Here is a 51,409-nt window from a genome sequence, read left to right on the forward strand (position 1 = left end):
TTGCGGGTTCGCTTGCTACTTGCGGGGGGGGGGGGCCGCCTTTCCCCCGCCCCGCCCCCCCCCGCCCCCCCTTTCTCGGGGGGGCGCCGACGCCGGGCGCCGGGGGGCCCCCCGCGGCGAGAATGCAAAGCGCGCCGATCGGCCCGCAACCGGTGACCAGGACGCGCTTGCCGAGCAGCGAGCCGGCGCGGTTGAGGGCATGCAGCGTCACCGCGAACGGCTCGGCGAAGGCAGCTTCGTTGATGGAAACGTGATCCGCGACCTTGTGGCATTGCCACGCCTCCGCGACCAGGCGCTGGCGGAACGCCCCTTGTATATGCGGCATGGGCATGGCGCTGCCATAGAAGCGCATGTTCAAGCACTGGTTCTGCATGCCTTGCAGGCAGTAGCGGCAGGCATTGCAGGGCCGGCTGGGCGAGATAGCCACGCGGTCGCCGACAGCGAGGGTGGAAACCCCGCCGCCCATCGCCTGCACCGTGCCGGCAACCTCGTGGCCAAGGATCATGGGTTCACGAAGGCGGATCGCGCCGAAGCCACCATGGTTGTAATAATGCAAGTCCGAGCCGCAGATACCGCCCGCTTCGACGGCGATCTCGACCTGCCCATCGCCAGGAACGCCCGGATCGGTCTCTTCGATCCTCAGGTCTTTTGCCGCATGGATGACGATCGACTTCATGAACGCGATCCTTTCTCAAACGACCGGTGTCAGCAAGGATTGCCCGCCGAAATGGGCGGCGAGGTTGTCGCGGACAAGTCGACCCATGGCTTTGCGGGTCTCAACCGTGCCGCTGGCGTGGTGTGGTTGCAACACGACGTTGGAAAGCTTCAGAAAGCGCTCGTCGATTGTCGGCTCATTCCAGAACACGTCGAGCCCGGCGCCCTTGATCGCGCTGGATTCCAGCGCGGCGAGCAGCGCGGTCTCATCGACCGTGCTGCCGCGCGAGATGTTTATCACGATGCCGTCCGCTCCGAGCGCTGCCAGGATCGCCGCATTGATGATGTGTTTCGTGCTTTCGCCGCCCGCCAGCGTTACGATCAGAAATTCGCTGTCGCGCGCCAGTTCGAGCAGATCGCCGACAAAAGTATAAGGAAGATCGTCGCGCTTGCGATTGTCGAAATAGGAAATTGCGCAGTCGAAGGCAGCCGCGCGCCTCGCCACCGCCGCACCGACGCGGCCCATGCCGACAACGCCCAGCCTTTTTCCGCAGACACGCGTAACCAGCCCCATATTGCCCTTGCGCCAGCTTCCATCGCGCACATAGGCGTCTGCCTGCGGGATTTTTCGCGCGACGGCGAGCAGCAGCCCGATGCCGATATCGGCCACATCCTCGGTCAAGACATCCGGCGTGTTGGTGACACGGATGCCGTTCGCCCTGGCGTAGTCGAGGTCGATGGCATCGGTGCCAACGCCATAACAGGAAACGATTTCGAGCTTCGGCAGTTTTGCCATCAGAGCGGCGCTGGCGCCCAGCTCGCCGCGCGTGGCGATGGCGCGGATCGCGCCGGCGTGGCTTGAGAGCAGCGCGTCCTTGTCCTCTTCCTGCCAAAGCTTGTGGACGCGATATTTCGCCTCAAGGTCTCCCATGTCCCAAGCCGGATAGGGGCCTGTCATCAAAATGTCGGTCACCGCGTCATCTCCTGTGCGAGTTCATTTTTCCCATTGACTATGTTATCGATAACATTCATGTCAATAGGGTCTGGCCGCGGCGCGATGGAAATCGCACCACTTCAGGGGACATTCTTCGGGAGGAGCATTTGAGCAGTTCATTGTTCGATTTGACCGGCATGCGGGCGCTGGTCACCGGCTCGGGTCAGGGGATCGGCCTGGCGCTGGCCGAGGGGTTGGCGCAGCACGGCGCCGAAATCGTGCTCAATGGACGCAGCGCCGAAAAAGTCAGAACGGCGGCGGATGCACTGACAGCGAAGGGACACAAGGTCGACAGCGCCGTCTTCGACGTCACCGATCACGCAGCGGTCGTCAAAGGCGTCGCCGAGATCGAGGCCACGCTCGGCGCGATCGACATCCTTGTCAACAACGCGGGCATGCAGTTTCGGGCGCCGCTCGAGGAGTTTCCCGCCGACAAGTGGGATGAATTGCTGCGCACCAACATCTCCAGCGTGTTCTTCGTCGGGCAAGCGGCGGCGCGGCACATGATCCCGCGGCGGCGCGGCAAGATCATCAATATTGCCTCGGTGCAGAGCGAACTGGCACGGACGAACATTGCGCCCTATACGGCCACGAAAGGCGCTGTGCGCAACCTGACGCGCGGCATGTGTGCCGATTGGGCGAAGCATGGCTTGCAAATCAATTCCATCGCGCCGGGTTACTTCAAGACGCCGCTCAACCAGGCGCTGGTCGACAATCCCGAGTTTTCGGCCTGGTTGACCAACCGCACGCCGGCGGGGCGCTGGGGCAATGTCGGCGAACTGGTCGGCGCGGCGGTTTTTCTGGCCGGCCCGGCTTCATCCTTTGTCAACGGACACACGCTCTATGTCGATGGCGGCATCACAACCTGCCTTTGAGCCCCCGCTCATCGTCGTGATGGGCGTCAGCGGCTGTGGCAAAACGAGAGTCGGCGTCGAGATCGCCGCGCGGCTTGGGCTTGCCTTCGTCGAAGGCGATACGCTGCATCCGCGCGGCAATGTCGAGAAAATGTCGGCGGGCATACCGCTTTCCGACGATGATCGTTGGCCTTGGCTTGACCTGTTGGGTGCAGCCTTGCGCCATGCGGATGAGGAAGGCCATGGGCTCGTCGCGAGTTGCTCGGCGCTGAAGAAATCCTATCGCGATCGCCTTCGCCACGGGTCTGGCGGGCGGTTGCTTTTCGTATTTTTGGACGGGTCACATGCCTTGCTACAGGCCAGGATCGCCGAGCGACGCAGCCATTTCTTTCCACCGGCGCTGCTCGACAGCCAGCTCGCCACACTGGAGTATCCCGGCGACGAACCGCTGGTGGTCACGGTGGACATCGCCGCGCCCGTCGACAGGATTGCCGATGCGGCGTTGCAGGGGCTGGGCGCCTTTGGGGTCGCCCCTGTCAGGATCAAGGAAAAAGGCACGTTGAGATGACGCAAGCAGTAAAAGTCGCCGTTGTCGGCGCCGGCATCATGGGGTCGGCGATCGCCACCCGTCTGATCGAGACGGGGCAAGTGGTTACGGTATTCGATCTGGACAAGGCAAAGGTCGCCGCCCTGACTGCAAAGGGTGCGGCTGCCGCCGCGTCAGTTGCCGAGGCAACACGGGTGAGCAGCTTCGTCATCCTCAGCCTCAACCATGCCGATATCGTGCGTTCGGTGGTGTTTGGCGATGGCGGTGTCGCGGCGAGTGCGTCACCCGAAAAATTGCTGATCGACATGTCCTCGATCGATCCTGCCGACACCGCGCAAATGGCCAGCAGGCTCTCGGCCGAGACCGGCATGAAATGGCTCGATTGCCCGCTTTCGGGTGGCGTTCCGGGCGCATTGGCCGGCCGGCTGACTATCATGGCGGGCGGTGAGGCGGCCGATTTTGAACACGCCCGTACGGTGATGCGGCATCTCTGCGCCAACTACACGCTCATGGGGCCGAGCGGGGCAGGGCAGACGACCAAGCTGATCAACCAGCTGTTCTGCGCGGTGCTGTTCCAGGCCGTCGCCGAAGCCGTAAAACTCGCCGAAGCGGGCGGAGTCGATCCGAAGGCGATCCCGGAGGCGCTCAAGGGCGGCCGTGCCGATTCCAGCATCATGCAGGAGTTCATGGGGAAGTTCGCCGCCCGCGATTTTTCGCCGACCGGCCGCATCGACAATATGCTGAAGGATCTGGATTCGCTGCAGGCTTTCGCGCTGAAGACCAAGACGCCCCTGCCGATGACAGGGCAGGTCGTGGAGCTTCACCGCCTGCTGTGCGCCGCCGGACTGGGGCCTAGGGATTCGGCCGAGATGATGCGACTGCTCGACGGCAAGATAAGCTGATCGGGGGCCTTCGATCTTGCCGCTTGACGCCCGGAAATGTTATCGATAACATAATTTTGCGATCTCGGGAGGAAACGCTTCGTGGCTGAGGAAAAACTGATCGAGTTCAAGTCGATTACGAAGGAGTTCGGCGGCACCCGCGCGCTCTCCGACGTGACGCTCGATCTGCACAAGGGCGAAATTCTGGCGCTGCTCGGCGAGAATGGCGCCGGCAAGTCGACGCTGATCAAGACGCTCGCCGGTATCTACCGGCCCGATGGCGGCCACATCCTGTTTCGCGGCGAGCCCTATCATCATCGGCCGCCGCGGCCGAACCAGCGCCAGTCCGTCGCTTTCATTCACCAGGATCTCGGCCTGATCGAATGGATGACGGTCGGCGAGAATGTCGGCCTCGCCCAGGGATTTTCGCTTCGCTCTGGTCTGATCGACTGGCGTTCCACCGAACAACGTGCCCACGAGGCGCTGAAGCTCGTCGGTTGCGACTTCGACCCGACGACGCGTGTCCAGGACCTGACGCGCACCGAAAAATCACTGGTCGCCATCGCCCGCGCCTTGGCCACCGAGGCCGATGTGCTGGTGCTCGACGAGCCGACCGCCAGCCTTCCGGCCGACGAGGTCGAGCGGCTTTTCGACGCCATCCGTCCGCTCAAGCAGCGCGGCGTCGGCATGATCTATGTCTCGCATCGCCTCGATGAGATTTTCCGCATCGCCGACCGGGTCGCCGTGCTGCGCGACGGCAGGCTGGTCGGTGAGAAGAAGGTCGCCGATACAAAACCCGACGAACTGGTCGAGATGATCGTCGGCCGTCCGGTCAGCCAGGTTTTCAGCAAGGCTCAGACGCAGGCCGGCGAGACGATCTGCGCCGTGCGCGACCTTGTCTGCGCCGGCGCCGGCCCGGTATCTTTCGACGTGCGCAAGGGTGAGCTGCTCGGCCTGGTCGGCCTGCGCGGCGCCGGGCAGGAGCTGGTCGGCCGGGCGCTGTTTGGCTGCCAGGCTTTTTCTGGATCGGTGACGATCAATGGTGTTGCGCCCGACCTGTCGAGCCCGATCGCCGCCATGGGCTCCGGCGTCGGCCTGATCGCACGCGACAGGACAGAGGAGTCGATCGCGGCCTCCTTGTCGATCCGGGAGAACAGCTTCCTCAATCCCGGCGCCGGTCAGCGCGGCCTGTTCTCCTTCCTGGCGCCACACAAGGAGGCTGCTCTCGCCCGAGTGATCGGCGGCTCGGTCGGACTGCGCCCCAACGACCCGAACCTGCCGATCGAGGCGTTGTCCGGCGGCAATCAGCAGAAGGTGGTTGTCGGGCGCTGGCTCCATACCGGTCGCACATTGCTGATCGCCGAGGATCCGACCGCCGGCGTCGATGTCGGCGCCAAGGCCGAGATCTACCGGCTGATCGGCCGCGCGCTCGAAGCCGGTCTCGCCGTCGTCGTGGTGTCGACCGATTTCGAAGAGATCGCCCATATCTGCCATCGCGCTTTGGTGTTTTCGCGAGGACGCATCGTTCGCGAACTCACAGGCAACGACCTGACCACATCCGCCGTGATCACCGCGGCATCGGCTTCCGAAGCCGCCTGACTTTTCCGGAGCAAAGCCATGCAATCGATCGAATCCAGCGCACTCGAACCGACCCGCGGCGAAATGGCGGGCTTGCCACTTAGCCAGAAGATCATCAGGTTGCTGCCGGTCTACGGCCTGGTGATCCTCACCGTATTGCTGATCCTGCTGTTTTCGATCCTGCTGCCGAACACGTTCCCGACGCTGCTCAACCTGCGCTCGATCATCTCCGACAAGGCGATCATCGCGCTTTTGTCCCTGGCGGCGATGATCCCGATGGCATCCGGGCGCATTGACCTTACCGTTGGCTACGGCATCGTGCTGTGGCACATCCTCGCCATCAGCCTGCAGACCATGTTCGGCGTTCCGTGGCCGCTGGCGGTGATGATCGTGCTGCTTCTCGGCGCCGCGACCGGCTTCCTCAATGGCCTGCTGGTTGAAGTCGCCCGCATCGATTCTTTCATCGCCACGCTCGGCACCGGCACGGTTCTCTATGCCCTGGCGCTTTGGCATACTGGCGGCCGGCAGGTTGTCGGCGTTTTGCCCAACGGCTTCTACGCGCTGAACGGCACCATGGTGTTCGGGCTTCCGATCACTGGCCTCTACGTCTTGGGCATTGCCGTCGTGCTCTGGATCATCCTCGAATATCTGCCGATCGGCCGCTACGTCTATGCCATCGGCGCCAATCCGAAGGCTGCGGCGCTGAACGGCATTCCGGTGCGCCGCTTTGTCATCGGAGCTTTCATCTCATCAGGCTTCCTGACGGCGCTGACGGGTGTGCTCCTCGCCTCCAAGCTGCGCATCGGCCAGGCCAGCGTCGGGCTGGAATATCTCCTGCCGGCTCTCGTCGGCGCCTTTCTCGGCTCGACCACGATCAAACCCGGACGCGTCAATGTCTGGGGCACGATGACAGGCGTCATCATCCTGGCGGTCGGTATTTCCGGCATTCAGCAGTTCGGCGGCTCGTTCTTCGTGGAGCCGCTGTTCAACGGCGTGACGCTGCTCGTTGCCATCGGCATTGCCGGCTACGCCCAGCGCAAGCGCGGCGCCACCCACAGGGCCAGCATCAAGACTGTGGCACAGTCTTCGAAGTGACTAGCCGAACCAACCCCGTGGATCATGAAATGAGCCACTACGAGGTTCTCGACGATCGGTTCCGCAAGCTGACGATCGGGCATGCCAAGCTCGAACGGCTATGGACCGGCAGCCGTTGGGCGGAAGGACCGGTGTATGTACCGGCCGCAAGGCATTTGCTGTGGTCGGACATCCCCAACGATCGGCTGCTGCGCTACGACGAAGGCGATGGTTCCGTCAGTGTCTTCGAGACCCATTGCAACAATCAGAACGGCCACACGCTCGACCGCGAAGGCCGCGTCGTTGCTTGCGAGCATGGCGGACGCCGTGTCTCCCGGCTCGAGCATGACGGGCGCTGGCGGACGCTTGTCGAGACCGTTGCCGGCAAGCGGTTCAATTCACCCAATGACGTGGTGGTCAAATCCGACGGCACGATCTGGTTCACCGACCCGGTCTACGGCATCGAAAGCCACTACGAGGGCAAGATCGCCAGAGCGGAGATCGGCGGCTCCCATGTCTACCGGTTCGACGAGGTTTCGGGCGACGTGAGCGCCGTCATCACCGATATGGTGCAGCCGAACGGCCTGGCTTTCTCGCCCGACGAGACGATCCTCTATGTTTCGGACAGCGGCGCCAGTCACGTGCTCGGCCTGCCGCGCGCGATCAGGATTTATGATCTTGCCGACGGCCGGTCGGCGCGTGCACGCGGCATCCTTGCCGAATGCGGGGCAGGCCTGTTCGATGGTTTCCGCCTCGATCGCGACGGCAACATCTGGGCCTCCAGCGCCGACTCGGTGCGCGTCCATGCACCGGACGGAACCCTGATCGGCCGGATCCTGGTTCCCGAACTCGTATCCAATGTCTGTTTCGGCGGTCCCAAGCGCAACCGCCTCTACATCACGGCGCAGACATCCCTCTACGCCATCTACGTCAACGCACATCCGGCCGGCGTTGGTCCGGTGGCGGGCGATATCAGTCAGTGACATGACGGCAACCCCAATCGAAAGCCGAGTTCGGAAAGACCATGCAATTTCTTGAAACCAAGGGAGGTACCAACATGCAACGCAGAACATTCCTGAAATCGTCCGTCGCCTTGATGACGATCGCCATCGCTGCTCCGGCCCTGTTCGCCGGCCAGGCCCGGGCGGACGCGATGGCCGACGCCATGGCGATCGTCCAGAAATATGCGCAGAAGGTCACGGCCTGGGATGGCCCGACCACCGGTCCGAAGGCGCAGCAAGGCAAGACGATCGTCGTGCTCGCCGGCGACCTCAAGAACGGCGGCATTCTGGGCGTTACCAACGGCGTCGAGGAAGCGGCCAAGGCGATCGGCTGGGAGGTCAAGGTAATTGACGGCGCCGGCTCGATCGGCGGCCGCACCGCTGCCTTCGGCCAGGCCATGGCGTTGAAGCCGAATGGCATCGTCATCAACGGTTTTGACGCCATCGAGCAGGCGCCGGCACTGGAACAGGCGAAGGCCGCCGGCATTCCGTTGGTCTCCTGGCATGCCGGACCGGTGATCGGGCCCGACGAGAAAAGCGGCGTGTTCGCCAACGTGTCGACGGACGCCATGCAAGTCTCCACCGCTGCGGCCGACTGGGCCTACGCCGATGCCAAGGGCAAGCCCGGCGTCGTTATCTTCACCGATTCAACCTACGCCATCGCCATCGCCAAAGCCGACAAGATGAAGGCGGAGATCGAACGGTTGGGCGGCAAGGTGCTCGAATATGTCGACACGCCGATCGCCGAGACTTCCCAGCGCATGCCGCAGCTGACCACTTCGCTGCTGCAGAAATACGGCGACGCCTGGACCCACTCACTAGCGATCAACGATCTCTATTTCGACTTCATGGGGCCCTCGCTCGCCGCCGCCGGCAAAGCCGGCACCGACGCGCCGATCAATGTCGCCGCCGGCGACGGTTCGGAATCGGCGTATCAGCGCATCCGCGCCAGCCAGTTCCAGAAAGTGACGGTCGCCGAACCGCTCAACTTGCAGGGCTGGCAATTGGTCGACGAGCTCAACCGCGCCATCGCTGGCGAAAAATGGTCGGGCTATCTATCGCCGCTGCATGTCGTGACAGCCGACAATGTCGAGTTCGACGGCGGCCCGAACAATGCGTTCGACCCCGGCAATGGCTACCGGGACGAATACCAGAAGATCTGGGGCAAGTAGCCGCGCAGCGATGCGGGCGCATCAAGTGATGCGCCCGCACCGTGGCGTCATCCCACCGCAAATCCGGAACTGTCCGGTTTTTCACATTCCGCCATCGGGCGACAGCCTTCTCAACCGCAGAAAATCGGGAAACCTCCGACATGATTATTCGTTACGCCCTCTTCGAAGGGGAAATCCACGCCGGGCGCGAGAGCGAGTTCCGGCGCTTCGTCAAGGAGAGGCTGGTGCCGCTGTGGACGCAGTTTCCTGGGGCGGAAGAGGTGCGCGTCCTGGACGGCACCGCGCGTGACGACGGCGCTCCCGTCTATGCCATGGCGCTTGCCATCCGCTATCCCGACATGGATACCTGCAGCCGGGCGCTGCAGTCCAATGTCAGGTTTCAAAGCCGCGACGTGACCGGAGAATTGCTGAAAATGTTCACCGGGCGCGTTCATCATCACGTCTTCGAATCCAATGAGTACGCACCAGTCCGATCGGGACCTTGATCGACAACGTTCTCAATTGCCGCCATCGGCGAACGGCCGTATCGGTGATTGCGTGTCCATGATCTGAACCTTCGGACCTGACGTCGCGATTGGCCGAGGGACTGTATGGGACGATACGAGGCATTTTGACGATGCGGGCCCACGCCGAGGGCCGCTGCACCAATCCGCTTGAGAGAAGCCGATCGACCAACGGGCTTGTTGGTAGTGGTTCAAGTTTCCCTGCAGAAACCAGATTGCAAGCGGTCTTTGCGTCGAACAGGCCAATGATTCAATAGATCCAACAACCTCATTCGCTGCAAATATCAAGTCCGTGCGGAAAGGGCCCGATATTGGTTGCCAGGCTGTACTGGCGCTTTTTCTAGTCTCGTCTTCTGGGTTCCAAAACGCCGAAAAGCGCGCGGTTCCTCGGTGAGCCTCTTGTGAGCGTATTCACGCCGAGTCGAATCCCAAGACTTTTCGGTTTTTAACGCCCGGACGGACGCTAGCAATTTTAGTCATTGCCGGCTCGAACTCGTCGCTGGAAGGTCTCTGGGACCGGCTTCGGCACTGGCACCACAGCGCTCATTCGACATTGGCTTGGAAGGCTACATGTGCGTTAATGTCGCATGCGACGGACGTTCTGAGGTTCGGAGTCCGCCGAACTAAGGGAGGAGAAACAAAATGAAGAAGGACAAGTCACCCACATCGCGGCGGAATTTTTTGAAAACCAGTGGGCTCGCTGCTGGCGCAGCGACCGTCACCATTGCGGCGCCCTGGGTGCGCAAGGCCGAGGCGGCCGAGACGATAACCTGGAAGATACAGACCTCATGGCCGGCTGGCGTCGGTCTGGAAACCTTTCAGAAGTGGTGTGCAACGATCAAGGACAAAACGAACGGTCAGCTCGAGCTTCAGCCTTTCAAGGCCAAGGATATCGTCGGGGACTTTGAACTTTTCGACGGGGTCAAGAACGGCGTTCTGGAAGCCATGAACTCGTTCTCACTGTACTGGGCGGGAAAACTCCCGGCGACCGCATTTATGAGCTCCTATACGATGGGCCTTCGCTATCCGCATGAATGGGACATCTTCTTCTATTCCAAGGGCGGATTGCAGGTCTGTCGCGATATCTACGCCGCGCAGGGGCTTTACTACGTTAACCGCATCCATCATGGAGCCAACATCATTCACTCGAAAACTCCAATCCGCTCCTTTGACGATTTCAAGGATCTGAAGCTGCGCGTTCCGGGCGGCATGATCGCCGAGACGTTTGCCAAGGCGGGCGCCAAGACGACACTGCTGCCCGGCGGCGAGGTTTTCTCGGCATTGGAAAAGGGCACGATCGACGCCGCTGACTATACCGGCCCGGCGGTTAATTGGGCGCTCGGCTTCCAGCAGGTGACGAAGTACATTTCCATGGGTCCCCCCGGCCTGATGTCGATGTACCAACCCGTCGACTTGATGGATTTCGCGGTCAACATGAATGTCTGGAACAAGCTTCCCGACAATCTCAAGCAGTTCATCGAGGGCGAGGTACAAGTCTATTCCAACACCCATTTCGGCGCGATCCAGAAAGCCGACATGGAAGCTTGGCAGAAATTCATCGACGCCGGCACGGAAATCAATCGCCTAAGCGCGGACGACTTGCAGAGATTCCAGGAGATTGCGGTCCCGATCTGGTTCGAATGGGCCAACAAGGACAAAGATGCCGCCCGCATCTTCAAGCTGCAGCTGGAAGTCATGGAAAACCCAACGGTCGGCTACGTCACGCCCGATATGTATCAAGGCTTGTCGATCAACCTGTAGACATCGGCGCCCGCCCAGATAGAGGCGGGCGCTTTCTTTCGCTCGGTTTTCAACACCGGCAGTTGCTTCCATGCCATCACTTACCTTCGTCATGCCGCACTGGCTCTACTGGTCGACGCTGGGCGTGTTCCCGCTGGTCGCCGCCTGGCTCGTATCTCGCGAGCAAAAGCGGCGCGACGCCGGCCGACCGGGCCTGTTCCTGGCTTATCTTTTCCTGGTCACCGCCGGCTTTCTTGGGATGCACCGGTTTTATCTCAAGAGCGCCTTGGGTCTGGTCTTCATTCCGTTCTTCCTAGCGGTCCTGTGGACCAGCGCAGACATACGCACTGCCCGTGAAAGCCTGTCTCTCGCCCGCTCCGAGGCCGAGCACGCTGAACGGCTGCTCACGCGCGCCCAGTCCGACCTCGCCGCCGGCAAGGCTGGAGCAGCCCAGCGTCTTGCCAAAGCTCAAGCTGATGCCCCGCCGGCGCGCGATCGTCACGCCGCCTCGACCGCTGGTCTCCATCGCGCGAACGGATACGCACGCATCGCCGGTGTCCTGCTTGGGATTCTTCTCCTCGGCGACGCCTTCCTTCTGCCAGGTCTTGTAATGCGGCGGCGGCAACGTGAGACCATGCCGACGCCGCTATTGGCGCATCCTCTGGAGACAGGCGTGCCCCTCAGCGCGGTGAGGCCACCATTGCCGCCCTTTCGGCCGGTCGACTGGCTCGTGCGAGTGACGGGCGAACTCGTCGCGTATTGGGCCGTGCTCGCCGTCTTCGCCTACTATTACGAGGTGGTCGCCCGCTACATTTTCAATTCACCGACCAATTGGGTCCACGAGAGCATGTTCCTCATGTTCGGTATGCAATACATGCTTGCCGGCGCCTACGCCTATCGCGACGAGACTCATGTCAGAGTCGACATCGTCTACAGCCAGCTTTCGCCGCGCGGCCGCGCGATATGCGACATCATCACTTCTTTTTTCTTTTTTCTTTTTGCCGGCGCCCTGCTTGTAACGGGCTGGCGTTTCGCCAGCGACGCGATGGCGATCGGAGAGCGATCATTCACCGAGTGGGGCATCCAGTACTGGCCAGTAAAACTCACCATGCCGATCGGCGCGGCGCTGCTTATTCTGCAAGGCCTGTCCCGCCTGCTGCGCGATATCGCAACCGTGGCGGGAAGGGGCGAATAGCGATGGGGCTCGAGCTTCCGATCCTGTGGCTGAGCGTCCTCATGTTCGGCGGACTAGGCGTGCTTCTGCTGCTCGGCCTGCCAATGGCCTTCTGCACGGGCAGCCTCGCCGTGCTCTTCCTGTTTCTGTTCGGCAATTCAGCGATGCTGAATATGCTCCCCTCGCGAATCTTCCCGTTCATGACGGATTACCAGCTCTCGGCCGTGCCGCTGTTCATTTTCATGGCGGCGATCCTTGAGAAGGCCGGCATCATCGAGGAACTGTTCGATGTCGTCTACAAATGGCTCGGTGGGCTGAAAGGCGGCCTCGCCTCAGCCACCGTCATCTCCTGCACGTTGCTTGCTGCCATGGTCGGTGTCGTTGGCGCGACCGAGGTGACCATGGGAATGATTGCGCTGCCGGCGATGCTGAGGCGGAACTACGACGCCAAGCTCGCCTGTGGGGCTCTGCTCGCCGGCGGCACGCTCGGCATCCTCATCCCGCCCTCGGTCATGGCGATCGTCTATGCGGTTGTGGCCCAGCAGTCGCTCGGTGAGTTGCTCGTCGGTTCGGTTTTCCCGGGCCTTCTGCTGTCGGGTATGTATGTCGCCTACGTAACCCTGCGCTGTTACATTAACCCTGCACTGGGTCCGGCGCTGCCGGTCGACGAGCGGGTGAGCTTCGTCGAAAAAATGAAGCTGTTGCGCCGTACCATCTTGCCTATCCTGCTCATCATCCTCGTTCTAGGTGTCATCTTCCTCGGCATTGCGACACCTGTGGAGGCGGCGGGAATCGGTACCTTTGGAGCCTTTATCGTCTGCGCAGCCCACCGCCAACTCAACTGGGACACCATTCGCGATGCAGGCATCGCCACGTTGAAGGCGACCGCCATGGTGATGTGGATCTTTTTTGGCGCCACAATGTTCGTCGGCTTTTTCATTCTCAAGGGCGGCCAGACCTTCGTCGCTGATTCAATTCTCGGCACCGGACTGGCGGCCTATGGCGTGCTTGTGCTGATGATGGTGATCTTGTTCGTGCTCGGCATGTTCCTCGACTGGGTCGGTATCCTGCTTCTTACCGTGCCGATCTTCCTGCCGATATTGAAGAGCCTGCAGTTCGATGGGCTGTTTGGCCTGCCCGGGGTCGCTCCAGGCGATGTGCCGCTCTGGTACGGCATTATTTTCATGGTCAATATGCAGATGGCCTTCCTCAGCCCGCCTTTCGGCTATTCGCTGTTCTACCTGAAGAGCGTCGCCCCACCTCAGATCACCATGGCCACGATCTTCCGGTCCGCCGTTCCGTTTTTGTGCCTGCAAGCGATCGGCGTCGCTCTGTGCATCGTATTTCCCGCCATCACGCTGTGGTTGCCCAAAATGGTCTATGTGACCAATTAGACGCAGAACAACTGTATCCAACCTTCGCCACCGCCACCGCCACCAGCGGGCGAGTTGCGAGACGGGAGGCGGTGCTATAGGAGTCTGCCGCCCTCTCAAGCGTGCTCCTGTCGAACGCGAAGACGGACTCACGTCCTCCCCGGTTACGATGCGTTTACTGGGCCGTCTTTGCTGGCTGACCAACTTACGCCACGAGCCGTACAGGCAACCGGGCCAGCGCCCGCCCAACCGCTTGCGCCACTCGACCGGGCGCGCCGATCTGGTATCGAGGCGTGAGCAGCGCCGCGACAGGAACAAGGATGTCGTCATGAAGTTCCTGCTTGCGGCAGATCGCCAGCGCGCGCGGGATATGACATTGGGGACAGCTTTGAAGGAAAGGGATTACCCCAGCGTATCCGGCCGTGGGAATCGTTCAGATGAGGCCTGGTGATTTGCACCGGACGGATGCACTTTCTGAGAGGACCGATTTCGCCCAAGGATTTTCGGAGCATTAGTCAGCCTAGGCCACCCGGTAATTTCGGCTTCGCCGGCATGTTTGGAACTTGAAACATGGGTGCATCTCTCTACGAGCCAATCAACGTCTATAAGCCGCTCGCGCCGGACATCGGCATCGTCGATGGACCATTGGAATATTTGACTGTAGGCGGAATCAGGCTGCCGCTTCCGTTCACCACCCGAATGACAGTCGTGCGCCTCTCAAACGGCGACCTCTTCCTCCATTCGCCGATCAAGTTAGACGAGAGACTGGCTAGGGAACTGCGCGGCCTGGGGAGGGTTCGCCATCTCGTGTCGCCCAACCAATTCCATTATGCCCACATCGGAGAATGGGCGAGGGCCTTTCCTGAAACGATCTCCTGGGCCTCTCCAGGTGTGCGCCGGCGGGCACGGGCACGGCATGTGGATATCGACTTCACGAGAGATCTCGACGTCAGTCCGCCCGAAGAATGGCGTCGGGAGATCGACCAACTGCTTTTTCCCGGCGGCTATTTCAAGGAGTTCATTTTCTTCCATAAGCCTTCGAGGACGCTGATACTCACCGATACGATCATCAACATCGAACTGGACAAGATTTCCGAACCGTGGCGAACGGCGACCAAGATCGCTGGGATGTATCATCCCTACGGCCAAATATTCTTCGGAATGCGCCTGCCGCTGATCGTCCAGCGGCGAAAGGCGAAGGCGACCATCGCAACGATTTACTCATGGCAACCGCAGCGAATTGTGCTCAGCCATGGCCGCTGCTTTCATGCGGATGCTAACAGGGTGATCCGACGGATATTCGGAGCCCCGAACTACGAAAAGTAGTTTGTCCGTCGCGGGGGGCTCATCGCTCTTGAGTCCTGCTGCCCACACTAAAGGTCAATTGGCCAGACCAATTGACCAAATTTCGCCAAATTAGATAAAAGACGACTTGGGGAGCAGGGAGCGATGCCTACTCAGGCTATTCAGCCGCGTCGGCTCTATCGACAGGTCGCCGATCAACTGAGACAGCTGATCGGGTCTGGCGAGTTTGGCGTTGGCGATCGTCTGCCGACGGAGCGGGAATTGGCTGACCAGTTGGGAATCTCGCGTCCGACGGTCCGTGAGCGCTAATTGCGCTTCGAGGTTGAGGGCCGCATACGCCTTTGCGACTTAGGGCCACGAACGTTGGCAAGGCGCCCGCCGCCGGGGTTAGTCGGCGGCACTGGCTTGCGGGTCCCCCAGGAGACGCGCTCTGCCACGCCCTGGACCGCCTCGTGCCGGGTCGCTCTAGCTGCCAAAACCCAAATCACTCTAAAACGACCGAGCTCCGACCCTTGCAGTCGATCAGTTGCGAGCGTCGCATGACCCGATCTGACCTTTGAGGAAATTCGTCGGCTGCCGAAACTCACGCCGTTGACCCAACGGTGATCCACATTGCCCACGTTGCGAATGGTGGCAACGCGCAGTCGGTCATTGAGGTGATCTTCGCTGTTGCCCGATAGCAGACGTTGCCGGCGACAACGCTGGACATCGTAGTCTCGCCCTCCGTCGCGCGCCAACAACCGGTAAAAGTTGATGCAGTCACTCAACAAACGTGATAGCCGCCGTCCCCGACTGCACTGATGGGTGCAATAGGCCTCTTCAAATTGACGGAGATCAGGGGGATGGAGTTAACCCGGCGCTTGGAAGAACACGGCGATCGTCCGGCGCTGATCTTTCCCGGACGCACGCCGATCACCTACCGCGATCTTGCGCGGCGTGTCACAGCGTTGGCAGCCGAGTTCGGACCGGAGAAAAAGCTAGTCGCGGTAGCAGCCGAGCCGACGGAACACGCGGTCATCTCTTATCTGGCAGCTATGCACGGCAAGCACGCCGTCGCATTGATCCCGCCCTGCGACGCGTCGGCTCTGGAGGACTTCGTCGCCGACTATTCGCCTGAAATCATCTGCAGACGCGTAGACGCCCGCTGGCGCTGCCGCACGGAAGCCGGGGAGTCCAATGGCGCACCGCATCCCGATCTCGCCGTGCTGCTCGGTACCTCCGGCAGCACCGGCAAGAGCCGGTATGTTCGCCTGTCAGCCGCCGCAATCGAGGCCAATGCGGGGGCCATTGTCAGCTATCTGGAACTCGGCCATCGGGATCGGGCGGCGCTTATCCTGCCATTCCACTATTCTTACGGCCTCTCGGTCCTGAACTCTCATCTAGAGGCAGGTGCCAGCACCTATTTCCCGAAACACGGTGCCTTCCACGCCGCCTTCGCTCAAGAGATGCGCGAAGCGCGCTGTACCAATATCAGTGGCGTTCCCTATTCCTTCGAAATGATGGACCACGCCGGCTTCCGAAGGCACGACTTGCCTGAGTTGCGTTTCATGACGGTGGCCGGCGGACGCATGCAACAAGCTCTGGCCGAGACCTTTCGGCGCCATCTCGCGGACAACTCTGGCTGCTTCTTCATGATGTATGGGCAGACCGAGGCAACCGCTCGCATCGCCTATGTTCCCCCCGGCGAGCTCGAGGGCAATCTGGGCAGCATCGGCATTGCCATCCCGGGCGGCAAACTCTGGTTGGCTGATGAAGACGGCCGGCCAATCGAACAAAATGGCGAGCCGGGCGAACTCATCTACAACGGTCCCAATGTGATGATGGGCTATGCCCATCGACGGACGGATCTGGCAACGGCACACGAAGTCGCGGATTTGCGTACAGGCGACATCGCAAAGCGTGATGATCGCGGGTTCTATTCGATAGTCGGTCGCCGCAAGCGGATGTCGAAGATCGCGGGCCTACGCCTGAGCCACGACGCGATCGAAACGGCGCTTGAGAAAGCTGGGATCGCCGCAGCAGTCGTCGGAGACGATGAGCGCATTCTGGCGATGGTGACGACAGCCAATGTCGACGACGACGAGGTGCTCCAGGTCATGATGGCTGCAAGCGGACTGCCAAGGCCGCACCTCGAAGTCGGCAGGGCGACGTCGTTGCGGAAACTCGCCTCGGGGAAGATCGACTATGCTTCACTCCAGGCTCGCCTGCGAGCTCCGCGCCAGCAGATGGCCACGAATGTCCTGGACGCCTTCAGGAATGCGTTCTATCCGCGTCAAGTTGGTCCCAGCGACACTTTCGAAAAGCTCGGCGGCGACTCGCTGCTCTATGTGCAGCTCTCGCTGACCCTGGAACGTGAACTCGGGAGCCTGCCGGAGGGATGGGAAACCATGCCCCTTGGCGACCTTGCCCCAACAGCCGAACCCAAGAACCATAATCGGTCCATCGACAGTCAACTGGTCCTGCGTGCTGCCGCGATCCTGCTGGTTGTTATCCATCACGCAACGCTCTGGCCCATTCCGGGCGGAGCCGCCACACTCGTGATGTTGGTCGGGTTCAGCCTGGCTCGCTTTCAGCGCCAGAGGCTGTTCGCCGGTGATGGTCTAGCGGTGTTGCGGCCGCTGGCAGCCAACCTTGCACTCTATGCGCCCATCGTCGCGGGTTTCTCCCTGGCGCGTGGCGAGGTTCTATGGTCTTCGGTCTTTCTGAGTGGCAATCTCGGCTTTGCCGCACCGCCGCACATGGTGCCGTATCTCTACTGGTTCGTTGAGGCGTATGCGCAGACCATTCTTTTATTGGTGATCCTGTTTTCCATTCCGCAGGCGCGTTGCATCGCACATGCAATGCCGCTCGCTTCTGGCATTTTCGTGCTGGCAATTGCTGTAGCAGCCAAGTTCCTCACGCCACTCGTCTGGTACATCGGCGGGCCGCAGATATTCACACTGCCTGACATCCTTTATTTGGCCATCCTAGGCTGGTGCCTGTACTTCCTCGACACGCCGCCGAAACGGAAGGCGTTCTTTTCCGTCACCACTATTCTGTGCCTGGTGCTGGCCTGGTCGGGCGGCAATTGGACAGGTTCCTGGGTCAAGTTCATGCTGGTGCTCGGCGCGGTCTACGTCCTGCTTTTCATTCCACGCATTACATTGCCCGGTTGGGCGGCGCGCCTCATCCTGCCGGTCTCTGCCGCCAGCTATCACATCTATCTTTTTCACCGCGTAATCCCCGACTGGCTGCTTCCGCAACTCGACCTGGGCACGCAGCAGCCTTCCGGCGCGGCAGCGGCCATTTCGATCGGTCTCGCATCAGGCTTGGCAGCATTCTGGTTGCAAAAGCAATTGGTCGGCTGGCTTGCGTATCGGCGAGCCTCCCGCCGCGGTTGGCGGAGCCATGTCTTCGTCAGCCTATTGGAAGCAGCCGAATAAGACAGTGTGGCCGGAGAACGGGTACAGGATACCGCCGCGCGCGCGGATGCCGACCGCCAGCCCGCGGAGATGCTTGAGCGGGGTGGAAAGTCGCCTGGTCAGCGGGCCAGCGCATCCGAGAAGCACGCAAATGGTAGGCCCATGTTTTTTCGACCGCGACACCGATTTTCAGACCGGCGTTCAGTTCGCGCCCGAGGTCGGATTCGTGTTTTCCCGAGGCCGGAAACAGAAACCCGTCGAGGCGCCGGAAGTCGCATGCGATGCTCTCGGCCTCCCGGATTGACTCGATACGCTCGATGGCGGTCGATTGGCTTTGATAATCAAGCCGCGCCAGTTCCTCGCTGCGCAATTTGATCAGTTCCGAAAAGTAGTCGTCGCACACCGACGACAGATGCGCGGTGGTGCGGGCATGCCGGTCCACCCTCTGCCACGGCGGTCAATCAGTCGGTGACTAGGCTGCGGTTCGGCGAACCCGTCGAGATGCTTTTCGACTACCGGCGGGATAACGGGAACCTTTGTTGATTTAGAAGGTTCGAATGTAATTCGGCTGCACTCCGCTTTGCGTGGAATTCAGGCCGCGAAGCCAAAGACTGCCGATGTCTTGAGGAGGGACGTGTCATGCCTTTGCGTTTCAACGGTACAGAGATAATTTTCGCCCTTCTGCTCTCTTCAACTTTGATTCCCGCCGCCGCTCAAATGAGCGCTAAAGGAAAAATAAGCGGGAAGGATTTCGACAACGCTGCCGCCGAGCAGGCCAAGCGATATCTGGAAGAGGGCCGCGAGACATTCCGCTTCGACACGTTCGGCAGCGAGGAATTTTGGGGCGGCAAACTTAAACTCCACGAGGCGATCGCAGGTGAGAAGCTGGGTGGCATCGGGCCGGGCCTGAGCCCACAGAAGGCCCTCGAACTCGGCTTAAAGGTCGACGTGAACGCTATCCCCAAAGATGTGGCCGAGGCGCTCAACAAGGGCGAGGTTGATCTCGCCGATCCGGCAAGCACGCTTCTACTGCTCAAGGCCAATGCCGTGGTCGGGGTGACCGGATTCTTCGCCGAGGACGGAAAGACGCTGACGTCGGTGGGTATCCAGTGCGCGGTGTGCCATTCGACCGTTGATGACGCTTACGCGCCTGGTATCGGGCAAAGACTCGATGGCTGGCCCAACCGCGACCTCAACATCGGGGCGATCGTTGCCCTGGCGCCTGATCTCACGGCGCTCACCGAGATGCTGCAAATACCCGAAGCGGACGTGAAAAAAGCGGTGAAGGCCTGGGGGCCCGGCAAATTCGATGCCGAACTGAACCTCGACGGCAAGGCTTTCCGCCCGGACGGCAAGACGTCCGCCACGCTCAATCCGCCCGCATTCGGATTGGCCGGCGTGAACAATCACACGTGGACCGGAGCGTGGGGCACAGTGAGCTACTGGAACGCTTACGTCGGCAACCTCGAGATGCACGGGAAGGGCGTGTTTTACGATCCGCGTCTTGATGACGCTGAGAAATATCCCGTCGCAGCCAGAACGAAGCAGGGCCACAAGCAGGACAAGGAAGACCGGATCACCGCCAAGCTGCCGGCACTTCACTTCTATCAGCTCTCGCTGCCAACCCCCAAACCGCCCGAGAGCGTCTTCGACAGCGCTGCGGCGCAGAAGGGAGAGGCGCTCTTCAATGACAAAGCGAAATGTGCGACTTGCCACGTCCCGCCGCTCTTTACCGAACCGGGCTGGAACCTGCATACGGCCGACGAGATCGGCATCGACGACTTCCAGGCGATGCGATCCCCGGACGAGCGCTACCGGACCGCATCATTACGGGCACTTTGGAACATGGAAAAAATCCACAAGGGAGGGTTTTACCACGACGGCCGGTTTGCCACCCTCCACGACGTTGTCGAGCACTATGACGGCCATCTCGGCCTTGATCTGACCGACCAGGAAAAGAGTGATCTGATCGAGTACCTCAAGTCGATCTGATCAGCACTCGGCGCGCCAGAGGAGCCTCGGCGCAAGCGCCGCCAGCATCAGGGCGACGCTGGACGGAATGTGTGTGAACAGCCACGGCTGCTGTTCAAGAGCGGGACGTCGCTGCTTGTAAGTACCAGCAGCGGGCTTAGCTCACCACTTGACGCGGAAGCCCAGCGAGCCGGTCAGCGCGTGACTATCACCGAAGTCTTCCAGGCCCGTTCGGGCGACGGCTTCGCCAAACACCGAGAACCTGTCGTCGGCCCAGTTGATGGTGCCGCCGATGCCCAGGCCGCCCCAGAGCTGCTCGTTGCGGCTCGAAAGGCTGCTGCCGGCGAGGTCGACCGACGAGCCATCGCCGAAGTCGTAATAAAGGTTGGCGATGCCGTAGAGGTTCCTGCGGCCGGCGCGGCCCGTGCGGTCCTGCCACTGCGTCTGGTGGTCGAGCGAGAGGCCGAGGCGGCCGAGCAGGCTGTCGTTGGAGCCGGGAGCAACCCTTGCGCCGAACGCGTCGGTGAAGGCGTCTAGGTCGACGGAGGACCAGGCCAACTGAGCTTGTGGCGTCAGCGACCAGCTCGGGTCGAGCATGATGCGCCTGCCCGCTTCGACGCCGAGCGCGTAGCCGACGCCGTTGTTGCCGTCGGCGAGCCGCTGTCCGGCGGTCGCCGAGTCGAGATTGCTGTCGTACCAGATCACCTGTGCCTGGCCGTCGAGGTAGAAGCCCTCCGCGCCGTACCAGGTCAGCGAGCCGGAAACGCCGGTGCCGGTCGTATCGATCGACCCGCTGCCGAACACCGACGACACATCGGCGGACACCGTGCCATACTGGAAGGCAACGCCGCCGATGAGCCGACCGGCCGCGCTGTCGGACAAAAGCATGTCGGCGCCGGTCTGCAGCCTCCAGGTCGAGGTGTCGTAAGTCGTTGCGGTGGTGGAGCTTTGCGGATCGTAGGAGCCGCTGGTGCCTTCGATCCTGCCCCACAACCCTATGCCGGCCTCCGCCTTCACATCATCGGAGACCCCGTCGGCGCCTTGCGCTTCGATGGTCCATGAGCGGTTGCCGAGCCGCTGCTGCAATGTGCTCAGTTGGTTGAAGCTCTGCAATGTACCGGCATAGGCCTCGTAGAGTGGCGCGCCGGCCTGATAGAGCGGAGTTCCGGGTCCGCCACCATCGATCAGCGCGGAGCGCAAATACCAGTCGCCGTCGGTGGGCGTGCTCGTGCCGCCCTGGTAGAGCCTGTAGGCATAGGCGCCGCCGACGACCGCCGCATCGCCTTCGAAGGTGTAGTTGCCCTTGAGCGCGAAGGTTCCGTTCGAGACGCCGCCGACATCGACGATCTTGATGCCTTCGAGCGTTTGGTCTCCCGCGCCGCCGAAATTGGCGACCTGGAGCGTACCCGTCCCCGATGTGCCGCCTGCGACAACGAGCATGTCGGTCACCGAACCGTCGGCACCGAGCGCGGTGTTGAGGACGATGGTGCCGCCATTGCCGACATAATCGCCGCTGATGGTCAGCGTATTGCCGAGACCTCCGCCGGCGATGCGCACCGTTCCGGCGTTGGTCAACCCGGCAAGCGTCTGGGAGGTGCCGGCAAGGTCAAGCGTGGCGCCAGAGGCGACGGAGAACTGCGAGGAGGAACTGAATGCCTTGGCCGCGCCCGCGGCGAGCGTGCCGCCGCTGACCGACGTGGCGCCGGTAAATGCCGAGTTGTCCGAGGCGAGCACCAGAATGCTCTGGCCATCCTTGACGAAAGTGCCGGCGCCCGAGAGCACGCCGGCATAGCTGGCATTGGCCGTCTGGTCGAAGGTGAAGGAGCCGCCCGCGCCGATCGAGACATCGCCGCCGAAGCGCTCGGCCGCCGAGACGAGGCCACCCTGGTCGATGGTCCAATCGAGCAGCGAGGTGCCTGCAAGCGTCAACGTGCCGGCGCCGTCCTTCACCATTGTGCCGGTGCCGGAGATATCGCCGGCAAAGCTGGCGTCCGCCGTCTGGTCGAACACGACAGTGCCGGCATTGCCGATGTCGCCGCGGATCGAAGCCGCGTTGCCTACCAGCGTGCCGGCGTCCACCAGCGTGTTGCCGCCATAGCTGTTCGTTCCGGTGAGGGTCAACGTGCCGGCGCCGGTCTTGGCAAGGCTGCCGGCGCCCGAGATCGCGCCGGACAAAATGAGGTCGGCCGCGGTGTCGAAGGTGCCGCCGGCCGCCGCGAGCGTGATGTCGCGCGCCGAGAAGAAGACGGCGGTGTTGCGCAGCGTGCCGCCGGCGAGCGTCAGGCCGCCGGCGGCAGCGCCGAGATTGTTGTCGGCCGAAACCGAGAGCACGCCGCCCGAGACGGTCGTGCCGCCCGTGTAGGTGTTGGCGCCGGAAAGCACCAGCGTGCCGGCATCGGTCTTGGTGAGGCTGCTCGCCCCGGTCAGCACCGAGGCGATGGTCGCGGTATAGCCCGCCCCGGCCGGGGAGCCGTCGCCGACCCGGATGATGCTCTCGCCACCGGCGCCGGCCAGCGTTGTGGCGTCGCCTTCGATGCGGTAGCCGTCGGCGGCGAACTGCATGCCGGTGACCGCCAGCGCGCCGGCGCCATCGCCGGCGATGACGGTACCGCCAAGTGTCTGGAAGATGGCAAAGCCGGGCTGCGGCTTCATGGCTCCGTTGACTAGGCCGGTGCTCGTGGTCCAGTTCGGGCTCGTCGCCGTCCAGGTGCCATTGCCGCCGTCGACCAGATCATTGTTGGCATTGCCGGCCGCGTCGCCGTCCCAGAACAACAGGTCGTTGCCGACGCTGCTGATAAGATTGACCTGGTTGGCGACGGAGGTCTGCACCGACAGGTCGGCCGCCGTGACGTTGACCGGCAGATTGCCGAACTCAAGACCATTGTCGGTCAGCGAGCCGCCATAATTGATCAGCCGATAGACGCCGGGGCCGAAGCCGCCGACATCGGTGATGTCGAGGCTGCCGTCCAGAGTCAGGTTGCCGGTCACCACGATCAGATCGTTGACGCCGCCGCCGACAATGCCGGCTTGGCCGAGCTCATAGTCAAGGGTCGAGCCCGAGCTCAGGCTGAGCGATCCCACCGTCAGCGTGCCAGGGCTGGAGCCCGGCGCCAGCACGCCGCCATCGGCGATAATGACCGCGCCGGCAATCGAGCCGGAGCCGCCCAATGTGCCGCCGCTGTTGACGGTCGTCTGGGTGTTGCCGAGCGCGCCCTCGACGACAAGCTTGCCGCCACTGACCGTGGTTGCGCCGGAATAGGTGTTGGCGCCGCCCAGGATCATGGTGCCGCCGTTGAGTGCCAGTCCACCGCTGCCGGAGATGATGCCGGAAAAACTATCGTTGGTGTCGGTGATCGTAAGCGTCTTGGCGCCCAGAGTGACGGCGCCGCTGCCGGCGAGGCTCTGAATGCTGGTGCCTGTCGGGGTAATGGCCGCGATATCGAACGTTCCGTCCGCGAGCACTCGGCTTGAATCGGCAACGGCGCCGGCTCCCTGAAGCGAGAGTGTGCTGCCGGCCTGGATCCAGGTCTCGCCGGAATAAGGGCTGTTGGCTAGAAGGTTGAAAATGCCGCCGCCTGTTACGGTCAGGCCACCGGCGCCAGTAAACCCAGAGGTAGCGTCGGTCCCCACGGTGAAGCCGGCGGTATCGACGGTCAGCCCGCCAGCCAGTACGCTAAGTTCAGTGCCCGAGAATCCATTGATGAAGGTCGCATTGTTCGCTCTTGCCTTGAGAATGCCATTGTCAAAATTGGCCTGCGCCGCGCCGAAGCCGTTCCGCAGAACGGCCGTGTCCAACATGCCGCCGCTGATGTTGAGCGTGCCGGAAGAGGTGACACCCACGCCTAAGATCGTGGTGCTGGCGACGACTTTGCCTCCATTCACAACGTTCAGCGTACCGTTTCCTTGATAGCCGACACCAAAATTCCCGCTGCTTATCGTCCATAGCGATCCAGCCCCGGTGACGGTGACGGTTCCGGTGCCGCTGGCTTGATTTCCGATCCGCGGGGCTGACGCGCTTGTAAGCGTGCTGCCGTTCTGGATCGTCAGACTGCCCGACCCGCTATCGCCAACGTACAGGGAGCTCGTCACACCAATTGCTGGGCCACTCACGCCAAGCACTGTCGGGTTAGGCGATGTCGTGTTGATCACGACGGAGCCGCCTGAGGGGGCTACGCCGCCCGACCAGTTGCTGCCCACCGTCCAGTTGTTGCTCGTCGTTCCAGTCCATTGCTGAGCGGAGGCCGAGGTCAGTGAAGCGCCGATCGCCAGCGCTGTCAGGCCGACGCCCGCCAACAGCTTGGTCATTGTGCCGCCCCGATCTTCGATCGTTTCGCCGCCGGCAGCCGTGCTCATATGAAATTCCCCCAACAGAGCCAAATGCGCCTCGCAGCGTCGACCCTGATTCCGATCGGGTAAACGCAGCACGAAAGGGTACGGCCTCGCAACAGGCTTATATTCGGATCGACTACCAAAAAACTAATCCTAGCAAGGAAAGGCAAGTCTGTGTTGGTGACGTCACAGCGGATTTACTTGTATTAGCTTCTGCTTATTTAAACGAGTAAGCTCACCGAACTATGCGAAATGGGCTTGCTGGCTCCACGGCGGCGCGCGCGCCGTGCTCGGCGAAGTCGCCGGGGGTCCAGACCTCGCGGGTTTGGACTCGATGCGGGCAAGCAGGCGCGAGCGAAGATCGGTATGGGGCTCAACTATGGGCATGTCCGAAATAAGCTACAAGTTTCGGCCACTCGTGGCGCCCAACCAAACATGGAACTCGCATTTTCGCATTAAAGGATATGGCCCGGCACTTTAGACTATCCGAATGCCCTCCTTCCGCAGGGGCATGACGTCATTCCGGTTGACTCTTAACCAAGACGAGAACAAATGTAGAACATATCACGGCTTTCCGCGTTTCAAGGGTCAGATGCGTGTATCGGCGCCCCCTGCTGCCATTTCCGACCTTCGAGAACGCATCGCGCGCCTCGAAGGCGGAAAGGCGCGCGCCCGAATGGTTTTGCCGTTCGGAGTGGCCGCGATCGACAGGGTTCTGCCGGGAGGCGGGTTGACTTTTGGCGGTCTGCACGAGGTCGCGGGCGGCGGCAATGGCGCTGTCGACGGTGCGGCCGCGGCGCTGTTCGCCGCGGGAATTGCCGCCCGCACGGCAGGCAAGGTGCTGTGGTGCGTTACCCGGCCCGATCTGTTCGCGCCTGCGATCGAACAGGCCGGCCTTCCTCCGGGACGGGTAATCTATGTCGAAGCCGGCGACGAAAAATCCGTTCTCGCCTGTTTCGAAGAGGGTCTTCGTGGCGGTTTTGGCGCTGTCGTTGCCGAGATTGCACGGCTTTCGATGACGGCCTCACGGCGGCTTCAGCTTGCCGCCGAAAACTCCGGCGCCACCGGCATCGCCATTCGCCGCTGGCGGCGACAGACGGAGGCAACCGATTTTGGCCAGCCGACAGCCGCCGAAACCCGCTGGCGGGTGTCGGTCCTGCCGTCGACACCACTGCCTGTTCAGGGAGTCGGGCGTGCGCGCTGGCAGCTTGAACTGATCCGATGCCGTGCAGGAGAGAGCGCAGATTTTACAGTGGAGGCTTGCGATGCCAAGGGTCGTATCGCTCTTCCTTCCGATGTGGCCGACAGACCGCTTCAGAAGGAAATCGGGCGACGCCGCGCCTCCGCCTGAGACGCCGCTCGTTTTGATCGGCCGCGACGGACGTCGCCGTGTGGTACTTGCCGCTGATGCGGCAGCGCACGCAGCCGGCCTGCGCATCGGCATGCCGGCGAGTAAGGCGCAGGCGCTCGTTCCGGGTCTTGTCGTTCATGATGCCGAGCCCGAAGCAGATGAGATGGCGCTCGAGCGATTGGCGCTGTGGGCGCTGCGCCGCTACGCGCCGATCGTCGCTGCCGATGCGCCGGACGGCATTGTGATCGACACGACCGGCGCCGACCATCTGCATGGCGGCGAGGCGGCAATGCTCACCGATATGGTGGAGCGACTTGCCGCGTCCGGCTTTACCGCGCGCTGCGCGGTCGCCGATAGCTGGGGCGCAGCCCACGCATTGGCCCGCTTCGGTACACGGCAGACGCTTGTGGTACCGTCCGGCGAAATTGCCCAGGCGATCCTGCCTTTGCCGATCGCTGCCCTTCGCTTTCCCGCCGCGACGATCGATAGTCTGAGGCGGCTCGGCTTCGAGACAATTGCGGATCTCACCGGCACCCCGCGTGCGGCGCTCGCCTTGCGTTTTGGGCCGGAGGCCGGCCGCCGCCTCGACCAGGCGTTCGGACGCGTGAGCGAACCGATCGAGCCGATCCGGCCGCAGGAAATTGTCGAAGTGCGCCGCAATTTTGCCGAGCCGATCGGCGCGGCACAAACAATCGCGCGCTATACCGGCAAGCTGGTCGCTGAACTATGCGCCTCACTCGAGACGCGAGGACTTGGCGCACGCCGGCTCGATCTTCTGTTCTTCCGCGTCGACAATCGCATCGAGGCGATCCGTGTCGGCACAGCATCGCCGGTGCGTGACACGAAGCGCTTGACCCGGCTTCTCACCGACAAAATAGAAACGATCGATCCAGGGTTCGGCATCGAGCTGATGCGGCTTGCCGCGACCGTTGCCGAGCCGCTGCGGGCCAAACAGATGATTTCCTCGCTCGCCGAGGCGCCCGAACCCGATGTGTCGGATGTGATCGACATCCTCGCCAACCGTGTCGGTGAGGACCGGCTCTATCGCTTTGCCCCGGTGCAGAGCGACGTTCCCGAACGTTCGGTTCAACGCATTGCCCCAATGGCGCCTGATACCGGCGAGGGCTGGCCCGGCCATTGGCCGCGCCCAACTCGGCTGTTGCCACGACCCGAGCCGATCGAGACGGTGGCACTTCTTCCCGACCATCCACCCGTGACTTTCACTTGGCGCGGCGTCCGCCGACGCGTGAAGCGTGCGGATGGTCCGGAACGCGTCTTCGGGGAATGGTGGAAGCGCGACGCCGAGCTCGCGGCGGTGAGGGACTATTTCCGGGTCGAGGACGAGAACGGCGAGCGCTACTGGGTCTACCGCGCCGGCGACGGCGAGGATGCCGCGACCGGATCGCATAAATGGTTCATGCATGGGATCTTCGGATGACTGGCGCGGCCCGATATGCCGAGCTGCAGGTCACCTCGCATTTCAGTTTCCTGCGTGGGGCGAGTAGCTGCGAAGAGCTGTTCGCCCAGGCGGCACTGCTCGGCATCGAAGCGCTGGCTATCGTCGACCGCAATTCGCTTGCCGGCATCGTGCGCGCCCATGAAGCGGCCAAGACGACAGGCGTTCGGCTAATCGTCGGCTGCCGTCTTGAACTGGCCGACGGCATGTCGATCCTGGTCTACCCTACGGACCGACCGGCCTATTCGCGCCTTTGCCGCCTGCTGTCGCTCGGCAAGGGCAGGGCCGGGAAGGCAAAATGCCATCTCGAATGGGATGATGTCGTCGCCTATGGCGAAGGTCTGATTGCTGTCCTGGTGCCGGACGAAGCCGATGACCTTTGTGCCGTTCGTTTGCGGCGGCTGCGCGAGATCTTCGGTGATCGCGCCTATCTGGCGCTCACCTTGCGCAGGCGTCCGAACGACCAGCTCAGGCTTCACGAGCTGGCAAATCTTGCGACGGCGATGCACGTGCCCACCGTCGTCACCAATGACGTGCTTTTCCACGAGCCAGCCCGCCGCATGATGCAGGATGTCGTCACCTGCATTCGTCACAACGTCGCCATCGATGGTGCCGGCTTCCGGCGCGAACGTCATGCTGATCGCTACCTCAAACCTGGCGACGAAATGGCGCGGCTCTTCAGCAATTATCCCGAGGCCTTGGCGCGCACGATCGAAATCGCCGACCGCTGCCGGTTCTCGCTCGACGAGCTCGCCTACCAATACCCGGAGGAGAAGACCATGCCGGGTCTCACCTCCCAGCAGGCGCTGGAAAAACTGACCTGGGAAGGTGCTGACAGCCGCTATCCCGAGGGCGTGCCTGACAAGGTGGTCGAGATCTTGAAACACGAGCTGCGGCTGATCGAGACGCTCAGATACGCGCCGTACTTTCTCACCGTGAACTCGATCGTCCGCTTCGCGCGCAGCCAGAACATCCTTTGCCAGGGCCGCGGCTCGGCCGCCAATTCCGCCGTCTGCTATGTGCTGGGCATCACCTCCATCGATCCCGAACGCAACAACCTTCTGTTCGAGCGTTTCGTCTCCGAGGAGCGGCGCGAGCCGCCCGACATCGATGTCGATTTCGAGCACGAACGGCGCGAGATCGTCATGCAGTGGGTCTACGAGACCTACGGCCGCGAACATGCCGCGCTTTGCTCCACCGTCATCCGTTATCGCACCAAGGGCGCCGTCCGTGATGTCGGCAAGGCGCTCGGCCTGCCCGAAGACATGACCAAACTTCTGTCCTCGCAGGTCTGGGGCCACGGTGAGGCGGTCGATGAGCAGCGCGCCGGCGAGCTCAACCTCAATCTCGGCGATCGCCGGCTGCGCCTGACCCTCGAACTCGCCGCGCAACTTGCCGGCACGCCGCGCCACCTCTCGCAGCATCCGGGCGGCTTCGTCCTGACGCATGATCGCCTCGACGATCTCGTGCCGATCGAACCGGCGACGATGAAGGATCGCCAGGTCGTGGAATGGGACAAGGACGATATCGACGCCCTCAAATTCATGAAGGTGGATGTCTTGGCCCTGGGCATGCTCACCTGCATGAAGAAGTCATTCGATCTCCTGTCCGAGCACAAGGGCATCGCCCTCGACCTGGCGACGATCCCGTCGGAGGATCCGCGCACCTACGCGATGATCAGGAAGGCCGATACGCTCGGCGTTTTCCAGATCGAATCCCGCGCGCAGATGTCGATGCTTCCGCGCATCAAGCCGCGCACCTTCTACGACCTGGTCATCGAGGTCGCGATCGTCCGTCCCGGCCCGATCCAGGGCGACATGGTCCATCCCTACCTTCGCCGGCGCGATGGCACGGAGGCGGTGACGTTTCCGACACCGGAGCTCGAGCGCGTGCTGGGCAAGACGCTGGGCGTGCCGCTGTTTCAGGAGCAGGCAATGCAGGTCTCCATGATCTGCGCTGGCTTTTCGGCCGGCGAGGCCGACCAGCTGCGGCGCGCCATGGCCACCTTCAAGCACACCGGTGGCGTCTCGAAGTTCCGCGACAAACTGATCAATGGCATGATCAACAACGGCTATACCCCGGAGTTTGCCGAAAAGACCTTCTCCCAACTCGAAGGCTTTGGCAGCTACGGCTTTCCCGAAAGCCATGCCGCCTCCTTCGCCTTGATCGCCTACGCGTCCTCCTGGATGAAATGCTGGCATCCGGATGTCTTCTGCGCCGCGCTTCTGAATTCGCAACCGATGGGTTTTTATCTGCCGGCCCAGATCGTGCGTGATGCTCGCGATCATGGCGTCGAGGTGCGACCGGTCTGCGTCAATGCCAGCCGCTGGGATTGCACGCTTGAGCCGACCGACGTCGAAGATCGCTTCGCTGTCCGGCTCGGCCTGCGCATGGTGAAGGGTCTCGCCAATGATGACGCGGCCGCAATCGTCGCGGCGCGGGCCGTCGAACCCTTCCTCTCGGTCGACGATCTCTGGCGCCGCGCCGGCGTGCCAGCGGCTTCACTTGTCCAGCTCGCCGAGGCCGACGCATTTCTGCCGGATCTGAACCTTGCCCGCCGCGATGCGCTCTGGGCGATCAAGGCGCTACGCGATGAACCTTTGCCCCTGTTCGCGGCCGCCACGTCCCGTGAACACAAAACGGTGACGGAGATCCACGAGCCCGCTATCACGCTCAAGCCGATGACGGCCGGCCGCGAGGTTGTCGAGGATTATGGCCATGTCGGGCTGACCTTGCGCAGCCATCCGGTGTCGTTTCTGCGTGCCGATCTACGCCGGCGTCGCATCGTGACCTGTGAGGAGGCCATGCAGGCGCGGGACAAACGGTGGCTCGAGGCCGCCGGCCTGGTGCTGGTCCGGCAGCGGCCGGGCTCGGCCAAAGGCGTCATGTTCCTCACGATGGAGGATGAGACCGGCGCCGCCAACGTCGTCGTCTGGGTCAAAATCTTCGAGAAATTCCGTCGCGTCCTTCTCTCGTCGGCCATGCTCAGTGTGCGCGGCCGCATCCAGCGGGAAGGGGAGGTGGTGCATCTCGTCGCGCACGAGTTGACCGATCTTTCGGCCGAACTCGCCAGCGTCGGAAACCGCGACACGCCATTTCCATTGCCACACGGCCGCGGTGACGAGGCCCATCATGGCGGATGGGGCATCGATCCGCGCGGCATGCCGAAAACGCGCGAAATCGTCGATTCCTATGAGCACATAGACCGCATTAAGGTGAAGACGCGGGATTTTCGGTAGCGACGACATCGTTGAAAAAATCAAACGATGCCCCGTGCCAGGTAAATGTCTGGTCCAAGAAATGTGCTGCGAGGGAGGCATGCCTTTTGCCTCTTGCAGCAGCTATCGCGCAGCCCCATTTAGAGGCTATTGATATTTTCGGCCGATCGATCCGGGCCTTGCGATTTCTCGCTTTTGCTGCATCTATCTCCAAAGTCTCGATATGAACCGGTTCGGCTTCATCGCCGGATCACGCTGCAATTGTTACGAAGGAATACGCATATGGCGACTGGAACCGTGAAGTGGTTCAACAGCACCAAGGGTTTTGGATTCATCCAGCCCGATAATGGTGGTCAGGACGTTTTCGTCCATATTTCCGCTGTCGAACGCGCGGGTCTTTCGACCCTCGTCGATGGCCAGAAGATTAACTTTGAGATCGAGCAGGACCGCCGTACGGGCAAGTCCTCAGCGGGCAATCTCAGCAAAGCAGGCTAATTGTTTCTCGCGCGGCCCGGCACAAGCCGGAACGACGCGGCAAGTCACGGATGTACTGGCAGTCGCTCGACAAGAGCGCGCGGGAATATGGTTCAATCGGAAGGCCGGCGCAGCAGATTGCTGCAAGCCTTCTTTGCAAAGGAAAGGCGGGGTTACTCCCGCCTTTTTTGTGTCCGGACTACGTAGGCCGATGAATCTGCAGCAATCAGGCCGCGGTCTTCTTGCGCGTCCGCTTCACCGGCGCCGGCTTTTCCGGTTCTGTCGGCTTTCGGCCGAGTCCCATCGTCTTGGCCAATGCCGAGCGCGCTGCGGCATCGTTCGGCGCGACCATCGGGTAGTCCGCTGGCAGGCCCCATTTGGTGCGATATTCGCCGGGCGTCAGGTTGTAGTGTGGGTCGCGAGATGGCGTTTCAACGACTTGAACTTCTTCCCGTCCTCAAGGCTGACAATGTAGTCCGGAGTGACCGATTTCTTGATCGGCACGGCAGGCTTGAGAACCGCTGACTTATCCGGCGCAACACCGCCGCCAGCTGTGCCCTTCAATGCGGCGCCCGCACTACTCCGCCCGCGGAACCAGTGGACCGAGCGCCCCGATGCCGGCCCCTGCTGCAGACCGTGCCGCGGAGCCGTCGCCACAGACGAAGTCCGCACCTCTGGGCGGGGTTCCGACGTCGGTGCCACGCGCGCTTCACGGGCTGGCTTTCCCTGAGCGTCCGCGTCTGTTCTTGCGTGTTGGCCAACGGTCATGTCTGCCCTGCGTCGCCTGTTTGAGCGTTCCTGGTGACAGAGCGCTAGACGCGCTCTGGGCGGATCTCAGTCAGCCTTGAGGAGATTGCTCGCTGCGACGATGGACGTCTCTTCGCCGCGGGAACGCTCGGCTGAACCCGATGTTAGTAGATATGCCAAAGACAAATCACCTCCTGGGCGTCGCTACTACCGCCAAGATTGGCGGACACCCAATCCAGGCGATGTTGATTCCTCTCCCGATCGCGTTGCTGGTCTCGGTCTTCCTTTCCGATGTGATGAGCGCTGCCGCGGCGCTGGCCGGCTTTGCCGGCTCCCTCGGAAATGCCGCCATGCGCTCGATAAGCGCGGCATGGCACCATATGATCGGCGATGTCACGGCAGTGGTGCTCGCGCTCGCCAGCTTCTTCCTTTTGCGCCGAGCCGGCGCTGGAGATCGAGGCTCATCAGGCCAGGGGCGGTGTTGAAGGCGACCAGCCCGGACATGCAGCTCCTCGCGGCGATAGAGGTCGCGAAAGTCGGTCGTGTTGTGCGTGACGAGCACATAGCCATCATCGACCGCGCGCCGGGTCACCAAATGGTCCTTGGCGCCTGCGAGGCCCAGCCAGCGCACATGGCTCGACGTTCGCGCGCCAGTTTCGCAAGCTCTGGGCTTAGGCATTCGTCGATCAGGAATTTCACGAAACGGCTGGCAGATCGTCGAGACGGATTGTGCGTGTCGACTTCGCCGCCGTGCTGCGCCACGCCGGCTTGACGGGCGGACGGCCACGCCGCGGATAGGCGAGCGCAAAGTCGGCCGCGAGCCCGATCTGGTCGAGAGTCAGTTGCGGATAGGCGGCACGGATCGTCTCGGGCGTATCGCCATTGGCGAGCATGTCGGCAACGTCATGAACAAGCACGCGTGTTCCAACAAAGGCCGGATGACCGCTAAGTACCGCTGGATCGCGCGCCACCATGGCCTTGGCTTTCCTCAGTCGGCTGAGGCCGGTCCTTACCCCGGCGGTGATCGGCTTCAGGTCGACCTTAAGCGGATCGTCCGCGACCACGGACGCAGCATCATCGGCAATGGCGTGCTCGACGATCCGCCGCCGCGCGGCAGGCGTCAGCGTCTCCGCCGTCAGCCAGGCGAGGCGTAGGCCGACGAGACCGGCTCCGATGATGACGCGGCTGCCGCGGCGTGTCTCGACACGGCCGTGTAGCAATCCGGCATCGATAATGCGATGCACCTGCTTGAGCGGCACCTGCGTTACCGCCGCCGCCTCATTGGCGGTGAGCACTTCGGTACTAAACCCCGGCATGACAGTAATCCTTCCACATTGATGGAAGATATATAGTCACTCTGCCGTCCGCAGTCCAGCGAAGCTTTGCGGCAGCCAGGCAGGGCAGCGCCGGCGTGAGATTTGGAGGCAGAGGGGGAGGGGAGTTTCCTGACGGGCTTGGAGGTTCGGGGAGAGGCCCCGGGCCGCCCGTCATGGAGAACCTGACCATGGCAAAGAACGCCATTCAGAAGATTGCAATGAACGCCGCGGAAAACATTCCCTATGACAAGCTAACGCTGTCGCAGAAGAATGTCCGGCGCATCAAGGACGGCGTGTCGATCGAGCAGCTGGCCGAAGACATCGGACGGCGAAAGTTGATCCAGAGCCTGAACGTCCGTCCCGTGCTCGGCGGCGAGGGCGAGGAGACGGGCACGTTCGAGGTGCCCGCCGGCGGCCGGCGTTATCTCGCGCTCGGCATCCTCATCAAGCAAAAGCGCCTGGCGAAGAACGAGCCAATCCCCTGCATCGTCAACCGCGGGCAAGAGACCTCGGCCGAAGAGGACTCTCTTGCCGAAAACCTGCGGCGCGCCGACCTGCACCCGCTCGACCAGTTTCGGGCCTTCAAGACGCTCAGCGATCAGGGCCTCGATCCGGAGGAGATCGGCGCCCGCTTCTTCGTGTCGCCGGCGACGGTGAGGCAACGCCTGCGGCTGGCCTCGGTGTCACCGAAACTTCTCGATCTTTACGAGAAGGACGAAATCCGGCTCGAACAGATCATGGCGTTTTCGATCTCGGACGATCACGCGCGCCAGGAGCAGGTCTGGGAGCGGATTTCCAGCTCGCACATGCAGGAACCATACTACATCAGGCGCCTGCTGACTGAGACTACGGTCCGGGCCGATGATCGCCGTGCCGTCTATGTCGGCGCCGAGGGCTATGAGGCGGCCGGCGGCGTCATCCTTCGCGACCTGTTCGAGCAGGATGCCGGCGGTTGGTTCCAGGATGCGGCGCTCCTCGAGCAGCTCGTCTTCGACAAGCTCAAGGTGGATGCCGAGGCGATCCGCGCCGGAGGCTGGAAATGGGTCGAGGCGGCGATCAGCTTTCCCTATGGCCACACCTCCGGCATGCGGCGCATCTACGCCGAAGCGCAGGAACTGAGCGCCGAGGAGATCGAACGCTACGACGCGCTGAAGGCCGAATACGACAAGCTGGATGCGGACTATGCCCGGGCCGAGGACGCCGACGAGACAATCGAGGCGAAGCTCGACCAGCTGGGCGCCGAGCTCGATGCGATCGATGATCGCCCTCAAAGCTACGATTCCGCCCAGAAGGCCATTGCCGGTGTGTTCGTTACGCTTGCCGCGAACGGCAAGCTCCAGGTCGACGCCGGTTTTGTGCGGTCCGAGGACGAGCCGCGGGCCGAAACCGGCGATGTCGATGAAGGCGAAGAAGGGGGCGCCGACGGCGGAACCGGATCCAATGACGACGACGATGGCGAAGGTGTTGTCGTCAACGGCAAGCCGGTGGGTGACGGCTCTGGCGACGACGGCGAGGACGATGGCATCAAGCCGCTGCCCGATCGGCTCGTCTTCGACCTGACCGCGCAGCGGACGCTGGCATTGCGCAACGCGCTCGCCGGTGACGTCGACATGGCCATCGTCGCCGCACTCCATGCCTTCGTCCTGCAGGTCTTCTATCGCTTCGCGCCGGACACGTGCCTGGAGATCAGCCTGAAGAGCGGCAGCTTCAGCCAGGTCGACGGTCTTGCCGAGACATCCTGGGCCAAAGAGATCGCCGAGCGGCACGAAGCCTGGGACCGCGATCTGCCCGATGAGGCGGAAGGCCTGTGGGACTTCCTTCTCGGCCTCGACGAAGCAAGCCGTAAGGCGCTGTTCGCGCACTGCGTCTCGCTGACCCTCAATGCGGTGGTCGAACCCTGGAATAGGCGAGGGAAGGCGCTCGAGCATGCAGATGTGCTCGGTCGCTCGCTTCAGTTCGACATGGTCGACGCCGGCTGGACGCCTACGGTCGAGTTCCTCGGGCGGCTCACCAAGGCGCGGATTCTACAGGCTGTCCGTGAAGCTCGTGGCGCAGACTCCGCACAGCTGATCGACCACATGAAGAAGGACATCATGGCCCGTGAAGCGGCCCGTCTTCTTGAGGGGTCGAACTGGCTGCCCGAACCGCTGCGTCTTTCCGGCGACGGCACTTCCGAGCCCGTCGATCAATCGGCGGACGGTGGCACGCTCGCCGGCCATCCGGACGAGACCGTGAGTGATCTGCCGGCGTTCCTTGAAACTGACGCCCGGCCATCAACCGGTGAGCCAGTGGCCAAAGACGGCGACGAGAACGATCAGCTCCACGCCGCCGAATAAGTCACACCATCATTCCGCTCAAGGCCCGGCACTCAAGCCGGGCCTTTCATCTTGTTTCGACGCGGACACCCGCATGCCGGGTATGCCTCGTTTCATGGAGATCTCTATGTTCCAGTGGGAAAAGAGCTGTTCCTATGATGAGCAGCAAAAAAGACGCTTTCACACGACGGCACGTGCAAGATTGAGGAGGCTCGCCACCGAGCTTGGTCTTTCGCCTGGCAGCTTTGACATCCGCTCCAACAAGGCCGGAGTGGCTGTATCAGGCGAAGTCACCCTGCACCACGATCGCGCCTACATCCAGATCGGCCAGTTCGGGCTTTCCTCCGGCCACGGTATCATGATCCGGACGTGCAAGAGCCGGGAGGACTACACCGGCGGCTCCAACCATTTTGTCGCGCTCACCATGCTTGATGACATTCCTGCACTCGCCGCGACGGTGCACGCGATCACAGGCGTCGGTCCTGAGAATTCGAGCGCATCCGGGTTCCGCGCCGCCTGGCCTTTCCCCTCGCAACCAATGACCCGGTGGTATCGCCGGCGCAAAGTCGCTCGGCGGCGCTTGTCGCCATGTCAAATCGGAGGGCCCGGTCGATGAAGGACCTCGAGATCCACAAGTTCGTCGTTGTCTCCACGGCGCATGTTTCGGAAGCCACCGCGAAACGGCTTGACCATACCCCGGCGAAGGACTGGCCATGCGCCGGCGGGCCCTATGCCGAATACGGATGGTTCGTTTACGCACACGACGAGAACTCCGGCCCCGGCGAGAACGCCATTCCCGCCGATCTCTTCGACGTCATGACCTGGGCGCGCAGGCAAGGTTGCGAATACATCCTGTTCGATTGCGACGCCGACCAGGTGGACGGTCTGCCCGCCTATGACTGGTGACATCTTGCTCGCGGCGTCCTAGTGCGCGAGCACCAACTCGATTGACACCGGCGATTGAGCGGGGCCGGCAATACGCAGCGGTTGGCCCCGTCGCCACCGACCACCGTCTTTAGATCGACTCATCCAGCTCGGCTCCGCGCCGTAGCCTGACCATGCAGCCTCACCTCCGGCTCCACGGGGCGCCGGACTTCCCTTCAATCCGCCGATCGTCCACTGCCCGCGTCTTGTCGCGCGAGCGGTCGGCTCGGCCATTCTGGAAGCAAAGCCATGACCGACCATCCAGCTTTCCGCAAAGTCCGCGAGGGGATCGCCAGCCGCGAACAGATGTTTCAGCTGTTCGACAGGCATCGCCATACGCCCGGCATCGATCCTTTGTCGGGCACTCCCTATGCCGGCGAATGGTTCGAGATAACAGCCTCGACATACCATTTCATGCTCGGCCTCTTGCCGCCGCTTTTCATGCGCACCGGCATGTTTGGAATGTCCGAATACAAGGCCGGGTACGTCACCAGCGTCTTTTTTGCGGTCAGGATCCGTACTCGTGAACGCTGGTTCCATGGCTTCTGCGATCTTTCCGACAAGCGCAGCCCGGACGCCATGCGCGCAGCCATCATCGCTCATGAAACAGGGGCCGCCGACAGCATGACACGTGAGGAGAAGCTCGAAGCGATCTGGAACGCTACGCATCCCGACCTCAAGGGCATTGCCGGCAATGTGGATCCCGATGCCTGGCCGGCCGAACACCGAGGCAAGCCCACCATTCTCGTCAACGCCGGTGCGCAAGGCACTGTCCTCAAGCTTCTTGAGAACCTCTCCGATAAGGAGATCGATGAACTCTTATCGGTCTCGCTACCGCTCCGAAACTCACGCAGGGGAGGTGATGATGCGGACCGTTCGTAAGCCCCCTTGTCGGCAGCGAAACCTCCGCGCGAGGCGCACTCCGCTTACTCGGCCGAAATGGGCGCTCCGGATCGGCATCGCCACCGGCGAACGCCACCCGGTGCGCCGACAGTCGCCGACCTCGCTTGCTTCGGTCGAGGCAGCGGCCGAACGGCTTGCAAATGTTCCGACCCGAAAGGCTGCCCGACGCCGCACGACGGTCGCGCGAGACGGGGAAGGCTGAATTCTGCGCCCGGTTCGATCAGCAGGCTAGGCAGCTGCAATCGACGAAATCGGCATTACCACTAATAATGTCGACCGCATCAAAGGTGGTTAGTCAGCGGCTCGCGGCGCAGTAGCAAAACCCTTTCGGAACGGCACGGCTTCCGCAACCGGGTGCGAGCATTCGGCCACCGCGACGGCCTCGATCAACAGATCCAGAGCCTGCCTTGCCTCTACCCTCGTGTGGACAGTGCCCTGGAGATAGTAACAGGCACGCTCTAGATGGATACGGGCAGCTGATAAGTCGCTGGTCACCGCTCGCTCCGTCATTGCCGCCCACAGCTTTCGTGCCATGCAGGGGCTAATGGGGTGCAAATATCCACAGATGCATTTTAAGCAAATGTTAGCTAAGCCGCATATAACCCGCATTTCGCAAGGCACCGATGAAAAGGCTGGCATGGCCTGCGATATCCGTCTTTGCCTGCGTCGACAGTGGCTGGCTGGTCCAGGCCTCCAATGGCCCGATGAAGCTTGAGAAAGCACCGTTTATCAGGCAATGACGGGTCACGAGCCCTTGCTTCTCCAGAGCCAGAACGCCCGTTTGATCGCTTTGGTATCTTATGGCTGCGACCCGCTGGATCGCCGCATCACCATCGATCCGGACGTCGAAAAGCAGGGCGCCGCGGCTTATGGCGGCTATTTTCTCCGCCTTTTCGCTGAAGCTGATCGGTAGCGCGCGGACGCTTTCGACCGCCATCTGGAAAACCACCGCATCCAATTCATCCGCCGCCATAAGAGAAATTGCCCGCAAAAGAACGGCAATTGCAATCGGCTTGCGCAAAATGTCGGACGACGCCAGCGGGCCGCCGCTTATAAGTCGAACGATCAATATTTCGGTGCCTTGCTCGAACGAAGTCGCTTGGACGCGCGGTCAAAACGGTTGTTAGAAGACGAACTGGTTCAAACGTCGCTTGCCCGTCGATGGCCTTGTCCGGTAAGGCTCGCCGGGAAATGTGGGGCGAGGACCAATAGATCCGTAGCTTCACCATGCGACGACACATCGACTGACCCAAGTCGTTCTCACCAAGGAAGAGACAATGAAGCATCAGACCCGTCCATTTGTCGTGGAGGTCAAACAGAAGCGGCGCAATTCCAAGCAGAGCCACTCGATCTGGGGCGACGTCGACCTGTCCGGAATTGTCGCTGAAACGACGAGAGTGTCTGAGAAGGAGATGGAATTGCCAGATCGACAGCTTATTGACTCTGACGTGGCACCCATTGATGTTGAGGATGGGTATAAACCGCCAGCGGAGCACCTTATGGCCGAATCCCGGGGAATTGAATCAGTGCAGACCACCATCGAATTGCCTGCGAAAGCAGAAACAGTTGAAGTAAAGAAGAGGGCATCGAAAGCAGCCAAGGCCCAGCCAAAAGCTTCTGCGCGAAAGGCGGCCATCAAGTCCGCGCCTGCAGCAACTGACCCTCCCGCGACAGTTCGCAAGGCGCGCAAGATCTACTCCGTGAAGGAACGCGGCCAATTGCTCAGCCAGATCGAGAAGTTGATTGGTGGCGGCGCCAGCATCAAGAGCGCCACAGGTCAGGCCGGTATTTCGGAGCAGACCTATTATCAGTGGAAGAAGGTTGCAGCGCCAGCCGCAGACAGCGGCGATCTCCGCGATCTTGTCGCGCTCGAAGAAGAAAACAAGCGCCTCAAGAATCTGCTTGCCGACCGACTGCGCAAGGAAAATGCCGAGCTCAAGAAGAAGCTGGGCCTTGCGTAAGACATACTGAAGCATCGCCGGAAATTCCGCCGAAGCTCAGAGCGGCAGCGGCGGCATATCGCCTTCGCCGACCCGCCACACCCAAGAGCCGATCTCCGGACGCGTGGCGATCATTTTGTTGAGCGACGTTTCGAAGCTCTCGTCTGCTCCTGCCGGAACGACAAAGAGCGCGATCGGCTCGTCCCTGTTCAGAAGCAACGCGTTGGCGATCGGCTGGTCGGGTTGCAGGTCATAGCGCAATCCCTTCACGCTCTTCTCGCGAAGACGGGAAAGCCCATTGACGAGCCTTTTCTCCGGGACCGTCTCATAAGGAATCCAGTTCTCGGACACCACCATCAACGCGATTTCTTCGACAGTGGCGATGCCGGCCGGGTTCAGTCCGAAGGTTGCGATCGATATGAGATGTGAGCTCGAATCCGCTTCCCACAGCGACAACTCCTTCTCGAAACGTGTCTGCAAACGCCGATGCAATGCATCGTCGATCATGAAGGGGAAGCCGGGCAGGTGCCTGATGACGATTTTCTGAGCGGAGCGGGCGGGCACGATCTCCTTCACCTCGCCAACCAGGACGAGCAACTTTCGGGGACCGGATTTCGGCGGCAGCGCCATGCCGAGAACCGCGTTGCGGCGATGTTCGATCGCTTGCCTGTTCTCGGCGCGAAATGGCTCGGGCACAAACAGGATATCCGCGAGCGGTCCGCCCCTCACCGTCATTTGCCCCGCAGCATCAAGAAGGTGCCAGCGGACATTCCACCAATGTCGCTTGCCGGCCCATCGGGATGTCCAGACCGTCAATTCGGCCTCGTGCCAGAGATAATGAAGGAGGCCACGCAGCGACATCCTCCTGGGGTCTCCGGTTACAGTCGCGGAGCTCTCGCCAACAGGCACGGACGCTGCCCGGCTCCCCGTCTTGGACAGGCTGAAATCGAGCTTTAGCGCCGCCATGCCACTTTGCGGATCGAGCTGTATCGCGTTGCCCATCAGCGCGCCCAGCCCGGACAGTTCGTAAGGGGATTCATAGGAATCACAGGATGGATCATGCCCGCCGCCGCTCAGCGGCATGCGCTTGATCAGATGAAGGTCGCCGATGCGGGCGATGTACATCGGGCAGCCCGGCTCGCGGCACAGGCATAGCGGACGCTCGGTGCGGGCATAGGCGTTCGCCAGCGCCGCCTGAGGCGCTCCCTCCTCGTAGACCGCACGACCAATTCTGAACCGTCGCATCTCCTCCGCAGCTCCAGGTCGCCGCCGCATCCCTGTCCGCGCATTGAGTCACGACTTTGCACAGAGCGCAACCCGTGTGGACCGGCGCCAGAGGCAGAGGGGAGCCGGAGAAGTGCGGCCCGGCTGGCGCGGAGAGAGTGCCGCCGCGGGCGCCACTCCCCTCTCGCAAAGGACATCGCCATGAACATTGTTTCGACCACATCCACCGTTGCCCGGACGGCTGCTTCCCTCGCCGCGCCGGCACAAGACGCCATCGCCCAGGCGATCCACCAGGCGGCAATGCGGCTTTTGCCTTTCGTCGAACAGGGCAAGGCTGTCACCACCGCCGCACTGCGCACCGCCATGATGGACAGCTTCGGCGGCAGCGATGCACAAGGGTTCTGGGTCTGGAAGGACGCCTATGAGGCGCTCGAAGTCGCCCAGGTGCTGTTTCTGCGCCGGTTCGGCCCTGCGGTTCTGTCCCGGTCCACCACGCCGCAGGCAACGCTGGCGATGATGAAACGCATCGCCGAAATTCTTCCGACCCACACACGGCGCTCCGATGAGAGCCAAGCCATGCAGCAGCTCTCCACGCCCTTGCCGCTGGCCTTCGTCACAGCGCACGCTGCGGCGATCGCATCTTGCGACCTCGTGCTCGAACCCTCGGCCGGCACCGGTCTGCTCGCCGTCCATGCCGAGATGGCGCGCGCCTCGATCGCCCTCAACGAGCTTGCCGGCACGCGGGCCGATCTCCTCGGCCTGCTGTTTCCCCGATTCCCCGTCTCACGGCACGACGCTGCGAATATCGACGATCATCTCGATGCTGCGATCAAGCCGTCCGTCGTCTTGATGAATCCGCCCTTCACCGTCGGCGCCCATGTCGACGGCCACGTCGCCGATGCGGCATGGCGGCACCTCTCCTCCGCATTCGCACGCCTGCGTCCAGGCGGACGCCTCGTTGCCGTGACCGGCACCGGGTTGTCTCCCGAAAACCCCAAATGGCGGCCCGCCTTCGAGCGGCTGCAGCAGCAGGGCACCGTCATCTTCACCGCAGCGATCGACGGCCGTGTCTACGCCCGCCATGGGACGACAGCCGAGACCCGCCTGACAATTATCGACAAGGTACCGGTCGCCGACCCGACCGACTTCGTCCGGTCGCCCGGCAAGGCCAAGGATGTCGAGAAGCTGCTCTCCTGGATCACGGATCTGCCGCCCCGGACACCGGGCGGCTTTCCGGACTCGATCGGTGCATTGTCCAGTGGCATCGTGCGCAATGCCGCCATGCACATGGGTGCCCGATCGGGAGCGAGAGCCGCCCTCCTCGGTGTCTCAACGGCTGCTCCGAAGGCCATCCAATCGGTCCGCCCGACTGCGCGGGCAAAGCCCGCCCGCCAGGTCATGGCAAACAGCACGCCGGCTGTCCCCCTCGCCTATGAACTGCGCGACTGGATGCCGGAGGAGGGCGGTCGCATCACCGATACGATCTACGAGCCCTACGCGCTCCAGTCGATCGACATTCCCCGCGCCAAGCCGCATCCGACGCCACTCGTCCAGTCGGCCGCAATGGCCGCCGTCGCACCGCCGAAGCCTTCCTATCGGCCGCTTCTTCCTGATGCGATCATCGACGAGGGCCTGCTATCGGACGCCCAGCTCGAAAGCGTCATCTATGCTGGCGAAGCCCATTGCGGCCATCTCACCGGCGCCTGGACGGTTGACGGGACCTGCGATGTCGTCTCGGCCGCGCCAGAAGGTGCTGCGAACGCTGTGCGCTTCCGCCGTGGATGGTTTTTGGGTGACGGAACCGGCTGCGGCAAGGGACGGCAAGTCGCCGGCATCATCCTCGACAACTGGCTGCAGGGCCGCCGCCGTGCGATCTGGATTTCCAAGTCCGACAAATTGCTGGAAGACGCCCAGCGCGATTGGGCAGCACTCGGCCAGGAAAAACTCCTCGTCCAGCCGCTCTCACGCTATCGGCAGGGCACACCGATCGGCCTTGCCGAAGGCATCCTGTTCACGACCTACGCAACGCTCCGCTCGCAGGAACGGGAGGGCAAGAAATCCCGGATCGCCCAGATCCTCGACTGGGTCGGACAAGAGACGAGGAGGGACGAAGGCCCGACGGGGAACGGGGAAAACTCGGCGGGAAGGATCGAAAGCCAGACGAGGATTAAAGAAAGCCAGACAGGGATTGGAGAGAACCCGTCGGGACCCAAAAAATCTTTCGATGGCGTCATCGTCTTCGACGAGGCTCACGCCAGGGCCAACGCCGCTGGCGGCAAAAGCGAGCGTGGCGACGTCGCGCCCTCGCAACAAGGCAAGGCGGGCTTGCGGCTGCAGCACGCGCTGCCCGACGCCCGCGTCGTCTACGTCTCGGCGACCGGTGCGACCGCCGTCGAGAACCTCGCTTATGCGCAGCGCCTCGGCATCTGGGGCAGCGAGGATTTTCCATTCGCCAACCGCGCCGAATTCGTCGCCGCGATCGAGGACGGTGGAGTGGCTGCGATGGAAGTGCTCGCCCGCGACCTCAAGTCGCTCGGCCTCTATACGGCGCGCTCGCTCTCTTATGACGGTGTCGAATATGACCTCCTCGAGCATGAGCTGAGCGAGGAGCAGATCCGTATCTACAACGCCTATGCCGATGCATTCCAGGTCATTCACAACAACCTGACCGCCGCACTCGAGGCGACCAACATCACCAGCGAGGCCGGCACGCTGAACCGCAACGCCAAATCGGCGGCGCGCTCGGCCTTCGAGAGCACCAAGCAGCGTTTCTTCAGTCATCTCATCACCTCGATGATGACGCCGACCCTGATCGGCGCGATCGAGCAGGACCGTGTCGACGGGCATGCGGCAGTCGTTCAGATCGTTTCGACCGGCGAGGCGCTGATGGAACGACGCCTTGCCGAGATCCCGACCGAGGAATGGTCGGACCTGCATGTCGATGTGACGCCGCGCGAGCATGTCGGCGGGTATTTGATGCACTCCTTCCCGACCCAGTTGTTCGAGGAATATTCGGATGCGGAAGGCAACCTCTATTCGCGGCCCATTCACGACGAAGATGGCAACCCGGTCCAGTGCCGCGAGGCGGTTCGCCGGCGCGACGAGTTGATCGAGCGGCTTGCGTCGTTGCCACCGGTCGGCAGCGCCCTTGACCAGATCATCCATCATTTTGGCACCGACACCGTTGCCGAGGTGACCGGCCGCTCGCGCCGCATCGTGAAGAAGACCGGCCGCGACGGCATTGATCGGTTGGCCGTGGAAAACCGCCCTGGCTCGGCCAATCTCGCCGAGACGCAGGCGTTCATGGATGACGACAAGAGCGTTCTGATCTTTTCCGACGCCGGCGGGACAGGTCGCTCCTATCACGCCGATCTCGGGGTCAGGAACCAGAGGCTGCGCAAACACTATCTGCTCGAAGCCGGCTGGCGCGCCGACAACGCCATCCAGGGACTCGGCCGGACGCACCGTACCAATCAGAAGCAACCGCCCTTGTTCCGGCCCATGGCCGCCAATGTGAAGGCCGGCAAACGCTTCCTGTCGACGATCGCGCGGCGGCTCGACACGCTGGGCGCGATCACGCGCGGCCAGCGCCAGACCGGCGGGGCAGGGCTGTTCCGCTCCGAGGACAATCTGGAAAGCCCCTATGCCCGTGCTGCCCTGCGCCAGTTCTATCTTCTGTTGCACCAAGGCAAGATCGAGGGCTGCTCGCTGACGACCTTCGAGACCGTGACTGGGCTGTCGCTGACGACTGACGAGGGTGGGTTGCGTGACGAACTGCCGCCGATCACGACCTGGCTCAACCGCCTGCTGGCGCTGCGCATCGAGACCCAGAACCTGCTGTTCGAAGTGTTCGAGCAACTGATGACGGCGAAGGTTGAGGGCGCGATCGCCGCCGGAAACTATGACAAGGGACTGGAGACGATCACGGCGGAGAGCATCGTCGTCACCGATCGCCGCGCCGTCTACGCGCACCCGGTCTCGGGCGCGCAGTCGCATGTGCTGACCGTCGCGCGCAAGGACCGTACCCGACCGCTCGGCCTCGTCGACGCGCTGGCCATCGTCCGGGCCGAGGCGCAAGCGATCCTGTTGGTCAACACGCGGTCGAGCCGTGCGGCGATCCGGCTGCCGACGGCGAGCGTGATGCTCGACGACGGGACCGTCGAGTATCGCGTGCGCTTGCTGCGGCCAACGAACGAGGTGCGCTTCGGTCTCGACGCGCTTGCCGAAACCCACTGGCAGCCGACCGACCGAAAATTGTTCTGCGACCTGTGGCAGGCAGAAGTCGCCGCCGTCCCGGAGTTTACCACCAGCACCTTTCACATCGTGACGGGTTTGCTATTGCCCATCTGGCGTCGGCTGCCAGATCATGATTGTCAGGTCTACCGGATCCAGACCGATGCCGGCGAACGCATCATCGGCCGCCACATCGCGCCGACTCTGGTCGCGACCATGTTCCGCAATCTGGGGCTCGACGATGTACCCAAGCTCGCACCGGACGAGGCCTGGACCGGGCTTGTCGAGGGGCGGATCGGACTGCAGCTTGCCGATAGGCTGATTCTGCGCCGCAGCCGCGTCATGAACGACTACCGTGTCGAATTGATCGGCTTCACCGACGCCATGGTTCCGCGGCTGAAGGCGCTGGGGCTGATCGCCGAAATAATCTCCTGGAAGCTCCGGCTGTTCATCCCAACGGCCGCGCAAGGATCCGCCATCCTCGCCGCGCTCCTCGATCGCCATACGCTGGTTGAGGTCACCGACCGTACCTCGGCGGTTTGAGGGGAGGCGATCATGACCGCCTCGGCCTCCGAGCTGGCGCGCCGCCTTGGCGAACACGCCGAGGCGGTGTGCCGCGAATATCTCTGCAACGGCCATCGCTCCGGCAACTACTGGATTGTCGGCGATATCCGCAACACGCGCGGCCGTTCCATGCATGTGCGGCTGAGGGCAAACGCTAGGGGCCCGGCGGGTAGGTGGGTCGACGAGGCGACGTCTGAATTCGGCGATCTGCTCGATGTCATCCGTGAAAATTGCGGCCTCGTCGAGTTCCGTGACATCGCAGATGAAGCGCGTCGCTTTCTCTCCATGCCGCTGCCACCGCCCCAGCACCAGTCTCAGCCCTTTGGCGCGCAGTGCCAGCCAGCCGCGAAACGCGGCTCCCCTGAGGCCGCGCGTCGCCTGTTCGCCATGTCCCAGCCGATCGCCGGCACGCTGGCCGAACGCTATCTTGCCGGTCGCGGCATTCTGCTTTCGACGCATGAGCGTGCCGTGCGCTTCCATCCCGACTGCTACTACAGGAATCTCGTTACGGGCGAGATGCATACACTTCCTGCGCTGATTGCCGCCGTGACCAATCTCGATGGGCAGATCACCGGCCTGCAACGCACCTGGCTTGATCCTTCGGGTCAAGGCAAGGCGCTACTCGCGGATCCACGCCGCTCGCTGGGGGATCTCCTTGGCAACCCAATCTGGCTAGGTCACCAACCCGGTGCGCCCGTACCGATCATGGCCGCGGGCGAGGGCCTCGAGACGATGGCCTCGCTACGGACTGTGATGCCGGCGCTGCCGGTGGCCGCGGCTACCTCGGCCAATCACCTCGCCGGCCTGAACTTCCCACCTGGCTGCCGTCGCCTCTACATCGCGGCCGATGCCGACGCCGCCGGCCGGCACGGCATCGAGCGTCTCAGCCAGCGCGCGGGCGAGTCAGGGGTCCTCGCCCTGGTGTTGCGGCCGCAGCTCGGCGATTTCAACGACGATCTGCGTCATCTCGGCCCGGCCCACCTCGCAGCACGGCTACATGATCAGCTCGTCCCGGAGGATGCCCGTCTCTTCCTGTCGGCCGGATGAACGGGCGGGGCGAGTAGCCGGGCAGGGGCGGTGTCGCCGGATAGCCTGCAGACATAGCGGCGCTCCACCAGAGAGGCCGCGCCCGCGGCCTGCCTGAGAGGCGACCCCTGCCATCCCCCGGTCACGGCCGCAACGGCTGCGCCGTCCGCCGCTCGCGCTCCGGCCTTCGGTGCGGCCGCGCCCGGGGCGCGGCCGGGATGCGCTGTCAGGCCGCGATGGGCGCGGCCACAACCGACGGAGACACGCCATGACCTACGAGCTTCCTTTCGACGACGCCTACGAGCCCTTCCACGCCTCCTCGCCTACCGACCGCGTCATCCTCGAACTGCAGATGTACGGCCATCGCCCGCATCAGGACGAACCCGATCCCCGGTCACTTCCCGACGACGAAGTGATCCGGGCTGGCCTCGCCGGTATCGTCGAGACGTTCGCCGGTATGCTCGGCGACACCAGGCTCGAGCCCGATCTTGACGACCTGCTCTGGTCCTTCGCAAACCTCTTCCACCGCGCCGCCGAGCGCGTCGCCCGGAGCCTCGACCGCAACGAGGAGGCGCAGCGCTCGAGCCAGCAGGAGCAGGACGGCTCGGAGGTGAAGTCCGTCGAGCTGGAGCGGCTCACTGCCGAGGGCATCACTTATATAGAGCGCCGCAACGTGCTCGAAATCATGCGCGATGAGGCCGCCGACCTCTACGAGGCACAAACCGGATCGGCATGGCGGCCGCGCACCGGCTCCAAGGTCAGCCACCAGGCGATGACCGCTTCGGTGATCGACTCCAGAGACTTCCTCGTCGCCCGCCGTCGCGCCGAAACCGAGGTGCTCGTTCCAGCCGGGACCAAGATCGCCTTCGCCGGCGGCCTCGACTGCAACGATCACGACCGGATCTGGGACGCGCTCGACAAGGCTCGCGAGAAGCATCCCGACATGGTTCTGCTCCACGGCGGCAGCCCGCGCGGCGCCGAGCGCATCGCCGCTTGCTGGGCCGAGAACCGCAAGGTCACCCAAATCGCCTTCAAGCCGGACTGGAACCGGCACGCCAAGGCGGCTCCGTTCCGCCGCAACGACCAGCTTCTCTCCGTGGTGCCCTACGGCCTGATCGTCTTTCCCGGCTCCGGCATTACCGACAACCTTGCCGACAAGGCGCGTCGGCTCGGCATCCCCGTGTGGCGGTTCGCGGAGGGCGGCGCGTGAGCGCCGTTTTCTTGCAAATCCAGAAAATCCAGATAATATGGAGATTGGTAAGGAGGCCAGCCATGCGCCAGTTCACGACCGGGGATCTCAACAAGCAGGTTGGCGACGTCACCGACGTTGCCAGCCGCGAACCCGTTATTCTCACCAAGCACCGGAAACCCCGGTTCGTGCTGATGAGCTACGAGCACTACGAACGGATGCGCATCGGCGGCGATCCCCGCCGCGCATACCATGTCTCCGAGATGCCAGAGGAACACACGGAACTCTTCGCCGCCGAGATCGACCGACTAGCGCGCGGGGAAGGATACGATGATGAGCGGTAGATTTCTGCCTGGTCAGGTGATCTCCTACCCGTATCTTTGGGCATGGCAACAGGAGCGCGGCGAAACGGAAGGCCGCAAGAGCCGGCCGACCTGCGTGGTCATCGCTGTGCGCGGCGCAAGAGACGGCCTGACCCATCTCGCGCTCCTGGCGATAACCACCCAGCCACCGACCAGCGATCGGGTCGGTTTGGAAGTCTCCGCTATCGAGTGCCGCCGCGCCGGTCTGACCGATCTCAAACGCTGCTGGATCGTGGTTGACGAATACAACTACGATATTGCCGAACGCTCCTGGTACATCGAATCCGACGGTAAGCCCCTCGGTCGTTTCAGCAAGGCATTCATGATGAAGATCGCAGGCGCCTTTATCGAAGCGCGCAGCGAGGGCCGCCGCGTCAGCCGTCTGGATTGACGTTCTCTTTTCGCGGCAGGGAGCATACCTCGGATCGGATCAGTCCGCCGTTTCCGCATGCCTGTACGCCGGTCCCAGGAACAGGAATGGCTTCGTCACGCAAATCCGGTGTCATGCTGCATTTCACCGACGTATGTCCATTCCAGCACAGGAACGCAACCATGGCCGCCACCGTAAATAGGAAGATATCCGTCTCGATGCGGTTTCGCGACGATGATCTCACCATCATCGACCGCGGCGCGGAGCTGCTCGGCGTATCGCGCACGGAGTTCATGCGGCGCGCAGCCCTCCAAAAGGCGCAGGCGGCCATCCTCAACGAAGCCGTCATCCGCGTCTCCCCGGAAGCCTATGACGCCTTCATGCAGGCGATCTCAGCCCCCGCCGCTGCGTCGCCGCCGAAGGCGGCCGTGCGGCTGCGCCGGTCCCCGCCCTGGGACCGCTAGGTGGCGCTTTCAGGCATCGAACTCCTCGACGACGCGCACCGCCTCGACAGCTTCGATTGCGGCAAGCCGGCGCTCGACGCTTGGCAGGCCGGCTTCGCGCGAAGGAACCAGGCCCGCGGTTTTACCCGCGTCCTGGTCGTTCACGACGAGGGAACAGTCGTCGGCTATTACGGCCTCGCGCCGGGCGTGATCCAGCCAAACAGCGCACCGCGCGCTATCCGCACCGGACGCCCGCCCGATCCGATCCCCTGCCTGCTGATCGGACAACTCGCCGTCGACCGCCGCTATACCGGACAAGGCATCGGCAGCGGCCTGGTCAAGGACGCGCTGCATCGCTGCGTCGCCGGCGCCGGCATCGTCGGCGGCCGCGCGGTGGTGGTGCGGGCGATCAACGCCGAGGCCGAGCGCTACTGGCAGAGCTGGGGCTTCATTCCCGCGCGGGACAATCCGTCGGTGCTCATGCGCTCGATCCAGGACGTGAGTCTCTGGCTGGCCGACAAAGGCCAGTAGCTCCGCGCGCGTAACGCCTCCGGCAGCGGCAGGGTCCGGGCGCGCCGGCCTGCGGGCGGCCGGGCTCTCGTCGCGGCCTCCCGCCGCTCGAGCCGGCTTCGCCGTCTCGGCCTTCGGGTGACGATCCCTCGCGCAGGGCCAGGGCGAGAGGGCGGCCGGCGCGGGGCGGGGGACGCGGAGAGAAGGGAAAGTCACCATGTCGATGATATTCATAGGTGGATCACGCGAGATATTCGAGCTGCCGGAACCTGCTATCGCTCGCATCGGCGCAATCGTTGCTGCCGAGGACGGCGTGCTGATTGGCGACGCGCCCGGAGCCGGTGCCGAGGTGCAGGGCCTGCTCGCGGGCTACGGCTACGAGCATGTCGGGGTCTTCCATGCCGGCAAGGAACCCCGCAACAATCTTGGCGACTGGGCTGCCTACCATGTTCCTGCTCCTGAGGGCGCCGAAGGATACTGGGTCCACGCCGCCAAGGACCGGGAGATGGCGCGGCGCGCCGACTTTGGCATGATGGTCTGGGACGGCGCATCACCCGGGACGGCCGTCAACGTGCTTCGGCTCGCCATCGCGAACAAGCCCTGCGTCATTTACGATCTGGCCAGAGGCAGCATGGCGATGACCTACAATGTGCAAGACTGGTGCGCCATGCTCCGCCATGCCGGTCCGGACATTCGCCGCCAAGCCGAAGCGCGCATGACGGCGGACGAGCGTCTGGCGCTGCCAGGATGATGTACGCCCGGTTCCGCCGACAGCCCGGCCGGTCCGATCCGATATGCTTGATCCGACCCCGCGCCGCTTACTCACTTTTATGAACGGCCGGAGCCGGCCCCTTTCGAGACCGGCCCACGCGCAGAGCCGCAGGGCGTTGTGCAGGACAATCATCTTGCCCGTCTCGCATCTGAAGCGGGTGCAGCGTGTCGTACATCCTGGCTTGCTTGGTCATTCAACCTGGCTGCGAGGCATCGCCACCGTGGGGCGTGAAGTTCGCTGCCAGCCGGCTTCGATCTCGAAACCGCTGTGCCGCCATACCGAACGCGCAAGGCGGTTCACGCGCCATGCTGCTGTTCGATGTGTTGGCGATGCCGACGACATGACCCGAGAGGCTGGCGGGGTAAGCCTGTTCCTTCGATCCGGCAGCGTTGCGTCGGCCAAGCGATGGCGGCCTGAGTTCTTTTCCATCTGCCGCATCCGGGGCCATTCCCGTTTCATGTCGCCTTTGTAGACGACCGCCTGCTTTGTGCGGTCAACCCCCGTTGGGGGTACACTCGGCGAAAATTCAGGAAAATTCGATTTCTGTTTTTGTCCGCGGGCAGGCGAAGGGCCTGCCCGCTATTTTTCGGCAAACAGAATTTTCCAGAATTTTCGCCGAGATGACCGCAGCAGGACGGCCCTCTCCTTTGGCGCCATCGGGAATGGTCCCGATGCAACCGAAGGAGAACTACCATGGCCACCACGATCGCAAACCTCACCACCAAGGCCGACGGCTCGATGGAAGGCGTCTTTGCCACGCTCCGGGTCAACGCCCCGATCACCCTCATCCCGAACACCAACAAGTCGCGCGAGGACGCGCCCGACTACCGGATCGTCAACAAGCGCACAGGCTTCGAGATCGGAGCCGGCTGGCACCGCATCTCCCAGCGTTCGGGCGAGGAGTACCTCTCGGTCAAGCTGGAAGCCCCCGAGATCGGCGTGATCTTCGGCAATCTTGCACCCGCCCCGGGCGGCGAGGAGAACAAGAAGGTCATCCTCTGGAACAACCCCCAGTGAGGCATCGGTGGCCGGCCCCGCAAGGGTCGGCTCGCCACCGGCAAAAGGAGGTTGCAATGAGCCGCTACACCATCACCGTCACTGGCACCGCCACCAGACAGGGCCGCTCGGATTCAGACGCTGTCATCGGTTACGACCCGCCGCTTCGGACCTATTTCCTGCAGGCGTTCCCCCACGACGTGACCGACGACCCGGCGCTCTGGCTCGGCACCCACGATCACGCGTTCGAGACGCTGCAAGATCTTCACGACGCAGCCGTCGCTCACGGCTATTGCTTCATGCCACTGCCGGCGGTTGTCGCGGCGAAACTCATCAAAGACAAGGTGCCTGTTGCTAGCCCGGGCGCCCCGCGAAGGAGATCTGGCTGAATTCCTGAAACGCCTCAATGAGCCCGGCTAGGCGAACGCGCCCAAAAGGCCGGCGACCCAAAGCAACCTAGCCCGCCGATTTTTAATCAAAAAGAGGCAGAAAAACAATAACAAAACGCCCCGGGGGCAGGTGGAC

At 62.8% G+C, this 51,409-nt stretch carries 41 protein-coding genes and 3 pseudogenes; 35 read left to right on the forward strand and 9 right to left on the reverse strand.

Translation table 11 applies throughout. The features are described from left to right. Both NKH19_RS26065 and NKH19_RS26070 read right to left on the reverse strand, forming a co-directional pair. Positions 1-676 (reverse strand): alcohol dehydrogenase catalytic domain-containing protein (locus NKH19_RS26065; protein ID WP_352983039.1); only part of this gene is annotated, 676 nt, incomplete at its 3' end. A 15-nt stretch (positions 677-691) separates the two neighbouring features. Further along, a complete protein-coding gene (locus NKH19_RS26070) occupies positions 692-1,612 on the reverse strand; it encodes a 2-hydroxyacid dehydrogenase (RefSeq protein ID WP_352873622.1) in 921 nt (306 codons plus the stop codon). Between the two features lie 173 nt (positions 1,613-1,785). Here NKH19_RS26070 and NKH19_RS26075 point away from each other — a divergent pair, with 173 nt between their 5' ends. From NKH19_RS26075 to NKH19_RS26140, 14 genes and pseudogenes are all read left to right on the forward strand, one after another. Beyond that, complete coding sequence (locus NKH19_RS26075; protein WP_352873620.1) at positions 1,786-2,523, forward strand: SDR family oxidoreductase; 738 nt, start codon at positions 1,786-1,788, stop codon at positions 2,521-2,523. Next, complete coding sequence (locus tag NKH19_RS26080; RefSeq protein WP_502911036.1) at positions 2,498-3,070, forward strand: gluconokinase; 573 nt, start codon at positions 2,498-2,500, stop codon at positions 3,068-3,070. Before NKH19_RS26075 ends, NKH19_RS26080 begins: the two co-directional genes overlap by 26 nt. Next, complete coding sequence (locus NKH19_RS26085) at positions 3,067-3,951, forward strand: NAD(P)-dependent oxidoreductase (protein WP_352873615.1); 885 nt, start codon at positions 3,067-3,069, stop codon at positions 3,949-3,951. Before NKH19_RS26080 ends, NKH19_RS26085 begins: the two co-directional genes overlap by 4 nt. 81 nt (positions 3,952-4,032) lie before the next feature. After that, the gene (locus NKH19_RS26090; protein ID WP_352873613.1) at positions 4,033-5,529 is read left to right on the forward strand and encodes a sugar ABC transporter ATP-binding protein; all 1,497 of its coding nucleotides are present in this window, start codon (positions 4,033-4,035) and stop codon (positions 5,527-5,529) included. An 18-nt stretch (positions 5,530-5,547) separates the two neighbouring features. After that, complete coding sequence (locus NKH19_RS26095; protein ID WP_352873611.1) at positions 5,548-6,603, forward strand: ABC transporter permease; 1,056 nt, start codon at positions 5,548-5,550, stop codon at positions 6,601-6,603. Between the two features lie 29 nt (positions 6,604-6,632). Next, a complete protein-coding gene (locus NKH19_RS26100) occupies positions 6,633-7,565 on the forward strand; it encodes an SMP-30/gluconolactonase/LRE family protein (protein WP_352983042.1) in 933 nt (310 codons plus the stop codon). Positions 7,566-7,639: 74 nt separating this feature from the next. Further along, the gene (locus tag NKH19_RS26105; RefSeq protein WP_352873607.1) at positions 7,640-8,755 is read left to right on the forward strand and encodes an ABC transporter substrate-binding protein; all 1,116 of its coding nucleotides are present in this window, start codon (positions 7,640-7,642) and stop codon (positions 8,753-8,755) included. Between the two features lie 140 nt (positions 8,756-8,895). Further along, complete coding sequence (locus NKH19_RS26110; protein ID WP_352873605.1) at positions 8,896-9,240, forward strand: hypothetical protein; 345 nt, start codon at positions 8,896-8,898, stop codon at positions 9,238-9,240. Between the two features lie 660 nt (positions 9,241-9,900). After that, positions 9,901-11,019 carry a TRAP transporter substrate-binding protein DctP gene (gene dctP, locus NKH19_RS26115; RefSeq protein WP_352873603.1) on the forward strand — a complete coding sequence of 373 codons (1,119 nt, stop codon included), beginning with the start codon at positions 9,901-9,903 and terminating at the stop codon, positions 11,017-11,019. 70 nt (positions 11,020-11,089) lie between these two features. After that, complete coding sequence (locus NKH19_RS26120; protein ID WP_352873601.1) at positions 11,090-12,193, forward strand: TRAP transporter small permease subunit; 1,104 nt, start codon at positions 11,090-11,092, stop codon at positions 12,191-12,193. Positions 12,194-12,195: 2 nt separating this feature from the next. Then, entirely contained in the window at positions 12,196-13,566 is a 1,371-nt protein-coding gene (locus NKH19_RS26125) for a TRAP transporter large permease (RefSeq protein ID WP_352873599.1), read from the forward strand. Between the two features lie 549 nt (positions 13,567-14,115). Then, a complete protein-coding gene (locus NKH19_RS26130; RefSeq protein WP_352873598.1) occupies positions 14,116-14,871 on the forward strand; it encodes a DUF4336 domain-containing protein in 756 nt (251 codons plus the stop codon). 123 nt (positions 14,872-14,994) lie between these two features. Next, positions 14,995-15,156 (forward strand): annotated as a pseudogene (locus NKH19_RS26135) (FadR/GntR family transcriptional regulator); the annotation flags it as partial. A gap of 536 nt (positions 15,157-15,692) precedes the next feature. Continuing rightward, positions 15,693-18,272 (forward strand): AMP-binding protein, encoded by a 2,580-nt coding sequence (locus tag NKH19_RS26140; protein WP_352983046.1) that lies wholly within the window; start codon positions 15,693-15,695, stop codon positions 18,270-18,272. Here NKH19_RS26140 and NKH19_RS26145 read toward each other — a convergent pair. Beyond that, entirely contained in the window at positions 18,247-18,693 is a 447-nt protein-coding gene (locus tag NKH19_RS26145; RefSeq protein WP_502911037.1) for a hypothetical protein, read from the reverse strand. The two genes, NKH19_RS26140 and NKH19_RS26145, sit on opposite strands and share 26 nt — an antisense overlap. Before the next feature lie 197 nt (positions 18,694-18,890). Here NKH19_RS26145 and NKH19_RS26150 point away from each other — a divergent pair, with 197 nt between their 5' ends. Next, positions 18,891-20,243, forward strand: coding sequence for a hypothetical protein (locus NKH19_RS26150; protein ID WP_352873594.1), 1,353 nt, complete (start codon positions 18,891-18,893; stop codon positions 20,241-20,243). A 141-nt stretch (positions 20,244-20,384) separates the two neighbouring features. On the opposite strand, the gene NKH19_RS26155 is transcribed toward NKH19_RS26150, so the two are convergent. Beyond that, a complete protein-coding gene (locus tag NKH19_RS26155; RefSeq protein ID WP_352983048.1) occupies positions 20,385-24,575 on the reverse strand; it encodes an autotransporter outer membrane beta-barrel domain-containing protein in 4,191 nt (1,396 codons plus the stop codon). Positions 24,576-25,143: 568 nt separating this feature from the next. Here NKH19_RS26155 and NKH19_RS26160 point away from each other — a divergent pair. The 4 genes from NKH19_RS26160 (at position 25,144) to NKH19_RS26175 (ending at position 31,071) form a co-directional block, all read left to right on the forward strand. Next, positions 25,144-25,902 (forward strand): ImuA family protein, encoded by a 759-nt coding sequence (locus NKH19_RS26160; protein WP_352873097.1) that lies wholly within the window; start codon positions 25,144-25,146, stop codon positions 25,900-25,902. Further along, entirely contained in the window at positions 25,817-27,340 is a 1,524-nt protein-coding gene (locus tag NKH19_RS26165) for a Y-family DNA polymerase (protein WP_352983050.1), read from the forward strand. The genes NKH19_RS26160 and NKH19_RS26165 overlap by 86 nt, the downstream gene beginning before the upstream one ends. Beyond that, the gene (locus NKH19_RS26170) at positions 27,337-30,597 is read left to right on the forward strand and encodes an error-prone DNA polymerase (RefSeq protein ID WP_352983052.1); all 3,261 of its coding nucleotides are present in this window, start codon (positions 27,337-27,339) and stop codon (positions 30,595-30,597) included. The genes NKH19_RS26165 and NKH19_RS26170 overlap by 4 nt, the downstream gene beginning before the upstream one ends. 261 nt (positions 30,598-30,858) lie before the next feature. Then, positions 30,859-31,071, forward strand: coding sequence for a cold-shock protein (locus tag NKH19_RS26175; protein ID WP_282753690.1), 213 nt, complete (start codon positions 30,859-30,861; stop codon positions 31,069-31,071). Between the two features lie 205 nt (positions 31,072-31,276). On the opposite strand, the pseudogene NKH19_RS26180 reads toward NKH19_RS26175, so the two are convergent. Continuing rightward, a pseudogene (locus NKH19_RS26180) lies at positions 31,277-31,617 on the reverse strand (Ros/MucR family transcriptional regulator); the annotation flags it as partial. 422 nt (positions 31,618-32,039) lie between these two features. On the opposite strand from NKH19_RS26180, the gene NKH19_RS26185 reads away from it, so the two are divergent. Next, positions 32,040-32,282: a hypothetical protein gene (locus NKH19_RS26185; RefSeq protein ID WP_352873122.1), complete on the forward strand. Its 243-nt coding sequence runs from the start codon at positions 32,040-32,042 to the stop codon at positions 32,280-32,282. A 38-nt stretch (positions 32,283-32,320) separates the two neighbouring features. Here NKH19_RS26185 and NKH19_RS26190 read toward each other — a convergent pair. Then, a pseudogene (locus NKH19_RS26190) lies at positions 32,321-32,476 on the reverse strand (DUF5615 family PIN-like protein); the annotation flags it as partial. 16 nt (positions 32,477-32,492) lie between these two features. Continuing rightward, positions 32,493-33,113 carry a DUF433 domain-containing protein gene (locus NKH19_RS26195; RefSeq protein ID WP_352873100.1) on the reverse strand — a complete coding sequence of 207 codons (621 nt, stop codon included), beginning with the start codon at positions 33,111-33,113 and terminating at the stop codon, positions 32,493-32,495. A 188-nt stretch (positions 33,114-33,301) separates the two neighbouring features. Between NKH19_RS26195 and NKH19_RS26200 the strand changes: the two genes are divergently transcribed. The 4 genes from NKH19_RS26200 (at position 33,302) to NKH19_RS26215 (ending at position 37,234) form a co-directional block, all read left to right on the forward strand. Next, a complete protein-coding gene (locus NKH19_RS26200; protein WP_352873101.1) occupies positions 33,302-35,449 on the forward strand; it encodes a ParB/RepB/Spo0J family partition protein in 2,148 nt (715 codons plus the stop codon). 106 nt (positions 35,450-35,555) lie between these two features. Beyond that, entirely contained in the window at positions 35,556-36,044 is a 489-nt protein-coding gene (locus NKH19_RS26205; protein ID WP_352873103.1) for a hypothetical protein, read from the forward strand. Beyond that, complete coding sequence (locus NKH19_RS26210; protein WP_352873104.1) at positions 36,041-36,334, forward strand: DUF5983 family protein; 294 nt, start codon at positions 36,041-36,043, stop codon at positions 36,332-36,334. Before NKH19_RS26205 ends, NKH19_RS26210 begins: the two co-directional genes overlap by 4 nt. A gap of 267 nt (positions 36,335-36,601) precedes the next feature. Continuing rightward, the gene (locus NKH19_RS26215) at positions 36,602-37,234 is read left to right on the forward strand and encodes a DUF1419 domain-containing protein (protein ID WP_352873105.1); all 633 of its coding nucleotides are present in this window, start codon (positions 36,602-36,604) and stop codon (positions 37,232-37,234) included. 604 nt (positions 37,235-37,838) lie between these two features. Here NKH19_RS26215 and NKH19_RS26220 read toward each other — a convergent pair. After that, positions 37,839-38,228, reverse strand: a complete 390-nt coding sequence (locus tag NKH19_RS26220; RefSeq protein ID WP_502911038.1) for a hypothetical protein — start codon at positions 38,226-38,228, stop codon at positions 37,839-37,841. Positions 38,229-38,532: 304 nt separating this feature from the next. Here NKH19_RS26220 and NKH19_RS26225 point away from each other — a divergent pair, with 304 nt between their 5' ends. After that, positions 38,533-39,216, forward strand: a complete 684-nt coding sequence (locus NKH19_RS26225; RefSeq protein ID WP_352873108.1) for a transposase — start codon at positions 38,533-38,535, stop codon at positions 39,214-39,216. 36 nt (positions 39,217-39,252) lie between these two features. On the opposite strand, the gene NKH19_RS26230 is transcribed toward NKH19_RS26225, so the two are convergent. Next, a complete protein-coding gene (locus NKH19_RS26230; RefSeq protein ID WP_352873109.1) occupies positions 39,253-40,440 on the reverse strand; it encodes a DUF1173 domain-containing protein in 1,188 nt (395 codons plus the stop codon). Positions 40,441-40,620: 180 nt separating this feature from the next. Between NKH19_RS26230 and NKH19_RS26235 the strand changes: the two genes are divergently transcribed. The 10 genes from NKH19_RS26235 (at position 40,621) to NKH19_RS26280 (ending at position 51,273) form a co-directional block, all read left to right on the forward strand. Further along, entirely contained in the window at positions 40,621-45,195 is a 4,575-nt protein-coding gene (locus NKH19_RS26235) for a strawberry notch-like NTP hydrolase domain-containing protein (RefSeq protein ID WP_352873110.1), read from the forward strand. 12 nt (positions 45,196-45,207) lie between these two features. Continuing rightward, complete coding sequence (locus NKH19_RS26240; RefSeq protein WP_352873111.1) at positions 45,208-46,263, forward strand: DUF7146 domain-containing protein; 1,056 nt, start codon at positions 45,208-45,210, stop codon at positions 46,261-46,263. A 247-nt stretch (positions 46,264-46,510) separates the two neighbouring features. After that, positions 46,511-47,452, forward strand: a complete 942-nt coding sequence (locus NKH19_RS26245) for a DUF2493 domain-containing protein (RefSeq protein WP_352873113.1) — start codon at positions 46,511-46,513, stop codon at positions 47,450-47,452. A 62-nt stretch (positions 47,453-47,514) separates the two neighbouring features. After that, entirely contained in the window at positions 47,515-47,775 is a 261-nt protein-coding gene (locus NKH19_RS26250; protein WP_057143280.1) for a type II toxin-antitoxin system prevent-host-death family antitoxin, read from the forward strand. After that, a complete protein-coding gene (locus tag NKH19_RS26255) occupies positions 47,765-48,184 on the forward strand; it encodes a hypothetical protein (RefSeq protein WP_352873121.1) in 420 nt (139 codons plus the stop codon). Before NKH19_RS26250 ends, NKH19_RS26255 begins: the two co-directional genes overlap by 11 nt. An 86-nt stretch (positions 48,185-48,270) precedes the next feature. After that, positions 48,271-48,627, forward strand: a complete 357-nt coding sequence (locus tag NKH19_RS26260; RefSeq protein ID WP_352873114.1) for a type II toxin-antitoxin system TacA family antitoxin — start codon at positions 48,271-48,273, stop codon at positions 48,625-48,627. Continuing rightward, positions 48,628-49,137 (forward strand): GNAT family N-acetyltransferase, encoded by a 510-nt coding sequence (locus tag NKH19_RS26265; RefSeq protein ID WP_352873115.1) that lies wholly within the window; start codon positions 48,628-48,630, stop codon positions 49,135-49,137. Positions 49,138-49,333: 196 nt separating this feature from the next. Continuing rightward, positions 49,334-49,867, forward strand: coding sequence for a hypothetical protein (locus NKH19_RS26270; RefSeq protein WP_352873117.1), 534 nt, complete (start codon positions 49,334-49,336; stop codon positions 49,865-49,867). A 714-nt stretch (positions 49,868-50,581) separates the two neighbouring features. Next, positions 50,582-50,905, forward strand: a complete 324-nt coding sequence (locus tag NKH19_RS26275) for a DUF736 domain-containing protein (protein WP_006205585.1) — start codon at positions 50,582-50,584, stop codon at positions 50,903-50,905. Between the two features lie 56 nt (positions 50,906-50,961). Beyond that, positions 50,962-51,273, forward strand: coding sequence for a hypothetical protein (locus NKH19_RS26280; RefSeq protein WP_352983057.1), 312 nt, complete (start codon positions 50,962-50,964; stop codon positions 51,271-51,273). Positions 51,274-51,409 lie beyond the last annotated feature (136 nt).

Origin of the sequence: Mesorhizobium sp. M1338, from assembly GCF_040318045.1 — a bacterium.
Classification (GTDB): domain Bacteria; phylum Pseudomonadota; class Alphaproteobacteria; order Rhizobiales; family Rhizobiaceae; genus Mesorhizobium.

What these genes read in the sequence shown, in the direction of transcription:
- NKH19_RS26120 (WP_352873601.1), top strand. Translation starts at nt 11,090, where the DNA reads ATGCCATCACTTACCTTCGTCATGCCGCACTGGCTCTACTGGTCGACG.
- NKH19_RS26205 (WP_352873103.1), top strand. Translation starts at nt 35,556, where the DNA reads ATGTTCCAGTGGGAAAAGAGCTGTTCCTATGATGAGCAGCAAAAAAGA.
- NKH19_RS26150 (WP_352873594.1), top strand. Translation starts at nt 18,891, where the DNA reads ATGCCTTTGCGTTTCAACGGTACAGAGATAATTTTCGCCCTTCTGCTC.
- NKH19_RS26225 (WP_352873108.1), top strand. Translation starts at nt 38,533, where the DNA reads ATGAAGCATCAGACCCGTCCATTTGTCGTGGAGGTCAAACAGAAGCGG.
- NKH19_RS26250 (WP_057143280.1), top strand. Translation starts at nt 47,515, where the DNA reads ATGCGCCAGTTCACGACCGGGGATCTCAACAAGCAGGTTGGCGACGTC.
- NKH19_RS26275 (WP_006205585.1), top strand. Translation starts at nt 50,582, where the DNA reads ATGGCCACCACGATCGCAAACCTCACCACCAAGGCCGACGGCTCGATG.
- NKH19_RS26240 (WP_352873111.1), top strand. Translation starts at nt 45,208, where the DNA reads ATGACCGCCTCGGCCTCCGAGCTGGCGCGCCGCCTTGGCGAACACGCC.
- NKH19_RS26095 (WP_352873611.1), top strand. Translation starts at nt 5,548, where the DNA reads ATGCAATCGATCGAATCCAGCGCACTCGAACCGACCCGCGGCGAAATG.
- NKH19_RS26185 (WP_352873122.1), top strand. Translation starts at nt 32,040, where the DNA reads ATGTTGATTCCTCTCCCGATCGCGTTGCTGGTCTCGGTCTTCCTTTCC.
- NKH19_RS26080 (WP_502911036.1), top strand. Translation starts at nt 2,498, where the DNA reads ATGGCGGCATCACAACCTGCCTTTGAGCCCCCGCTCATCGTCGTGATG.
- NKH19_RS26280 (WP_352983057.1), top strand. Translation starts at nt 50,962, where the DNA reads ATGAGCCGCTACACCATCACCGTCACTGGCACCGCCACCAGACAGGGC.
- NKH19_RS26255 (WP_352873121.1), top strand. Translation starts at nt 47,765, where the DNA reads ATGAGCGGTAGATTTCTGCCTGGTCAGGTGATCTCCTACCCGTATCTT.
- NKH19_RS26100 (WP_352983042.1), top strand. Translation starts at nt 6,633, where the DNA reads ATGAGCCACTACGAGGTTCTCGACGATCGGTTCCGCAAGCTGACGATC.
- NKH19_RS26195 (WP_352873100.1), bottom strand. Translation starts at nt 33,113, where the DNA reads ATGCCGGGGTTTAGTACCGAAGTGCTCACCGCCAATGAGGCGGCGGCG.
- NKH19_RS26270 (WP_352873117.1), top strand. Translation starts at nt 49,334, where the DNA reads ATGTCGATGATATTCATAGGTGGATCACGCGAGATATTCGAGCTGCCG.
- NKH19_RS26200 (WP_352873101.1), top strand. Translation starts at nt 33,302, where the DNA reads ATGGCAAAGAACGCCATTCAGAAGATTGCAATGAACGCCGCGGAAAAC.
- NKH19_RS26260 (WP_352873114.1), top strand. Translation starts at nt 48,271, where the DNA reads ATGGCTTCGTCACGCAAATCCGGTGTCATGCTGCATTTCACCGACGTA.
- NKH19_RS26220 (WP_502911038.1), bottom strand. Translation starts at nt 38,228, where the DNA reads ATGGCGGCGGATGAATTGGATGCGGTGGTTTTCCAGATGGCGGTCGAA.
- NKH19_RS26110 (WP_352873605.1), top strand. Translation starts at nt 8,896, where the DNA reads ATGATTATTCGTTACGCCCTCTTCGAAGGGGAAATCCACGCCGGGCGC.
- NKH19_RS26235 (WP_352873110.1), top strand. Translation starts at nt 40,621, where the DNA reads ATGAACATTGTTTCGACCACATCCACCGTTGCCCGGACGGCTGCTTCC.
- NKH19_RS26245 (WP_352873113.1), top strand. Translation starts at nt 46,511, where the DNA reads ATGACCTACGAGCTTCCTTTCGACGACGCCTACGAGCCCTTCCACGCC.
- NKH19_RS26075 (WP_352873620.1), top strand. Translation starts at nt 1,786, where the DNA reads ATGCGGGCGCTGGTCACCGGCTCGGGTCAGGGGATCGGCCTGGCGCTG.
- NKH19_RS26215 (WP_352873105.1), top strand. Translation starts at nt 36,602, where the DNA reads ATGACCGACCATCCAGCTTTCCGCAAAGTCCGCGAGGGGATCGCCAGC.
- NKH19_RS26175 (WP_282753690.1), top strand. Translation starts at nt 30,859, where the DNA reads ATGGCGACTGGAACCGTGAAGTGGTTCAACAGCACCAAGGGTTTTGGA.
- NKH19_RS26105 (WP_352873607.1), top strand. Translation starts at nt 7,640, where the DNA reads ATGCAACGCAGAACATTCCTGAAATCGTCCGTCGCCTTGATGACGATC.
- NKH19_RS26230 (WP_352873109.1), bottom strand. Translation starts at nt 40,440, where the DNA reads ATGCGACGGTTCAGAATTGGTCGTGCGGTCTACGAGGAGGGAGCGCCT.
- NKH19_RS26170 (WP_352983052.1), top strand. Translation starts at nt 27,337, where the DNA reads ATGACTGGCGCGGCCCGATATGCCGAGCTGCAGGTCACCTCGCATTTC.
- NKH19_RS26125 (WP_352873599.1), top strand. Translation starts at nt 12,196, where the DNA reads ATGGGGCTCGAGCTTCCGATCCTGTGGCTGAGCGTCCTCATGTTCGGC.
- NKH19_RS26140 (WP_352983046.1), top strand. Translation starts at nt 15,693, where the DNA reads ATGGAGTTAACCCGGCGCTTGGAAGAACACGGCGATCGTCCGGCGCTG.
- dctP (WP_352873603.1), top strand. Translation starts at nt 9,901, where the DNA reads ATGAAGAAGGACAAGTCACCCACATCGCGGCGGAATTTTTTGAAAACC.
- NKH19_RS26155 (WP_352983048.1), bottom strand. Translation starts at nt 24,575, where the DNA reads ATGAGCACGGCTGCCGGCGGCGAAACGATCGAAGATCGGGGCGGCACA.
- NKH19_RS26160 (WP_352873097.1), top strand. Translation starts at nt 25,144, where the DNA reads ATGCGTGTATCGGCGCCCCCTGCTGCCATTTCCGACCTTCGAGAACGC.
- NKH19_RS26070 (WP_352873622.1), bottom strand. Translation starts at nt 1,612, where the DNA reads ATGACAGGCCCCTATCCGGCTTGGGACATGGGAGACCTTGAGGCGAAA.
- NKH19_RS26165 (WP_352983050.1), top strand. Translation starts at nt 25,817, where the DNA reads ATGCCAAGGGTCGTATCGCTCTTCCTTCCGATGTGGCCGACAGACCGC.
- NKH19_RS26085 (WP_352873615.1), top strand. Translation starts at nt 3,067, where the DNA reads ATGACGCAAGCAGTAAAAGTCGCCGTTGTCGGCGCCGGCATCATGGGG.
- NKH19_RS26130 (WP_352873598.1), top strand. Translation starts at nt 14,116, where the DNA reads ATGGGTGCATCTCTCTACGAGCCAATCAACGTCTATAAGCCGCTCGCG.
- NKH19_RS26210 (WP_352873104.1), top strand. Translation starts at nt 36,041, where the DNA reads ATGAAGGACCTCGAGATCCACAAGTTCGTCGTTGTCTCCACGGCGCAT.